General features: G+C 32.9%; 57 protein-coding genes and 2 pseudogenes (2 of these 59 cut by a window edge). 48 read left to right on the forward strand and 11 right to left on the reverse strand.

The window, feature by feature from the left end; genetic code table 11:
• The 3 genes from gpmI to map all read left to right on the forward strand — a co-directional run.
• Positions 1-1,484, forward strand: the 3' portion of a protein-coding gene (gene gpmI / locus DFR54_RS05310; protein ID WP_114289249.1) for a 2,3-bisphosphoglycerate-independent phosphoglycerate mutase. The gene continues 43 nt to the left of window position 1, outside the view; 1,484 of the gene's 1,527 nt are visible here — the last part of the coding sequence; its start codon lies beyond the left edge, outside the window; the stop codon is at positions 1,482-1,484.
• 101 nt (positions 1,485-1,585) lie between these two features.
• A complete protein-coding gene (gene eno / locus DFR54_RS05315; protein ID WP_086341501.1) occupies positions 1,586-2,881 on the forward strand; it encodes a phosphopyruvate hydratase in 1,296 nt (431 codons plus the stop codon).
• Between the two features lie 200 nt (positions 2,882-3,081).
• Positions 3,082-3,846: a type I methionyl aminopeptidase gene (gene map, locus DFR54_RS05320; protein WP_114289250.1), complete on the forward strand. Its 765-nt coding sequence runs from the start codon at positions 3,082-3,084 to the stop codon at positions 3,844-3,846.
• A gap of 124 nt (positions 3,847-3,970) precedes the next feature.
• On the opposite strand, the gene DFR54_RS05325 is transcribed toward map, so the two are convergent.
• Positions 3,971-6,487 carry a phosphatidylglycerol lysyltransferase domain-containing protein gene (locus tag DFR54_RS05325; protein ID WP_114289252.1) on the reverse strand — a complete coding sequence of 839 codons (2,517 nt, stop codon included), beginning with the start codon at positions 6,485-6,487 and terminating at the stop codon, positions 3,971-3,973.
• 180 nt (positions 6,488-6,667) lie between these two features.
• On the opposite strand from DFR54_RS05325, the gene DFR54_RS05330 reads away from it, so the two are divergent.
• Positions 6,668-7,663, forward strand: coding sequence for a LacI family DNA-binding transcriptional regulator (locus DFR54_RS05330; RefSeq protein ID WP_114289254.1), 996 nt, complete (start codon positions 6,668-6,670; stop codon positions 7,661-7,663).
• Positions 7,663-8,079: a GNAT family N-acetyltransferase gene (locus tag DFR54_RS05335; protein ID WP_114289256.1), complete on the forward strand. Its 417-nt coding sequence runs from the start codon at positions 7,663-7,665 to the stop codon at positions 8,077-8,079. Before DFR54_RS05330 ends, DFR54_RS05335 begins: the two co-directional genes overlap by 1 nt.
• Positions 8,080-8,199: 120 nt before the next feature.
• Here the strand turns inward: DFR54_RS05335 and DFR54_RS05340 are convergent, their stop codons facing one another.
• The gene (locus DFR54_RS05340; protein WP_114289258.1) at positions 8,200-9,534 is read right to left on the reverse strand and encodes a M20 family metallopeptidase; all 1,335 of its coding nucleotides are present in this window, start codon (positions 9,532-9,534) and stop codon (positions 8,200-8,202) included.
• Between the two features lie 27 nt (positions 9,535-9,561).
• Positions 9,562-11,064, reverse strand: coding sequence for a YfcC family protein (locus DFR54_RS05345; protein WP_114289259.1), 1,503 nt, complete (start codon positions 11,062-11,064; stop codon positions 9,562-9,564).
• A gap of 239 nt (positions 11,065-11,303) precedes the next feature.
• Between DFR54_RS05345 and DFR54_RS05350 the strand changes: the two genes are divergently transcribed.
• From DFR54_RS05350 to DFR54_RS05360, 3 genes are read left to right on the forward strand one after another with little or no spacing between them, the layout of a single operon-like run.
• The gene (locus DFR54_RS05350) at positions 11,304-11,696 is read left to right on the forward strand and encodes a YbaN family protein (protein ID WP_114289493.1); all 393 of its coding nucleotides are present in this window, start codon (positions 11,304-11,306) and stop codon (positions 11,694-11,696) included.
• A 1-nt stretch (position 11,697) separates the two neighbouring features.
• A complete protein-coding gene (locus DFR54_RS05355; protein ID WP_114289261.1) occupies positions 11,698-13,437 on the forward strand; it encodes an ABC transporter ATP-binding protein/permease in 1,740 nt (579 codons plus the stop codon).
• Positions 13,424-15,058, forward strand: a complete 1,635-nt coding sequence (locus DFR54_RS05360; protein WP_114289263.1) for an amino acid ABC transporter ATP-binding/permease protein — start codon at positions 13,424-13,426, stop codon at positions 15,056-15,058. The genes DFR54_RS05355 and DFR54_RS05360 overlap by 14 nt, the downstream gene beginning before the upstream one ends.
• 99 nt (positions 15,059-15,157) lie before the next feature.
• Here the strand turns inward: DFR54_RS05360 and DFR54_RS05365 are convergent, their stop codons facing one another.
• Together DFR54_RS05365 and DFR54_RS05370 are read right to left on the reverse strand one after the other, a co-directional pair.
• The gene (locus DFR54_RS05365) at positions 15,158-16,000 is read right to left on the reverse strand and encodes an alpha/beta hydrolase (RefSeq protein WP_170126925.1); all 843 of its coding nucleotides are present in this window, start codon (positions 15,998-16,000) and stop codon (positions 15,158-15,160) included.
• A complete protein-coding gene (locus tag DFR54_RS05370; protein ID WP_114289267.1) occupies positions 15,990-17,660 on the reverse strand; it encodes a PucR family transcriptional regulator in 1,671 nt (556 codons plus the stop codon). The genes DFR54_RS05365 and DFR54_RS05370 overlap by 11 nt, the downstream gene beginning before the upstream one ends.
• Before the next feature lie 262 nt (positions 17,661-17,922).
• On the opposite strand from DFR54_RS05370, the gene fdrA reads away from it, so the two are divergent.
• The 8 genes from fdrA (at position 17,923) to DFR54_RS05410 (ending at position 26,352) form a co-directional block, all read left to right on the forward strand.
• The gene (gene fdrA / locus DFR54_RS05375) at positions 17,923-19,467 is read left to right on the forward strand and encodes an acyl-CoA synthetase FdrA (protein WP_114289269.1); all 1,545 of its coding nucleotides are present in this window, start codon (positions 17,923-17,925) and stop codon (positions 19,465-19,467) included.
• Positions 19,460-20,887, forward strand: coding sequence for a YlbE family protein (locus tag DFR54_RS05380; RefSeq protein WP_114289271.1), 1,428 nt, complete (start codon positions 19,460-19,462; stop codon positions 20,885-20,887). The genes fdrA and DFR54_RS05380 overlap by 8 nt, the downstream gene beginning before the upstream one ends.
• Before the next feature lie 17 nt (positions 20,888-20,904).
• Positions 20,905-22,023: an ankyrin repeat domain-containing protein gene (locus DFR54_RS05385; RefSeq protein ID WP_249033368.1), complete on the forward strand. Its 1,119-nt coding sequence runs from the start codon at positions 20,905-20,907 to the stop codon at positions 22,021-22,023.
• 15 nt (positions 22,024-22,038) lie between these two features.
• A complete protein-coding gene (locus DFR54_RS05390) occupies positions 22,039-23,487 on the forward strand; it encodes a cytosine permease (RefSeq protein WP_249033369.1) in 1,449 nt (482 codons plus the stop codon).
• Between the two features lie 15 nt (positions 23,488-23,502).
• Complete coding sequence (locus DFR54_RS05395) at positions 23,503-23,967, forward strand: nucleoside deaminase (protein WP_114289273.1); 465 nt, start codon at positions 23,503-23,505, stop codon at positions 23,965-23,967.
• Between the two features lie 16 nt (positions 23,968-23,983).
• Positions 23,984-24,910 carry a carbamate kinase gene (arcC, locus tag DFR54_RS05400; protein WP_114289275.1) on the forward strand — a complete coding sequence of 309 codons (927 nt, stop codon included), beginning with the start codon at positions 23,984-23,986 and terminating at the stop codon, positions 24,908-24,910.
• A gap of 147 nt (positions 24,911-25,057) precedes the next feature.
• Positions 25,058-25,816 (forward strand): DUF4362 domain-containing protein, encoded by a 759-nt coding sequence (locus DFR54_RS05405; RefSeq protein ID WP_114289276.1) that lies wholly within the window; start codon positions 25,058-25,060, stop codon positions 25,814-25,816.
• Between the two features lie 74 nt (positions 25,817-25,890).
• A complete protein-coding gene (locus DFR54_RS05410) occupies positions 25,891-26,352 on the forward strand; it encodes a GNAT family N-acetyltransferase (RefSeq protein ID WP_114289277.1) in 462 nt (153 codons plus the stop codon).
• Between the two features lie 16 nt (positions 26,353-26,368).
• Here DFR54_RS05410 and DFR54_RS05415 read toward each other — a convergent pair.
• Positions 26,369-27,358 (reverse strand): annotated as a pseudogene (locus DFR54_RS05415) (aminotransferase-like domain-containing protein); the annotation flags it as partial.
• Between the two features lie 12 nt (positions 27,359-27,370).
• Entirely contained in the window at positions 27,371-27,688 is a 318-nt protein-coding gene (locus DFR54_RS05420; protein WP_114289280.1) for a winged helix-turn-helix domain-containing protein, read from the reverse strand.
• Between DFR54_RS05420 and DFR54_RS13530 the strand changes: the two genes are divergently transcribed.
• Entirely contained in the window at positions 27,663-27,920 is a 258-nt protein-coding gene (locus DFR54_RS13530; protein ID WP_114289282.1) for an EamA family transporter, read from the forward strand. The two genes, DFR54_RS05420 and DFR54_RS13530, sit on opposite strands and share 26 nt — an antisense overlap.
• A gap of 181 nt (positions 27,921-28,101) precedes the next feature.
• Here DFR54_RS13530 and DFR54_RS05430 read toward each other — a convergent pair whose 3' ends face one another.
• A complete protein-coding gene (locus DFR54_RS05430; protein WP_114289284.1) occupies positions 28,102-28,611 on the reverse strand; it encodes an LURP-one-related/scramblase family protein in 510 nt (169 codons plus the stop codon).
• A gap of 128 nt (positions 28,612-28,739) precedes the next feature.
• Here DFR54_RS05430 and DFR54_RS05435 point away from each other — a divergent pair, with 128 nt between their 5' ends.
• The 12 genes and pseudogenes from DFR54_RS05435 to abc-f all read left to right on the forward strand — a co-directional run bounded on the left by DFR54_RS05435 (position 28,740) and on the right by abc-f (position 41,000).
• Positions 28,740-29,309, forward strand: a complete 570-nt coding sequence (locus DFR54_RS05435; RefSeq protein WP_114289286.1) for a glycerol-3-phosphate responsive antiterminator — start codon at positions 28,740-28,742, stop codon at positions 29,307-29,309.
• Between the two features lie 141 nt (positions 29,310-29,450).
• Complete coding sequence (locus DFR54_RS05440) at positions 29,451-30,896, forward strand: NAD(P)/FAD-dependent oxidoreductase (protein WP_114289288.1); 1,446 nt, start codon at positions 29,451-29,453, stop codon at positions 30,894-30,896.
• Entirely contained in the window at positions 30,897-32,153 is a 1,257-nt protein-coding gene (locus DFR54_RS05445) for an NAD(P)/FAD-dependent oxidoreductase (RefSeq protein WP_114289290.1), read from the forward strand.
• Positions 32,154-32,156: 3 nt separating this feature from the next.
• Positions 32,157-32,513: a DUF1667 domain-containing protein gene (locus DFR54_RS05450; protein WP_114289292.1), complete on the forward strand. Its 357-nt coding sequence runs from the start codon at positions 32,157-32,159 to the stop codon at positions 32,511-32,513.
• A 20-nt stretch (positions 32,514-32,533) separates the two neighbouring features.
• The gene (locus DFR54_RS05455; RefSeq protein WP_114289294.1) at positions 32,534-32,983 is read left to right on the forward strand and encodes a flavodoxin; all 450 of its coding nucleotides are present in this window, start codon (positions 32,534-32,536) and stop codon (positions 32,981-32,983) included.
• A gap of 22 nt (positions 32,984-33,005) precedes the next feature.
• Positions 33,006-36,536, forward strand: a complete 3,531-nt coding sequence (gene nifJ / locus DFR54_RS05460; RefSeq protein ID WP_114289296.1) for a pyruvate:ferredoxin (flavodoxin) oxidoreductase — start codon at positions 33,006-33,008, stop codon at positions 36,534-36,536.
• 154 nt (positions 36,537-36,690) lie between these two features.
• Entirely contained in the window at positions 36,691-37,878 is a 1,188-nt protein-coding gene (gene tuf / locus DFR54_RS05465; protein ID WP_114289298.1) for an elongation factor Tu, read from the forward strand.
• 100 nt (positions 37,879-37,978) lie between these two features.
• Positions 37,979-38,533, forward strand: a pseudogene (locus DFR54_RS05470) (helix-turn-helix transcriptional regulator); the annotation flags it as partial.
• Between the two features lie 15 nt (positions 38,534-38,548).
• A complete protein-coding gene (locus DFR54_RS05475; RefSeq protein WP_455350578.1) occupies positions 38,549-38,893 on the forward strand; it encodes a WCX domain-containing protein in 345 nt (114 codons plus the stop codon).
• A gap of 40 nt (positions 38,894-38,933) precedes the next feature.
• Positions 38,934-39,065 (forward strand): hypothetical protein, encoded by a 132-nt coding sequence (locus tag DFR54_RS13465; protein WP_282957098.1) that lies wholly within the window; start codon positions 38,934-38,936, stop codon positions 39,063-39,065.
• Entirely contained in the window at positions 39,062-39,205 is a 144-nt protein-coding gene (locus DFR54_RS13215) for a VOC family protein (RefSeq protein ID WP_170126927.1), read from the forward strand. The genes DFR54_RS13465 and DFR54_RS13215 overlap by 4 nt, the downstream gene beginning before the upstream one ends.
• Positions 39,206-39,536: 331 nt before the next feature.
• On the forward strand, positions 39,537-41,000 hold the full coding sequence (gene abc-f / locus DFR54_RS05480) for a ribosomal protection-like ABC-F family protein (protein WP_114289304.1): 1,464 nt from the start codon (positions 39,537-39,539) through the stop codon (positions 40,998-41,000).
• On the opposite strand, the gene DFR54_RS05485 is transcribed toward abc-f, so the two are convergent.
• Both DFR54_RS05485 and DFR54_RS05490 read right to left on the reverse strand, forming a co-directional pair.
• Positions 40,992-41,333 carry a DUF4260 domain-containing protein gene (locus DFR54_RS05485; RefSeq protein WP_114289306.1) on the reverse strand — a complete coding sequence of 114 codons (342 nt, stop codon included), beginning with the start codon at positions 41,331-41,333 and terminating at the stop codon, positions 40,992-40,994. The two genes, abc-f and DFR54_RS05485, sit on opposite strands and share 9 nt — an antisense overlap.
• Positions 41,330-41,743 carry a MerR family transcriptional regulator gene (locus DFR54_RS05490; RefSeq protein WP_114289308.1) on the reverse strand — a complete coding sequence of 138 codons (414 nt, stop codon included), beginning with the start codon at positions 41,741-41,743 and terminating at the stop codon, positions 41,330-41,332. Before DFR54_RS05490 ends, DFR54_RS05485 begins: the two co-directional genes overlap by 4 nt.
• A gap of 148 nt (positions 41,744-41,891) precedes the next feature.
• Here DFR54_RS05490 and DFR54_RS05495 point away from each other — a divergent pair, with 148 nt between their 5' ends.
• Positions 41,892-42,074, forward strand: coding sequence for a 2-hydroxymuconate tautomerase (locus DFR54_RS05495; RefSeq protein WP_086341543.1), 183 nt, complete (start codon positions 41,892-41,894; stop codon positions 42,072-42,074).
• 151 nt (positions 42,075-42,225) lie between these two features.
• Here the strand turns inward: DFR54_RS05495 and DFR54_RS05500 are convergent, their stop codons facing one another.
• On the reverse strand, positions 42,226-42,807 hold the full coding sequence (locus DFR54_RS05500) for a lytic polysaccharide monooxygenase (protein WP_114289310.1): 582 nt from the start codon (positions 42,805-42,807) through the stop codon (positions 42,226-42,228).
• A gap of 310 nt (positions 42,808-43,117) precedes the next feature.
• Here DFR54_RS05500 and secG point away from each other — a divergent pair, with 310 nt between their 5' ends.
• The 18 genes from secG to DFR54_RS05590 form a co-directional block, all read left to right on the forward strand.
• Positions 43,118-43,354 (forward strand): preprotein translocase subunit SecG, encoded by a 237-nt coding sequence (gene secG, locus DFR54_RS05505; RefSeq protein ID WP_114289312.1) that lies wholly within the window; start codon positions 43,118-43,120, stop codon positions 43,352-43,354.
• Between the two features lie 81 nt (positions 43,355-43,435).
• On the forward strand, positions 43,436-44,185 hold the full coding sequence (locus DFR54_RS05510; RefSeq protein WP_114289314.1) for an alpha/beta hydrolase: 750 nt from the start codon (positions 43,436-43,438) through the stop codon (positions 44,183-44,185).
• A 2-nt stretch (positions 44,186-44,187) separates the two neighbouring features.
• Positions 44,188-46,548, forward strand: coding sequence for a ribonuclease R (gene rnr / locus DFR54_RS05515; RefSeq protein WP_114289316.1), 2,361 nt, complete (start codon positions 44,188-44,190; stop codon positions 46,546-46,548).
• Positions 46,549-46,557: 9 nt separating this feature from the next.
• Complete coding sequence (smpB, locus tag DFR54_RS05520) at positions 46,558-47,028, forward strand: SsrA-binding protein SmpB (protein WP_086341548.1); 471 nt, start codon at positions 46,558-46,560, stop codon at positions 47,026-47,028.
• A gap of 259 nt (positions 47,029-47,287) precedes the next feature.
• Positions 47,288-48,007: a F0F1 ATP synthase subunit A gene (atpB, locus tag DFR54_RS05525; RefSeq protein ID WP_086341549.1), complete on the forward strand. Its 720-nt coding sequence runs from the start codon at positions 47,288-47,290 to the stop codon at positions 48,005-48,007.
• 45 nt (positions 48,008-48,052) lie between these two features.
• Positions 48,053-48,265, forward strand: a complete 213-nt coding sequence (gene atpE, locus DFR54_RS05530) for an ATP synthase F0 subunit C (RefSeq protein ID WP_086341550.1) — start codon at positions 48,053-48,055, stop codon at positions 48,263-48,265.
• Between the two features lie 60 nt (positions 48,266-48,325).
• Positions 48,326-48,847 carry a F0F1 ATP synthase subunit B gene (gene atpF / locus DFR54_RS05535; RefSeq protein WP_086341551.1) on the forward strand — a complete coding sequence of 174 codons (522 nt, stop codon included), beginning with the start codon at positions 48,326-48,328 and terminating at the stop codon, positions 48,845-48,847.
• Positions 48,840-49,379 (forward strand): ATP synthase F1 subunit delta, encoded by a 540-nt coding sequence (gene atpH, locus DFR54_RS05540; protein WP_167799021.1) that lies wholly within the window; start codon positions 48,840-48,842, stop codon positions 49,377-49,379. Before atpF ends, atpH begins: the two co-directional genes overlap by 8 nt.
• A 31-nt stretch (positions 49,380-49,410) precedes the next feature.
• A complete protein-coding gene (gene atpA / locus DFR54_RS05545) occupies positions 49,411-50,949 on the forward strand; it encodes a F0F1 ATP synthase subunit alpha (protein WP_086341553.1) in 1,539 nt (512 codons plus the stop codon).
• A 16-nt stretch (positions 50,950-50,965) separates the two neighbouring features.
• Entirely contained in the window at positions 50,966-51,883 is a 918-nt protein-coding gene (locus DFR54_RS05550; protein WP_086341554.1) for a F0F1 ATP synthase subunit gamma, read from the forward strand.
• A gap of 19 nt (positions 51,884-51,902) precedes the next feature.
• Complete coding sequence (atpD, locus tag DFR54_RS05555) at positions 51,903-53,306, forward strand: F0F1 ATP synthase subunit beta (RefSeq protein WP_086341555.1); 1,404 nt, start codon at positions 51,903-51,905, stop codon at positions 53,304-53,306.
• 16 nt (positions 53,307-53,322) lie between these two features.
• A complete protein-coding gene (locus tag DFR54_RS05560; protein ID WP_086341556.1) occupies positions 53,323-53,751 on the forward strand; it encodes a F0F1 ATP synthase subunit epsilon in 429 nt (142 codons plus the stop codon).
• 74 nt (positions 53,752-53,825) lie between these two features.
• Entirely contained in the window at positions 53,826-54,062 is a 237-nt protein-coding gene (locus DFR54_RS05565) for a DUF1146 family protein (protein WP_114289320.1), read from the forward strand.
• Positions 54,063-54,167: 105 nt separating this feature from the next.
• Entirely contained in the window at positions 54,168-55,457 is a 1,290-nt protein-coding gene (murA, locus tag DFR54_RS05570) for a UDP-N-acetylglucosamine 1-carboxyvinyltransferase (protein ID WP_114289322.1), read from the forward strand.
• A 15-nt stretch (positions 55,458-55,472) separates the two neighbouring features.
• Entirely contained in the window at positions 55,473-55,652 is a 180-nt protein-coding gene (locus DFR54_RS05575) for a DNA-directed RNA polymerase subunit beta (protein WP_086341559.1), read from the forward strand.
• Positions 55,653-55,720: 68 nt separating this feature from the next.
• Positions 55,721-56,002 carry a membrane protein insertion efficiency factor YidD gene (gene yidD, locus DFR54_RS05580; RefSeq protein ID WP_114289324.1) on the forward strand — a complete coding sequence of 94 codons (282 nt, stop codon included), beginning with the start codon at positions 55,721-55,723 and terminating at the stop codon, positions 56,000-56,002.
• 128 nt (positions 56,003-56,130) lie between these two features.
• On the forward strand, positions 56,131-57,306 hold the full coding sequence (locus DFR54_RS05585; RefSeq protein ID WP_114289326.1) for an ABC transporter substrate-binding protein: 1,176 nt from the start codon (positions 56,131-56,133) through the stop codon (positions 57,304-57,306).
• Between the two features lie 69 nt (positions 57,307-57,375).
• Positions 57,376-57,671, forward strand: the 5' portion of a protein-coding gene (locus DFR54_RS05590; protein WP_086341562.1) for a branched-chain amino acid ABC transporter permease. 580 nt of this gene lie beyond the right edge of the window; 296 of the gene's 876 nt are visible here — the first part of the coding sequence; the start codon lies at positions 57,376-57,378; the stop codon falls past the right edge of the window.

A 57,671-nucleotide genomic window follows, 5' to 3' on the forward strand; every position in this document is an offset into this window, starting at 1 on the left:
GAAAACGCGACGAAGTAACAGGAAACGCTGTACTTCAAGCAAATACACCTAACTTTGACCGTTACTGGAATGAATTTCCTCATAACCAATTAAAAGCTTCAGGGCTTGATGTTGGTCTTCCAGAAGGTCAAATGGGTAACTCAGAAGTAGGGCATACAAACATTGGAGCAGGACGTATTGTCTACCAAAGTTTAACTCGTATTGATAAAGCTATCACTGATGGAGAATTCCAAACCAATGAAGCTTTAAACAACGGGATTGCTCATGCTTTAGAAAATGACTCTGACTTACATTTATTTGGTTTATTATCAGATGGTGGGGTACATAGTCATCAAAATCACCTTTACGCTTTACTTAAAATGGCTAAAGAAAAAGGTGTTAAACACACTTACGTACATGCCTTCTTAGATGGTCGTGACGTATCTCCAACTTCTGGTAAAGGATTCATGGAAGAATTAGTTAAATTCATCGATGAATTAGGATACGGAGAAATTGCTACAGTCTCAGGACGTTTTTATGCAATGGACCGTGACAAACGTTGGGAACGTGTTGAAAAAGCTTATAATGTATTAGTAAACGGTGAAGGAAACAAAGCTGTTGACCCAGTTGAAGCTATCGAAGCTTCATACGCTGCTGGCAAAAACGATGAGTTTGTTCTTCCAACTGTGATTGAAAAAGACGGCAAACCTGTAGGAAGCGTTAAAGACAACGATGCAGTTATCTTCTTTAACTTCCGTCCAGACCGTGCCATTCAATTGTCTAATGCTTTCACTGATGTTGAGTGGGAATTCTTTACAAGAGAAAATCATCCAACAAATGTTAAATTTGTTACGATGACATTATACAACCCAAGCATTGTTGCTGAAGTTGCTTACCCACCAATTGAAATGAAAAATGTAATTGGAGAAGTACTTTCAAACAAAGGACTTAAACAATTACGTATTGCTGAAACTGAAAAATACCCACACGTTACATTCTTTATGAATGGTGGACGTAATGAGGAATTTGAAGGTGAAAACCGTATTTTAATTAACTCACCAAAAGTTGAAACATATGATTTGCAGCCTGAAATGAGTGCTTACGAAGTAACAGAAGCTTTAGTAGCCGACATTGAAGCAGACAAACATGATGCGATTCTTTTAAACTTTGCTAACCCAGACATGGTTGGACATTCTGGTATCTTAGAAGCTGCTATCAAGGCTATTGAGGCAGTAGATGAGTGTTTAGGTAAAGTTGTGGATGCGATTCACGCTAAAGGTGGTCATGCCATCATATTTGCCGATCATGGTAACTCTGAAACAATGACAACTCCTGAAGGCGAACCTCATACTGCTCATACAACAGTTCCAGTACCAGTTATTGTTACTAAAGCTGATGTAGAACTTAGAGATGGTGGTCGCTTAGCTGATATTGCACCAACTATGTTAGATTTATTAGGTGTGGACAAACCTGCTGAGATGACTGGAGAGTCATTAATTAAATAGTCCGGTTTTTGATTGAAAAAATATCAAAAACCTATTAGAATGAAACTACGGGAGTAATCCCCTAGCTATAAAACAATAATCCTAAAGGAGAGAAAAAAACAATGTCAATTATTACTGATGTTTATGCTCGCGAAGTCCTAGACTCACGTGGAAACCCAACAATCGAGGTAGAAGTTTATACTGAAAGTGGTGCTTTTGGTCGTGGAATGGTTCCTTCTGGAGCTTCAACTGGTGAATACGAAGCCGTTGAATTACGTGATGGAGATAAATCTCGTTATTTAGGTAAAGGTGTTTTAAAAGCTGTTGATAACGTAAATAACATTATCGCTGAAGAAATCATTGGATACGATGTTCGTGACCAAATGGCAATCGACAGAAAAATGATCGAATTAGACGGTACTCCAAATAAAGGTAAATTAGGAGCTAACGCTATCTTAGGTGTGTCTATCGCTGCTGCTCGTGCTGCTGCTGACTACTTAGAAGTTCCTTTATACCACTACTTAGGTGGATTTAACACTAAAGTATTACCAACTCCAATGATGAACATCATCAACGGTGGATCACATGCTGATAACAGCGTTGATTTCCAAGAATTCATGATTATGCCTGTTGGAGCTTCAACATTTAAAGAAGCTATCCGTATGGGTACTGAAGTATTCCATAACTTAGCAGCTGTATTAAAAGCTAAAGGCTTAAACACTGCTGTAGGTGACGAAGGTGGATTCGCTCCTGACTTAGGTTCAAACGAAGAAGCTTTAGAAGTAATTATCGAAGCTATCGAAAAAGCTGGATACGTTCCAGGAAAAGACGTTCGTTTAGCAATGGACGTTGCTTCATCAGAATTCTACAACAAAGAAACTGGTATGTATGACTTAACTTCAGAAGGACGTTCTTTAACTTCTGCTGAAATGGTATCATTATACGAAGAATTATGTGCTAAATACCCAATCATCTCAATCGAAGACGGATTAGACGAAAACGATTGGGAAGGATTTAAACAATTAACTGAAAAATTAGGTAAAACAGTACAATTAGTTGGGGATGACTTATTCGTAACTAACACTGAAAAATTAGCTCGTGGTATCGAAGAAGGTATCGCTAACTCAATCCTAATCAAAGTTAACCAAATTGGTACTTTAACAGAAACTTTTGAAGCTATCGAAATGGCTAAAGAAGCTGGATACACAGCTGTAGTTTCTCACCGTTCTGGTGAAACTGAAGATGCAACAATCGCTGATATCGCTGTTGCAACAAACGCTGGTCAAATCAAAACTGGTTCTGCTAGCCGTACTGACCGTATTGCTAAATACAACCAATTATTACGTATTGAAGACCAATTAGGTGAAGTTGCTGAGTACAAAGGTTTAGCTTCATTCTACAACTTAAAAAACAAATAATTAAAAGTTTAAATAAAGCTTATTCTAATAGGAATTAAAACTGTTCGGACGTAACACTCTCTAGCTGGTGCTAGGGGGTGTTTTTTTGTTTACAAAATTTAATAGGTTTTAGTTGTAGTATCTTCTTTTTAGTTCTAAAATATAACATGTTGAGTAAATAAGAAAAATATGAAAATTAAAAATACAACTAAGGAGATAATATGATTACAATAAAATCACCAAGAGAGATTGAACTAATGAAGAAGTCTGGAGCACTTTTAGCAAATGTTCATAAGGAATTAAGAAGTTTTATTAAAGAAGGAGTTACAACTTGGGATATTGAAGTCTTTGTTAGAGATTATATCGAATCCCATGGTGGAATAGCTGCTCAAATTGGTTTTGAAGGTTATAAATATGCAACTTGTATAAGTGTAAATGATGAGATTTGTCATGGCTTTCCTAAAAAGATAAAACTCAAAAATAACGACTTAGTCAAAGTAGATATGTGTATTGATTTAAATGGCGCTATTTCAGATTCATGTTGGGCTTATGTTGTTGGTGTAGCTAGCGAAGATGTAAAAAAATTAATGGCTGTTACAAGAAAAGCTTTGTATTTAGGCATTGAACAGGCTCAGGTTGGTAATCGAACTGGAGACATCGGTTATGCAATTCAACAATATGTAGAAAAAGAAGGATATAGTGTTGTTAGAGACTTTATTGCACATGGAATTGGACCAACTATTCATGAGGAACCTTTCTTTGCTCACTACGGCGAAAAAGGAAAAGGAACTCGTTTAAAAGAAGGAATGACCATTACAATTGAGCCAATGGTAAATATTGGTACATGGCAAATGAAAATGGAGCCTAATGGATGGGAGTCTAAAACACTAGATGGTAGTTTAAGTTGTCAATATGAACATAGCTTAGCTATTACAAAAGATGGTCCAGTTATTTTAACTTCTCAAGGAGAAGAGGAAACTTATTAACAAAAACAGACTTTTTATTCCCTGACTATTAAAAAATAAAGGAGGCTGATATTTGTAGTGCACCCCTAAAGTTAGACGTAAAAATCTAACTTTAGGGGTGCACTACAATTTTGTCCGTCTCTTTTTATTTTGGATGAATGACTTTATAGCTTTTCATTAATGCTTGTGAGATAAGTAATCGTCTTGGATAAACTAAGTACCTAGGTGACCATTCTGGTTTAAATTTATTTTTATATTGTCTCAAACCTTTAAAAGAATAAAGACTTGATGAGTGTTGGTAGATACTAGTTGTAATGGTTCCAAGTAAGCCATTGGTACGTTCATAACTACTTGATAGTGGTGCCATACCTAAATTGAAAATTTGGTAATCATTCTCTTTAGCCCAAAGAATCAAGTGGAGATACAGTAAATCCATCATAGGGATTTTTTCATTTTCTTTCCATCTAATTAAATCGATAGAAATTTCATTTTCGGTAAAAGTAGGCATCATTGAAGCAAAGGCAATTGCTTCACCATCTTTATTTCGAATTGTGGCAATATCTTGTTTAAGTAAATACTCCTTATCAAAACTACCTAAAGAAAAACTCATTTCTTTTCGAGAACCTAACCACTCCTTAGAGATAGGTGCTAACTCATTAATTAACTCATCAGAAGGTGATTCGACTTGGAAAGAGAGTTCTTCCTGTTCTTGTTTGTTTAATAATTGGCGGAAGACTTTTCCTTTGTTGCCTGAAGTTTTAAAGGTGGTTACATCAACTTCAGCTTCTTCACCAAGATTAAATAAATTATAGTTAAATTCAGTATAAATATGAATATTTTCAGTACTTGTTTGATAAAAAATAATTTCTTTTCCAACTTTTGTTGCGTACTCATGAATGTTTTTTATAAATGGAAAGAAATTATCCTTCTCTCCAACTGGATCCCCGAGTATAAGGACAAAGTAGGTTGTTTCCTGATAGATACAGCCAACATTTAATTGTTTATCTACCATGATTTTATTTGCTGGTAAAAAGCCTAAGTTGGCCAAATTACTACCAGAAAATTCTGTTATGATATTTTCAAAATCATCTTTTTCGTGACTTATTTGATTTTCAAATCCTAATGTTGAAAAAGTGTATTTATGTCTTAAACGGTAACGATTAAAGAGAATGAACATAAACCAAATTGCTGACAAACCTAAAATATAATTCAAAAAGCCAGGAAATAAATCTAATTTAAAAGCATCAGCAGTGTCATATATAGACTGCACATTAAATGTAAGCATAGCTAAAGTTAACAACCAAATGACTTTTTCTCTTCTGTAACGAATGGTTAAGTATTGAGTGTAATTTTTTCTAGATAAGAATAAAACGACCATTAAAACCAGAGTGAAAATCAGACCTTCAACATAAAGTAACTCGTCAAATAAAATAATTTGGCTAATTAAAATCAGGCTTAGTAGAAACATCAGATTACGGTAGGCTTCTTTTGTTCCATAATATAAACCAACTAAATTAGGAACTAAATAAGTGCTTGCTAAAATATATGTTACTGAAAAAATAGCATAAAGAAATGGGGTGCTTTTTCCAGAAACATAAAATAAACCAAAGAATGAATCTTGGAAGAAGAAAAACTCACCAATTAGAAAAAGGACAATAATAGCCCAACGAGTTAACGTTTGAACTCGTTTTTTAGTAATATCAATAACGATTGTTCCAAATTCTTTAGTAAACAGAACGATTTCATTTTTCTCAGTGAATTTATCTTTTAGTATTAATTGTAGTTCACTGATTGATAAAACCAAACCTAAGAAAAATGGCAAGATGTAATAGGCAAGTCTATAAAAAACTAATGCAAGTAAAACGGAACTTTTTGAGACATCAAACTGTTGTGTCATTCCAAGTAAAAAGACCACATCAAAAGCACCTAAACCACCTGGAACCATACTAATTAAACCAGCAATGGCTGCAATAATAAAGACACTTTCCATTTGCCAAAAGTTTACATGAACTCCGACAAATCGTAAGGATAGAAACATAACTATTCCAACAAACAAGTAATCAAGAACAGAGACAAAAGTGTATTTTAGACTAAGAAATCTGTCGCTTGGAACGGGAGGTTTAATCATTGTGACACCTAAAAAGATAGGTAATAAACCAGCCAAGATAAATAAAGCTGTTTTTAAGATAGGTTTACTTTCTAGTAAACTAGAAGCAGCAAAGACATTAAATAAAACTAAAAAGGATAAAACACCAATCCCAGTTAACATGGATAGTAGTAAAAGGGAGATATTTTTCTTTAGTGTTTTTTTATCTTCTTCATCCTCTGTATAAGTTTGGAAATAGTTGTAGCGAATACTTGAACCAATAATGCCTCCAAAACCAATTAAGGTATTTAAGGAATTAATAATCCAACTAATTTTCATTGTTTTTAGTACTGGAACTTTTATTTTTTGTGAACGAATTAAAACAAAGTCATATAAACTTAAGATCCAAACACCTAAAAAACTAACTAATAATAGAACTGCAATTGAAGTGAAGGACCTATTTTGGATAACGTGAAAGATGTCCTTGAAGTTAATTGAGGATAATTCCGTTTTTAATTTCCATGCAGATAGTAAGAAAATACCAAATGCCACAAAAAATTTAATAAATTTTTTCATGAAGTTCTCTCCTTTATCTGAAATTGTAGGTTCACTTTTATACTACCAGTTCATTTATACTCGGTAAATAGTTAAAAAGAATAAAGAGAGGGGTAAAAAGTCTTTAACACTCTTTAGGTAACTAAGAGTGTTTTTTGTTATAATTGAAAAGAGATTAAAGACAAGTAGGAGGTAAAAATAGTGGGAAAGCTAACTATTAGAGAGATTGCTGATTTAGCAGGTGTCTCAACAACTACAGTTTCACATATTTTAAATGACAAAGGACAACGGTTTAGTGATGAAACGAGAAACCGTGTTTTGAAAGTCATTGAGGAAAATCGCTATACACCAAACTATTTTGCCTCAAATATAATAAAAAATGAATCCCATTTAATTGGTATAATCGTCCCCTTAATTACTGAACCTTTTGCTGCAACATTAATTAATTTAATTCAAAAAAACTTAAATAAACAAGGGTTTCACTTGATGATTAGTGAATCTATGAGTGATGAGGCAGAGGAGCTTGAATTATTTGAAAGATATCGTCAAATGGCTGTTGAGAGTATCTTGTGTTTTACTTCTACTGTTTTTTCTGAAGAAGTAATTATTGATAGTTGTTATATGGGAATCCCTGTAGTTTTTGTAGATCGTGGTATTAATAAAAGTCATTTTGGAAATGTTTATTTTAATGAATATGAAACAGTTTTTAATGCCATTGAATTACTGATTGAGGCAGGTCATAAAAAGATTGGTTTAATTACAGATGATGGTAAAATTTATGCTTTTCCTGATCGCTCTAATGCTTATTACGATGCACTGAAAAAACATGATTTACCTATTTTAGAAAATCAAATTGTAGCAACAGAATTTTCTGTTAGAGCAGGGTACTTAGCTACTAAGAAAATGATTGATGAGAGTGATGTAACAGCTATTTTTTGTTGTGATGATAATTTGGCTTTAGGGTGTTATCAAGCAGTTTTTGATTCCGGAAAGCAAGTTAATCAAGACATAAAAATTGTAGGTTTTGATGGTGTTGAAATGCTAAAAAATGTCAGACCTCAGATTAAAACTCTTAATCTACCTTTTGTAGCTTTTTCTGATATTATGTCTCACAAATTATTGATAGCTATGGAGTTTCCAATGAAAAAACAACAAGATACTTACCTAGAGATGATATTTGAAGAAGGTGGTATTTAATGATAGAGGAGATGTCATTAAAAGAAAATCAACAACAAATTATCAAGATATTAGAAGCTCATCAAAATGAAGTATTTCAAATAAATTCTAGTCCAACTGAAAGTTTATCTTTTGCTTATACAAAGGATGGCTGTTACTTAGGTGGCATTACTGGAAAACTAACGGGGAATAGATTACATATCTCTTTACTTGCTGTCAAAAAAGAAAAGAGACATTTGAATATCGGAACTAAACTAGTAAAAAGAGTGGAGGAGATTGCAGTTAAAAGAGAGTGTCTTTATTTAACTGTTAATACTCAAGATTTTCAAGGTTTGAGATTTTATCAAAATAATGGATTTGAAGTTTTTGGTGAGTTAGTTGATTGTCCATTTGAAGGAACGACCAAATATTATTTAAGAAAAAAGCTTCCAAGGTAAGTAGATTTTTTGAGAGAAATTATCGTGTATAAAAAACAAAGAGGCTGTGACGTATACGTCACAGTCTCTTTGTTACAAATTAAATAGTGTCACAGAAGTAGCTTCTGGCACAATCTTATTTTATTCACAACACAAACGATAAATCGCTTCGGCGTAAATTTCCATTGTTTTTTCCATTTCATCTAATTGCCAAACTTCATTTGCTTGATGCATAGTGTCTTTGGTATTCTCAAACATTGCTCCAAATGCCACACAATTAGTCATGGTTCTAGCGTAAGTTGCTCCACCAGAAATTTGAGGTTCTCTCCTATCACCTGTAATATCTCTATAGGCACTAAGTAGAGTCGTTACAAGTTCTGAATCAACTGGCACATAAAGTGAATCTAGAAAATCGTGTTCAGAATAAGTTAAATTAAATTCTTTAGCAGCTTCTGTTAGTTTAGCAACTAAAAAGTCTTTTTCTATTGTGACAGGCATGCGCATATCAATTCCGATTTTTGTTTCCTTTTCATCGATACTAACTGATGCAGCGTTAAAGGTTAGTTTACCTGACGCCTCATCTTCAATGTTACCTAAAAGACTCACTCCGTTAGCATCTTGTTTAATAACTTTACCAAGTAGGTTTAATCCTTGATGATTATAAAATGGAACCATAGCTTCAGCTAATCTTGTATTAGCATTAATTCCTTCAGGAGCATCTTTAGAATGAATGGCTTTACCTTTAACGACAATTTCTTCACCATTTTGAGTGTATTCATAATTAAGTTTTGTTAGTTCTTTAGCAATTTCATCAGCTTTATTTCCTCTGTAAGTTGCTGTATCAGAAACAACATTTAAGGCAGAACCGCCTGATAAGGTGAATTCAGAAGAACCTTCACCAGTTAAGTAAACTTGAAGTAATCCTTTTTCAGCATAGATAACTGGAAAGTTTGCATCAGGTGCTATTCCCATATCTACACCTTTTTCTTTTTTATGATATTGCTCCATACAACGCCATAAATTTTCTTCATCTGTTCCAAAAATAAAACGAATTTTTTTATTAAAAGTTGCGCCCGAGTCTTTCAAGGCTTTAATAGCAAATAGAGCTGCAACTGATGGTCCTTTATCATCTTGAACACCACGGCCATAGATAGCTCCGTCTTTAACAGTTCCCTCAAAGGCTGGTGTATTCCATAAAGTTAAATCACCTGCTGGAACAACATCCATATGACATAGAATTCCAAATGTTTCTTTACCTTCACCGATTTCAGCATAGCCATAATACCCATCTGGATCAATAAAAGTTGAGAAACCTTCTTCTTTAAAAAGAGCTAGACATTCTTTTAAAGCATCTAATACATCTTGTCCAAAAGGTGCTCCTGGCACTTCATCTTGTAAGTAAGAGGGAACTTTAACCAATCTTTGTAAAGCAGAAATGGCTTCTTGTTTGTGTGTATCTGTAATAAAAGTTTTCATTTAATCACCTTTCCTTATTCTCTATTATTATAATACAGCTAAAATTCCTAAATAAACAGCGGTAACAAGAAATAGTATAATCATTAATTTTCCAACAAATTTAAACCAAACCCTCAAGTCTGTATGAGCGATAGTGACAGCACCCATAACAATCGCAGATGTTGGAGTAATTAAATTTGCCCAACCTGAAGCTGATTGGTAAGCAGTAATAATCACATCTTTTGATACGCCAGCAAATTCACCCATAGGACCAATAATTCCCATAGTAGCAGCAGCTAATCCTGAAGTTGATGGAATTAAGAAGGACATTGGAATATAGAAGATATAAGCTAAAACAGCAAAGACACTTGAAGACACGTTTTCTAATCCCATTTCGCCCCAATGAAGAATAGTCGCAGTGATAGCACCATCATTCATAACAACTTGAATTCCTTTTGCAACGGCAACAACAATTGCTACACCGACAAAATCAGCAGCACCCTCTAAAAATGTGCTAACAAATTCTTTTTCATTCATACCATAGAAAAAGGCAATCACAATTGACATAACCAGCATTAACATAGTAATTTCAGAGAAGTACCAAGTTCCAAATGGTGCCATATTTTGCCCTAGAACTGTACCTAAAACTGGAATATTAGTAAACCACTCTGTGATTGTTTCAAAAATAGTCCAGTTTGGGTTAATTGTTGACCATGGAACAAGGCCTAAAATTAAAATAGCAAATGTTAAGACAAATAAAGTAAGAACTTGTTTTTGTTTTTTAGAAATTTCTTCAATATCGTCCATGTTAATTTTAAAACGTTCTAGGTCTTTTTCACGTTGGTCATAAAGTAACGAATTTTTTGGATCTTGTTCTACCTTACTGGCATATCGGTAAACATACCAAATACTAATTGCACTTAAAATAATTAAAAGAATAATTCGTGATAACAAGCCCTCACCAGGACTAATTCCTAACATTCCAGAAGCTACTCCCGTTGAGAAGGGATTAACGGTGGAAGCAAGACAACCAATTTGTGAGCCAATTAGTGGAATAGCGATAGCCACAACAGAGTCAAATCCAACTGCTAGCATAACTGGAATTAATAATGGAAAGAAGGCTAAAGTTTCTTCAGCCAAACCAAAAGTTGTTCCCCCAATTGCAAAAATAATCATTAAAATAGGAATTAGTGATTTTTCTTTTCCTTTCCGACTTTTAATAACAGAGGCAACCCCCGCATCAAAAGCTCCAGTTTTATTAACAATTCCTAAAAGACCACCAATAAATAAAATAAATAATGAAATTTCAATAGCACCACCTGTTGTATCATCTCCAATCATTCCCTTAACAGGTGCCATAAATACATCCCAAAGTCCTTGTGGTCTGCTCTCTATTTGAGCGTAACTACCAGCAATAAAATTTCCTGTATCAGGGTCAATTTGGTACTCTCCAGCAGGAATAATCCAAGTTAAGACAGCTACAGCCATAATAATTAAAAATAACACGGTATAGGCGGTAGGCATCTCAAACTTTTTCTTTTTCTTCTCCATTTGTAACACTCCAATCTTTTTATTTATAAACGTTTTCATAGTTCTATTCTACATTAAATGTCCGATTAAAAATGAATTAAGATTATTTTTTAATCTTTTTCTTAGTATCAGTCAATAATATTGCTGATTTCTTTTAATAAATGCTAACAAAATTAGAGACTGATAATCGTTATCAATAATGATTGTGATATGCTATACTAACAGAAGTTAAAGAATTTAGGAGGAAGAGGATGAACAAAATCAAGAAAAGTCTTTTTATTATTTTAGGTGGTATCTCTTTTATTTTAGGTACCTTAGGATTAAGCTTGCCTTTTATCCCAACAGTTCCATTTTATATGCTAACAAGTTTTTTATGGCTGAGAAGTTCTGAAAAACTTTATAATAAATTTGTGCAATCAACCTATTATCAAAAATATATACAAGAATTAATTATAGAGAAAAAGATGACAACAAAAGGATTAGTTAAGTTATTTGCTATGATTTTTATTGTTTTTTTAATTCCAGGTATCTTAGTGGATAATTTGGTTATGAAAATTTCTTTAGTGGTAGTATATATGCTACATCTTATCTTTTTAACATTGTACTTTAAAAAGAAAGAGCGCAAAAATATGAGTGTGAGGGTAGAAGAGTAAGATGATAGACAAGCGTTTATTTAAGTTAGTAGATAGCGGTTCTTTAATTTGGCTAGTTGGAGCAAAAATTTTAATGCTATTATTTTCAATTTGGCTATGGTTGACTCTTGCTTTTGAGTTAAGTTATCTCATCAAAAATAATACATTAAAAAATCCGATTTATCTTGTTAGTGTTGCGATAGTTGTATTTGTTTGTAAAGAGTTTTTAATTAAGCTGATTGAAAAATTAACCTTTAAATCATCAGCCAATTTAAGGCTGTCTTTTAGAGAATCAGTTATGAAAAAAGCCTTTAAACTAGGAAAAGATAACAAGAATCAGTTACCAGCAACTAAACTTTCTCAGTTAGTTGTTGACGGTGTTGAGCAACTTGAAATCTATTATGCTCGTTTTTTACCTCAGTTATTTTACTGTGGTTTTTCAGCTATTATTATTTTTATTGTTTTAGCTAAATTTTCATTAGTACCAGCCATTGCTTTATTAGTTTGTATGCCAATGATTCCATTGACTATTGTATTTGTGATGAAGATAGCTAAAAAAATTCTAAAGGAATATTGGGGAGATTATACTGATTTAGGTGTGAAATTTCATGAAAATCTTTCAGGGTTAAGTACCTTAAAAGCGTTTGATCAAGATGCTTCTAAACAAGTGGAAGTAGAACAAGATGCTGAAGTTTTCAGAAAATCTACCATGGCTTTATTATCTATGCAACTAAACTCCATTACAGTGATGGATATTATTTCTTACGGTGGAGCTGGTTTAAGTATTGGAATTGCCTTACTCAAGTTTTCAAGTAACAGCTTATCAATCCAAGGAATGCTATTATTTATTTTATTAAGTGCTGAGTTTTTTATTCCAATGAGACAATTAGGCTCTCTTTTCCATGTGGCAATGAACGGAATTAGTGCAAGTGATGAACTATTTAGTTATTTAGAATTAGAAGAACCTGTTTACGGAGAACAAACTGAATTAAGAAGCCATAAATTAGAAACAATTCAATTGGAAGATGTTTCAGTGTCTTATGAAGGAGATACTGCTTTTTCTGTTAATCATCTTAATCTTGAGCTGAATAAAGGGGAATTTACTGCAGTTATAGGGAAATCTGGTTCTGGGAAAAGTACATTAGTTAAGCTATTATCAGGAGATTTTAGAGAATATAGTGGCAAAATTACTTGGAATCATGAGGATGCTTTATTATTTAGTCGTGAGTTAATTCAAGAAAAGGCAGTGGTTATTAATAATCATAGTTACTTGTATAACACAACTATTAGAGAGAATTTTTTACTTGCTAATAAGGATGCTACAGATGAGATGATGTGGGAAGTATTAAATAAAGTTAACTTAGCAGAATTTGTTTCTAAGCAACCAGAGAAGCTAACAACTAAATTAGATGAAAATGGTGAAAATTTATCTGGTGGTCAACGTCAACGCTTAATCTTAGCACGTGCTTTATTACGAGAAAGCCAGTTGTATATTTTTGACGAGATTACTTCAGGCATTGATATTGAGAGTGAAAATAATATTTTAGAAGTTATTAAAGAATTAGCACAAGAAAAAATAGTCTTTTTCATTTCCCATCGTTTATACAATGTTTTAGATGCGGATCAAATTATAGTGATGGAGCAGGGAGAAATTTTAGAAAAAGGTTCACCTAAAGAATTATTAAGCTCTTCAACTTACTTTAAAACTTACTTTGAAGAGGAAGAAAAGGATAAGGGAGGTTTAATCAATGAAAGAGGTTAAAAATACACAAGTTATCAACTGGCTACTATCATTTGTTAAACCTTTGTCTTTAAAAATGTCAGGGGCAGTCCTACTAGGAATTATTAGTAATTTGTCTGTAATTGGGATTACTTTTTTAGGTTTAAAAGAGATGTTTGCTATTCTTTCAGGAGATACAAATTCTGTGATGAAAACTTTTTGGTTATTAATCTTATGTGGAGTTATTAGAGGTGTTGCAAGATATATGGAGCAATACCTGAATCATGATATTGCTTTTTCATTACTAGCAAATGTCAGAAGTTCTATTTTTAAAGTGCTTAGAAAACTTGGTCCTGCTAAGTTGTCAGGAAAAAATAGTGGTGACATGATTACAGCTATCACAACTGATGTAGAAGCTTTAGAAGTCTTTTTTGCACATACTATTTCTCCGGTTTTCATTGCAATTGGAACAAGTCTTGTTTTAGTAAGTTATTTACTGACAAATCATTTGTATTTAGGTCTTATTCTTCTTTTAGGTCATCTATTTGTTGGTGTTTTTGTTCCTGTAATTAGTTATAAACAACATGAAAAAACAGGTTCAGTCTATCAGGAAACCTTTGTTTCACTTAACCAACAAGTCATTGAAAATGTAGATAGCATTAGAGATATCAATCAATTTTCACTTGAAGAAGAAAAATTAGCCAGTTTACATGAGGCCGGGGAGAAATTAAATCAAGAATATCAGAAGAAACTAAAACAAAGTAGTAAGATTCAAATACTAAGTGAGTTTGGTGTTATTGGAACGACTATTCTAATGATTTTAGTAGGAACTCAATTAGATTTATCCGTCTCACAACAAGTCACAACCAGTATTATTACTCTTAGTTCTTTTGGTTCCGTATTAGCTTTAAGTGGTTTAGGAAATGCACTACTATCAACGTTTGCTAGTGGTAAAAGATTGTTTGCTTTAGTAAATGAAGAACCAAATATTATTTTTAATAGTAGTAAACAACAGAATGAAAATGAATTTAATGATTTAGTAATTGAAAATCTTTCTTTTAGTTACGATGAAAAACAAATCTTAGATAATCTAAATTTTAATTTAGAAAAGGGAGTCACTCTAGGTATTGGTGGTGAAAGTGGTAAAGGAAAAAGTACGTTACTTAAGCTACTTATGAGATATTTTGACCCTAATCAAGGACGAATTTTATTTGATAAAAACAATCTAAAAGACTATTCGGAAACAGAATTACATTCACTTGAAAGTGTTATGGAGCAGAAGACTTTTATTTTTGCTGATACTATTAAAAATAATATTTCTTTAAAAAATGAAAAAATAAGCCAAGAAGATATTGAAAAAGCAGCTGAAGCAGCTTCACTTTCTGAGTGGATAGAAAGTTTACCAGATAAATATGAAACAAAGATTGGTGGTCAGAACCGAGGAGTGTCAGATGGTGAAAAACAACGAATTGGTTTAGCGAGAGTCTTTTTACATGACGCACCTTTATTATTGCTAGATGAGCCAACAAGTAGTTTAGATTATTTAAATGAGCAAAAAATATTACATACTATCAAACATATTAGTGAAGGTAAAACAACTATAGTTGTTTCTCACAGAGAATCAACTCTTAATATTGCAGATAGAGTAATGGTAATTGAATAAGATGAAGAAAAGGTTGTCACAGAAGTAGCTTATTTATTGAAGCTACTTCTACGACAGTAAAACAGGGCGTGTGACTTATTTTTGTCACACGCCCTATTTTTATTCAGTCAGTTCATTGAGCCAAGTCAGTAAAGCGTCATAAGTTAACTTACTTTCTGCTAATTCCGGCTGACGATCAAAATCATGAACCACACCTGTATGTTTGATAAATGTACTATTGGTTACTTGCTTACTAAGCATGTTAGATAAGAAGAAAGGAACATCCTCATCAGAACGACTAGCTGTAATAAAAATTGGCGGTAGTTTTTTCAGTTGATTGACTGTTAAAGAGTAATCATCTATTAAATTATCTTTCCCTAATATTTCTTTTATCCAATTACCAGATTGTCGTAGTGACAGGTAAATCGGATAACGTTCTTCAACACTTGATGAGATTAGGAAATGATTTGAAAGTAAGTGCGTTACATCAGAAAAAGGAAGTATAGGGTATTTCTTAAAAGACTCACTAGGAAGTAAAAAGTCATTATGAAACAGTGTGTGATAACCATAAAAACTAATGACACCACTAACTTTAATTTTACTTGCCCATTGCAAAGCAAGATAAGCTCCAGCACTGCGACCAAATAAAATTTTGTCATCAGTTTTTAAATGTAATGCTTTTTGATAATTTGTTTCAAACCAATTAAAAAAAGATTGAATAGCAGAAAAAATAGTATCTATTTTGCATTCTGGAGCTAATGGATAATCTAGTGCGATTAGGTTGTAGCCTTCATTTAGAAATAAATCAATATAGGCTTTGGGTAAGTCATCTTTACTTCCAAAAATCAAACCTCCACCATGAAAATAAATAATAGTAGGTTTACTTTCATTAACCTTATTTTTATAAAAATCAAAACTTAAAGGAATCTCATCTATTGTAGTGTAGATATAGTTAGTTTTCATTAGTATCATTCCTTTGCTCAAAACTTGTTTGTAATTTAATCGCAAAGGATAAATTGAATTGGGCATTTTTCTCATTTAAGGAATAGCCGAGTAAACTTTCAATTTTCTCCACACGATATAAAAGGGTATTACGATGAATAAATAATTGTCTTGATGTAGTTGCTAGGTTTTGATGATTGTCTAAATAAGCCGTTAATGTGAGCATTAAGTTACTATCATTCTTTCGATCGTACTGAATAAGTGGGTCTAAAAAATAAGTAGTAAAGTTAGCTGCTTCATTTGTAGGAATAAACTTTCTTAAAAAATTATCTACGTAATAATGATTAGAAAAAACAAGAGAGTCTTCTTGAGTATTTTTAAAATTAAGAAGTTGTTTAGCTTCTGCATAACTTTCATTAAGTTGATTAACTTCTTTTGTTGAACCTACAAACATAGTTAACTTGAATTTATTTTTAAGTGAAACCTCTAAATAATGGTAATAATCTTTAAAAATGCGCTCTTGTTCATTGTTATTAGATTTAGGAACCAAGTTTTTTTGCCCGAGAAATCCAATAAATTGTTTACCCTGTTTAAACAGATGAAGCTCTGTATTTGCTATTTTTTTATAATTTGAAGAAAGACTTAAGATGTTTTGGAAGATTAAATCTTCTTCGTGCTTTTGCTGTAAGATATTGTCTTTTGAATAAGTTATCTGGTTAAGGTCAATAATAAAAATTGAATAAGCTATATCAAAATTAAAATCAATATCAAAAGAGCGTAACTCTTCTATACTTGAAAAACTAAATAAAAGTTTTCTATAGAAATCACGGAGTTTTTTATTGTTAATATGTAATTTTTCAGCTTGGTGAACCATTTCTAAAGCAAAAGTAATGGTAGCTTGCTCAAGAACAACATAATCCTTTTGAGCTAAGGGTTTATTTTTTTGCAGGACAATGATGTAGCCGTAAGTTACCTCATTGAAAAAAATAGGAAGAATCATTCCATTAGTTTTATTTTTAAAGGTAACTGTTACTGGATGTTTTAACTCATCTACCTTTCTTGGAACAACAGAAAGGCAATTTAAATTAAATGATAGATGGTTGCTAGTTGAAAGTAAAAAATCTTCAAAAAGTGAATCGAAATTTTTTGTTACAAGAGTCCATTCAGCATTAGTAATAATTATAGGTTGGTCGAGTAATTCTTCTAGCTTTTCTTTAAGATAATCAAGGCCATCAGCTTTTAGTCCATACTCTAAAAATTTTGAAGTAGTTTCAAGAGCCATTTGATTTGTTTCATGACTGGTTTCAGCTAATAAATTCATAACAGTGTTTAAGATTTTTGAAAAAGCAACACCATAAGGAATTTCGATTAATGGAATTCCAAGCTTATTGCAGAGTGTTACTAATTCCTTTGGTAAGGGATTAAGATAAATTTGTGGTTTTATACAAAGTGCTGCTATATTCAAACGTTTAAATCCTTCAATAAAACTCTTTAGTGCTTCAGGACTATCTTTGAAAAAATAACCTGAAGTTACAATTAATTCACCAGGAGATAACCAATCTAAAGCATTTGGGTTATCTAGAATATTGACTCCTGTAATTTGATTTGTGACACCTGAATTGCCAGCTAATAATTTAAAATCTTGGAATTTAGGTAGTTGTAAGAAATCTTCAACTTTCATTTAGTCGTCTCCTTTAGTATTTGTATATTATATACAAAACGAATGATATTTTTTTAAATAGAAAGTACGTTTAATAACGCTTTCAAAAAAGATAAGATAGATGTAGTTAAAGAGATAGTCTTTTAAATACTTAATTTATTATATTTTCACGTATCTTTTTATAGTAGTGATACTAGATTGAAGAGAATCACTATATAGATGTTGTTATACATTATAGACAAAGTATTTTAGATTATCAACTATGAAGAAAGTAGGGAGAAAAATGAGTTTAACAGTTAAAATAATTAAAAATCGCTACATTGATTCTGTTTCCTTAATGGCTCTATCAACAAAAGCTAATCAAATCGAAGGTGTTTCTCAAGTAATTGTTGCAATGGCAACTGATATGAATAAAGAAGTTATGAAAAACGTTGGTCTAGTTAACGAAGTTGTTGAAAATGCTGAATCAAGTGATTTACTTATTACAATGAAACTTGAAGAGAATACAAATGAAGAAGAAATTTTAGCTCAAGTTGAAGCATTACTTAATCACAAAGAAAAAGTTGAAACATCAAGTGAAGAAAGGGTTTATCACACCATACAAGATGCCAAGAAAAATAAAGAAGAATCAAACTTGGCTTTAATTTCTGTTAACGGACATTTTGCCACAAGAGAAGCGCTCCAAGCACTTAATAACGATTTAAATGTCATGATGTTTAGTGATAATGTTTCTGTTGAAGATGAAATTATGCTAAAAGATTTGGCACTTGAAAAAGGCTTATTGATGATGGGGCCAGATTGTGGAACAGCGATTATTAACAATATTGGTTTAGGATTTGCTAATAAGGTTAGAACAGGAAATATTGGAATAGTTGGTGCATCTGGAACAGGCTCTCAAGAAATTTCTGTAAGAATTCATGAATTTGGTGGCGGCATCTCTCAAATGCTTGGTACAGGTGGAAGAGATTTAAATGAAGCGATTGGCGGAAAAATGATGTTGGCAGGTATTGATGCCTTAGCAGAAGATGACAATACTGATGTGATTGTCCTTGTATCCAAACCAACAACAGGTTCTGTCAAACAAAAAATATTAACTCGTGTGAAAGAATTAAGTAAACCAGTTGTTATTTGGTTCGTTGGAGAGATGGAGACTTATCAAGAAGATAATATTTATTTTGAAGACATGTCAAAAAATGCAGCTTTAAAAGCTGTTGAATTAGCAGGAGTAGATATTTCAAAATTAGATTTACATCCTTTAAACTTACCTTTGATTGAAAAGGTTAAGGCTAAATTAAACAAGGAACAAAAATATATTAGAGGATTATTTTCAGGTGGAACTTTAGCAAGTGAAGCTTATTATATTACAAAAGAAAAATATGATGATATTTATAGCAACACAGTAAAAGAGGCAGCACATCAACTAAAAGATCCACTTAAAAGTGAGGCTCATACATTTATTGACTTTGGGGCAGATGAGTACACAGATGGAAAACCTCATCCAATGATTGATCCAAGTAATCGAATTGAACGATTTAAACAAGAGGCAAAAGATCCTGAGGTAGGCGTAATCTTACTTGATTTTGTTATTGGATACGGGGCTCATGAAGATCCAGTAGGTGTCATGGTAGATGTGATTAAAGAGGCTAAAGATGACGCAGAAAAAGCAGGTCGTCATTTAGAAGTTATTGGATATGTTCTTGGTACAGAACTTGATAATCAAGGATTAGCTAGTCAGCTTGAAAAACTAGAAAGCACTGGAGCAACGTATGCAAGTAGTATGCAAAATGCCAGTTTACTTGCTAGAGAAATGATAGGAAAGGATGAATAAAATGTCTAAATTATTTGAGTCTGATTTAAAAGTAATCAATGTAGGGTTAGAAAAATTTACAGAAGATATTATTGAACAAGGTGGAGAAAGTGTACAACTTGATTGGGCTCCTCCAGGACTTGGAAATGAAGAAGTTATTAAAGCCTTAGCTATTTTAGAAAAACCAGAGAATATGGCTAAAATTGAAGAAGCTAACCAAACTATTTTTGAGATTATTTCCACATCAAGTATCTACTTAACTGGATACGGGAAAGCAATTGATGTTGTTCCAGGTATGAAAAAAAATATGATACTTCATGCAGGTCCTCCAATTACTTGGGATAAAATGAATGGCCCAATGAAGGGCGCTGTTCTTGGAGCAATTGTATTTGAAGGCTTAGCAGAAAATTTAGAAGAAGCTGAGAAAGTAGCTGCATCAGGCGCTGTCGAATTTAGTCCGTGTCATGAACACAATGCTGTAGGTTCTATGGCAGGAGTAACTAGTGCTTCAATGTACATGCATATTGTGGAAAATAAAACTTATGGGAACGTTGCTTACACAAACCTAAGTGAGCAATTATCTAAAATTTTACGAATGGGTGCTAATGACGAATCAGTTATTGAACGACTAATTTGGATGAGAGATGTTTTTGGTCCAATGTTAGCTGAAGCAATGACTTTTATAGAAGGTGGCATTGATCTTAGACTACTTGTCTCTCAAGCATTGCAAATGGGGGATGAGCTTCATAACCGAAATGTCGCAGGAACGACTCTCCTTATTCAAGCCTTAACACCAGGAATTATCCAAACTGATTTTTCAGTTGAAAAACAAAAAGAAGTTTTTGATTTTATTGCCAGTAGTGATTACTTCTCAGGGCCAACTTGGATGGCATTTTGTAAAGCAGCACTTGATGCTACTTTTGGAGTAGAAGAATATAGCTCAATTGTTTCAACGATGGCTAGAAATGGAACAGAATTTGGCATTCGTTTAGCAAGTTTGGATGAAAAAGAATGGTTTGTTGGACCTTCTCAAAAAGTAATTGGACCTATGTTTGCAGGTTATACAGAAGAAGATTCTGGACTTGATATTGGAGACAGTGCGATTACTGAGACTTTTGGATTAGGAGGATTTGCGATGGCTGCAGCTCCTGCAATTGTAGCTTTAGTTGGTGGAACAGTAGCAGATGCCACTAATTACAGTTTATCAATGGAGTCGATTACAACAGGTTTAAATCCTAATGTGACCATACCTTCACTTAATTTCATGGGACTTCCGACTGGAATTGATGTCATTAAAGTAATGCAAAGCAATACATTACCTGTAATTAATACAGCGATAGCCCATAAAGAAGCAGGAATTGGAATGATTGGAGCAGGTATTACTTACCCACCAGTCGAAGCTTTCCAAAAAGCAATAATTGCTTTAAGTAAAAAATTTTAAAATAGGTGTTGATAAAAATGGCAGAAAAAACAATATTTGACTTATTAAAAGGAGAAAAGTCTTTAGAAAAAATTAGTCAATTAGATTCTTTTAATGTTGCTGAGGTAAATGAAGAGGGACAAAGCCCTCTTCACTTAGCAGTTTTAAATAACAATATCGAAATAGCAGCTTTATTACTTCAAAAAGGATTCAATCCTAATCAAAAAGATAATAATCAATTATCACCATTAATTGCTTCAGCAGCTAATGGTTTAGATGAGATGTTTGAATTATTACTTTTGTATCATCCGGATTTGAAGCAAGTTAACCGTTTTGGTGGAACAGCTCTCCTACCTTCAAGTGAAAAAGGATTTATTAAAGTTGTTCAAAAAGCACTTGATGCAGGTGTGCCAGTTAATCATCAAAACAGGTTAGGTTGGACAGCATTATTAGAAGCTGTAATTTTAGGAAATGAAGGATTTCTTTTTAGGGATATTATTGAAGAATTAGTAAGTCACGGAGCAGATGTAGAGATTAAAGATTTTGATAGTTTATCAGGGATTGATTACGCTGAAAAAAGAAATAGCCAATTCATTTTACCGATTTTAGAAAAAGAAATAACAGAAACTGCCTTTACAGAAATAAAAAAATTAATTAGAAATAAAGAGTTTTATAAAGCAATTAAACAATTATTAGAGATAGAAGAATCTGCAGAACAACTTTATTATTTAGGATTTACTTATGAGTGTTTAAAAAACGAAACGGCTGCATTTTATTACTATGAGAGAGGCTATGAGTTAGACAATCAGTTTGCCTATTATCTAGGTAATTTAGCTAAAAAAGTTGGCAATTCACAACAAGCTATTAGTTATTTTGAAAAGGGAGGAGAAATAAAAACAGATAAGGTGTTTTACAAATATCACTTATCCAATTATTTAAGAGAGCTTGGGAAACATGAAGAAGCGATTGAAATAATGGATACTTTGTTAGTAGAAGATCCAAAACGAGTAGACTACTTGTTCCATAAAGCCAATAGTTTGCGAAGTTTAGCTCGTCATAAAGAAGCTTACGAAACAATGATACAAGCAAGTCAAATACAATCAAGCAATTCACTATTTAGTGAGCACGCTAAAGAATCTCAGTTAAAAATGAAATAAGGGAGGAAAGTTAGAATGTTAGAAGAAATGTCAATTAGTGATCAATTTGTTGAAGAAATAGATGTCACTGATTTTGAATCAGTTGGAGAAGAATTAAGACCAAAATCTGAAGAGGAACGTAATTGGGGAGTCGGAAAATTTGCGACTCTTTGGATGGGGTCAGTTCACAATATTTTATCTTATATGACAGTAGCAGGATTTTTCATTCTTGGATTAAATTCTAAACAAGTACTTGCAGCCGTAATGACTTCAGCAGTTATTGTTTCTTTCTTTTATGTAGTAAATGGTGTGGCATCTGCTAAATATGGTATTCCATTTACAATGGTTTTAAGATCTGTTTTTGGGATAAAAGGGTCTAAATTTCCAGCTTTAGCCAGAGGGCTTATTGCAGGAGTTGTTTTCTTTGGGACTCAGTCATATGTAACAGCAGGAGCTATGGATGTTATCTTTGAAAGAATTTTTCCAGGATATACATCGATTGGTGGGGGAGCTACGATTTTAGGTTCACCAATTTATACTGCTATTAGTTTTGTTTTAGTGTGGTTTATTACGGTTTTACTTTTTATGGGTGGGAATAAAGTAATTGATAAGTTAGGAACTTATGCCTCTCCAGTTGTTTACTTATTTATTATTGGAGCAGCAGTTTGGGCTATTAATACAGCTGGTGGTTTTGGTAATGTATTAGCTTACGCACCCGATAATGCTAAATTTACAATTCCTTCATTTATTGCTTGTGTGAGTGCACTAGTTTCTAACTGGGCAGGTCCAATTGTTAATACAGGTGATTTTACTCAAAGAGCAAAAGATATGAAATCAATGGCAATTGGCTTACCACTAGGATTTATTTTTTCTTATGTATTATTTGCTATTACATGTGTCAGCTTATTTGCAGGCACTGCTTTAGCTTTTCCAGAATTAACAAGTTTTGATATTGTGATGTCAATTAATCAAATGGATAGTTCATTAGCAGTTATTATTTTAATTATGGCTTTAAATATTGGAGCATTTGCTTTTGTTGTATTCGGAAATCTTTATCCAGCCGGACTACAATTGACTTCATTAATGCCCAAAATCTTCACAGTTAAAACTGGTGGAATTGTAACCGCTTTACTAGGAGCTGCGATTTTACCTTGGAAGATTGTTAATAATCTATTCTTATTCTATAGCTTTATTGGTTCCATGTTTGGTCCAATAACAGGGATTATGTTATCAGATTTCTTTATCAATAAAAAACAGGAATTAAATCTAAAAGAAATCTACGCACCAGAAGGGAGTCCTCTATCAGTTTCTTATAATAAACAAGCAATGATCGTTCTTATAATTAGTTTTTCATTATCAATGGTTGGAGCCTTTTTACCAGGCATTCCAGTATTAAAAATGTTAAATGATTTTGCTTTCTTCTCTGGTTTAATATCTTCATTTGTTTTGTATACAATTTTAACTTTAGTTCAAAAAAAATCATAAAAGGGGATAATTAAAATGAGTAATGAGTTTAATAAGTATTTTAAATTAGCGTCAGAAGCAACTATTGAAGGAATGAAAAAAGGACACGGTGGTCCCTTTGGTGCAACAATAGTTAGAAATGGTGAAGTGATTGCAGCTGTCGGAAATACAATGATGAGAGATACTGATCCTTCTGCTCATGCTGAAATGGTGGCAGTTAGAGAAGCTTGTAAAAAATTAGATACCATGGACTTGTCTGATTGTGAAATTTATGCAACTTGTGAGCCCTGTCCAATGTGTGTTGGTGTTATGATGTGGGCTAATATAAAAAAAGTTTATTACAGTAGTACAAGAGATGATGCTGGTGCTAACGGTTTTTCAGATATGCATTTAAGAACTTATTTAGATGGTAGTACACCAGACGTTTTTGACATGGAGCATATTGGTGAAAGAGAAGATTGTGATGTTCTTTGGGAGACTTTTAAAGAATTGAATCAGTAACAGGAAGGAAAGAACAATGGATAAAATTAACCGAGTAGTTATTGCTCTTGGGGGAAATGCTATATTAAAACCTGGTCAAAAGGGAACTTTTGATGAGCAAAAAGAGAATATAGAAATTAGTGTGGATAGTATTGGTGCAATGATTGAAGAAGGTTTTAAGTTAGCTATTGTTCACGGGAATGGCCCTCAAGTCGGTCAATTACTTCAACGAAATGAGTTGTGTAAAGATAGTGTTCCAGCACAACCATTTGCTAGTGTCAGTGCTCAGTCACAAGGTTATATTGGACATATGATTCAAGAATCTATTAAAAATAGATTCCCTGAAAAAGAAGTTGTTACCATTTTATCCATGACTGAAGTAGACGAAAAAGATCCAGCTTTTTCGAATCCAATGAAGCCAATTGGTTTGTTTTACACAAAAGAAGAAGCTGAAGAATTTGAAGAGCAGGGAATTGTTATGGGGGAAGATTCTGGCAGAGGATACAGAAGGCTTGTACCTTCTCCAAAGCCTAAAGAAATAGTAGAAAGAAAAACAATTGCCAAATTACTTGAGATGGATACAATCGTTATAACTTCCGGTGGAGGCGGCGTACCTGTTATTAAAAGAGACGGCCTTTATGTAGGGCAAGATGCTGTTATCGATAAAGATTTAGCAGCTTTAAGTTTAGCAAGTGATATCAATGCTGACGTTTTAATGATTTTAACAGATGTTGATAATGTTTATATTAATTACGGTAAAAATAATCAAGAAAAATTAGAACATATTACTGTTGCTCAATTAGAAAAATATTATGAAGAAGGTCAATTTGCAGAAGGTAGTATGGGTCCTAAAGTAAAAGCTTGTATCGATTTTGCTAAAGAAGGTAAAACAGCTATAATCTCTTCTCTAGAAAATGGTTTACTAGCTCTAAAAGGAGAAAAAGGAACAATTGTAACGAAATAAGAAAAGCTGTAGCTAAATTATTATTAGCTACAGCTTTTTTTAATCCTCTCTTGTGGATTTAGAATAGCATAGAATCAAAAAATGTTAACCAAAGTAGGTTTTAGAAAAATAAAGATGGTAAAATAGCATAGTGAGAGGTGTAGAAAAATGAAAAAACAATTTAAAGGATTATTAGTTATTAGTTTAATAATAGTTTTAGGAGCGTGTTCTAAACAAGAAAAACCGATGCAACGAGAAGTTTATAAGGATATTAATACAGAGCTAGTAAAAAAAGTGACTGGAGCTTGGTTAGGTGAAGGTGAGAAGGAAAAGAAAATTTATGATATTACATATAAAAAACAAACTTTATGGATTAATCAAGAAGAACTGGAAGTAACTGAAACAAAAGATAACTTAGTGTTAACACAAACTAAAAAAGAAAAACCATTTTTCTATGATTTTAAAATTGAAGGAGAAAATATTACTGTGATACCCTCCTATCCAGTTCCAAAAGGACAATCTGGAGGACAACTAGCTCCCATTAAACTAATCCCAATTGATACAAAAGAGATAGAAGTACATAATTCTGAAAAAGATGAATTAATAAATTTTGAAGAGACTCTAAAAACAAGTTTAGACATGTTTGAGAGAAAAGAAGCCTTTCTATTAAAAATGACTCGTTTTACAACAGAGGCAGATCCGATTTTTGAGATGCTTAGCTTTAATGGTGAAGAAATTTATTATTATTACGATAATTCTAAAGATAAGTTTGGTGAAAAAAATATTGTCAGTGCTAGCTATAAAAATTGGCGTTTTGAAGAAAAAACAGATGAAACAAATCATACAATTAAGGAATTTATTTTATCCGAACCAATGGAAAAAGATAGTGAAAAACAAGTTGTTTTTGACATTCAAAATTTAGAATAAATCTGAGCAAACAATTGTTATTTTTTTGATTTAGCGTGCTATACTTAGCTATCAAATTTTGGAGGAAGTGAAGTATGCACCTAGTTTTTTACAATGAAGATTTTTTGAAAGAGATTAAAGCCTATCAACTTGATGATGCCTCGTTTACAGGGATACCATCAGAAGTTATTAAGGAAAATCATCTGAAAGAAAATTATTATCCAATATTATGTTTTGAGGAAGACCGATTGGTTTGTTTCTTTTCTTTAGATGGCTCAGAAAATAAAAATGTTTATACATCAAATGAAAAGAGTTTATTGATTCGTTCTTTTTCAACGGATTCTCGTGAAACTAGAAAAGGCTTTGCAACAAAAAATTTAAGAGTATTAATACCTTTTATAAAATCTAACTTTGAAGGTGTGGAAGAAGTTGTTTTAGGTGTGAACGAAAAAAATCCTAATGCGTATCAAATGTATTTAAAAGTAGGATTTATAGATACAAAGAAAAAACATTTAGGCCCAAGAGGTTATCAACATATTTTAAAAATAAAGTGTTAAAAGTAAAAGAAAGCTATTAATTTGATAGCTTTCTTTTACTTTTTTGATAGACATTTTGAATCGCGGCTATTCCTTTTGTAATTTGAGTTGGAGTTAATTGAAGGAGTTCAATGGTGTAGATTTTATTTTTGCATTTATAGTTATTAGGGACATTTCTGCCAATATCTTCAAGTTTAATATTTTCTTCCTGTAAATAATTTTCAAATAAAGAGGTAGAGACATCTCTAGGTAGAGTAATAAAACTTTTACCGGTTTCAAAAAGGCTTAAATCAAATAATTCAGGTGTCTTTTTTCCTTGGTTAATAAAAGCCTGATCACGACTTAGTTGAATCAATCGAGTGTCTTTAATATGCTCATCAAACATGCCGGTTTTGATATAAAGATTAAGTGCCGCTTGAGAAAACATCGAACTATCAACTTCTAAAATAGTGCGGTACTTAATAAAAGCTTCTCGTAAGACACTAGGTAATAAACAAGCACCTATTCTAAGCCCAGGAAACATAATTTTAGAAAAGCTTTTTAAATAAATGACCCGTTCATTTGTATCATAAAAATGAAGAGGTAGATTAGTAGTTGTAGAAATAAAATCTCCTAAATAATCATCTTCCACAAGATAAACATCATACTGGTTAGCTAATTTGAGTAATCTTTTTTTCTCGATTTCTGAAAAAGAGAGCCCAAGAGGACTGGAAATTCTAGGTGTGGTATAGAAAAATTTAATATCATTATCTCTGAAATAAGTTTCTAAAAGTTCCCAGTCAAGACCATTCTCATTTCGTTCAATTGTTAGAAAAGGAATCTTTTCTAATTCAAGTAAATCAAGCATTAAATGATAACTAGGTAATTCAATTAAAATAGTCTCTTTTTGATTTGGAAAAGTTAGCTTACTTAGAATAAAAAGAGCTTGTTGGATGCCTGTTGTAATAAATAAATTTTCTTCTTTGATAAATAATTGATTTTTTTCGAACCATTTTTTTAAAGTTTGAATAAGTTCTGGTAGGCCTTGTGATTGGCCATATTAAAAAAACTCTTCTTTATAGTTTTCAGTTGCTTTTTTCAAACAAAGTAAAAAATCACTATAAGGAAAGGAAACCGCATTTGAGCGACTAGAGCCAAAATCAATAGTAGTTGTTAATGTGTTTTCAGGCTTAATTTTCTCCTTTTGTAACACATAAAAACCACTACGATCTTTTGGATAAATGAGATGTTCCTCTTCAAGTAAAGAGATAGCTTTTTTTATTGTATCTAAACTAACTTGATAGTTTTTTGATAATTGTCTTAAAGAAGGTAATTTTTCACCTTCTTGATAAATGTCATTTAGGATTATTATCTTCATTAGCAGTGCTTTTTTATCGAATTATGCGATTCATCATATTCCTGCATCTACTGTAGGTTTATTCTCAAATTTATCACTAGTTATTATGATTCTTTCAGGTGTTATTGTATTAAATGAACCAATCTACAGCTATCAAATCATAGGAATATTGATTATCTTAATTCCTATTATTGGGATGAATGTAATACAAAAAAAGCTTGTCAAAACTACTTCAGTTACACCAAGTAAATAGAAAGGAAAATAGTCTGACCGAAATGTTAGACTATTTATTATTTCTTAACTATTCTTACTAGTCAGGGGATAAAAAGTCTGCTCTTTCAACAACTTCACAACTAAGGATCAATTGAAAAAGCCAATTGTTCCTTATTTCCTCCAGTTGCTTAGAGCAAAACGACTTTTGACCCACCCTGTTTTTAATTTTGGCTATTAGTTGAGCTAGAAGTATTATTTTTACGTTGTTGTGCTTTAAGGAAGTCTATGGCAGCAACTAAAAGGACGATTAAATGTTCATAGTCTTGATTATAAATTGTCATTTCGTAGGTACTTGTCATAGCTAACCATTTTTGATTAATGGTAGCTATTTTTATTCGCCCTTGATAAACGTCAAAATGTTTACTTAAAATATCACCACGGACTTCAATGTCTTCACTGTAAATTTGATAGTTAGATTTAAACAAAGTGAGTTGTTTTTCAATGCGAAGGGTTTTGTGTCCTTTAACTTCTACAATAAATTTAGGCATTAGTTTGAATAACTCTTTTGTCACTTTTCCAATAGCTTTATTGTTTTTATCAACCATGGTAAAAGACTTAGCTAATTTAAATAAGCTACCTTGAACACGGTAAACAGTTTGATTATGTTTATCTGTAACCGAAAATTTTTCATTCACACTTAACATTTTTTGTTTCATGTATAATTGGCGCATATAATTGACCTCCTTTTCACTTATTTATCTTACTTTAGTATTTTATGAGAGATTTGGCAAGATGTATAAAATAAATCTCCACAAACTTTCTTTTTAGGTATAATGAAAGAAGGAAAAGAGGGATTGAGATGAAAGAAGTTAAGATTTATGACAGACTAAGTGATAATCCGATAATAGCGGCTATTAAAGACGAATCGGATTTAGAAGAGTTACTTGATTCAGATATAGAAGTTATTTTTGTACTCCAATCTTCCTTATTAACGATTAAAGAAATCTCTGAAAAAATAGAGGCAAGTGGGAAAGTTGGTTTTGTTCATTTAGGCCTTGTAAAGGGATTGTCGGATGACGAAGTAGGTCTTAGGTATTTAAAAGAAAATACTTCTTTTTCAGGTATTATTTCGACTAAATGGCCCCAACTTGTTAGAGCACAAGCTCTAGGCTTTATGACAGTTTATCGTATTTTTATGGTCGACTCTTTAGCTTTTAATTCTTTAAAAAAGGCTCAAAACCCTAAATTTCCAGATTTTATTGAGATATTACCTAATACCAGTGGTAAAATTATCCAATCTGTAAAAGAACAAATTAAACGTCCTTTAATCGTTAGTGGCTTGATTACGGATAAAGAAGATGTTATTAATGCTTTAAAATACGGAGCTATTGCAATCTCATCTACGAACAAAAATGTATGGAAATTTTAAAAACAGATTGCATTACTTTGTGAATTATTCTATAATGTAAGTAATTAAATAAACAGCTAGAGAAAAGAGCGCATTGAACGAATCTTCACTAACGTGAGGGTTGGTTCAATGCGCTCTTTTTATTAATCGGAGGGTGAGAAAATGTACGATATAGCAATTATTGGTGGTGGAATCAGTGGTGCTTCCTTAGCTTATGAATTAAGTAAGTATGAGCTAAGAATTGCCGTCATTGAAGCAGAGAATGATGTTTCAGTCAAAACAACAAAAGCAAACAGTGCCATTTTACATGCAGGATACGATCCAAAACCAGGTTCATTAAATGCCAAATTAAATGTAGAAGGCTCCAAATTAGCAAAAGAAATTTGTCGTAAACTAGATGTTCCAAGAAAGCAATTAGGTTCACTTGTAGTCGCGTTTTCAGAAGAAGATTTAGTCACTATTGAAAAATTGTACGAACGAGGTATTGAAAATAGTGTCCCTGATTTGCAGCTCTTAAGTAAAGAAGAAACTCTGGAAAGAGAACCACATTTAAACAAAGATATTTATGGTAGTTTATTTGCTCCAAGTGCAGCAGTTGTTAATCCTTGGGAGTACACAATTGCTATGGCAGAAGTTGCTATTCAAAATGGTGTGGATTTTTATTTCAATCAAGAGGTTATTGCGATTAATACCCAAGAAAATTATTTTGATATCTTAACAGAGGAAAGAAGTTTTGAAGCAAAACGTGTAATTAATGCAGCAGGCGTTCATGCTGGGGAGATTCATGAAATGGTAGCAGAGCCAACCTTTAAAACGATTCCTTGTCGTGGGGAGTATTACTTACTTGATTTAGAAGAAACAGATACGGTGAATCATATTGTTTTTCAATGTCCTACAAAAGTTGGTAAAGGAATACTAGTAGCGCCAACAACTCACGGAAATATTATTGTTGGTCCAAATGCAGAAGATATCGATGAAACTCTAGTCAATACAGGACAAGACACAGCAAATACTGCAAAAGGGTTGAAAGATGTAGCTAAAGGAGCTAGAAAAAGTATTCCATCAATCAATTTAAATAACTCAATTAGAAACTTTTCAGGAGTCCGAGCTAATACAGACCGAGAAGATTTTATTATTGAAGAAGTTATTCCAGGATTTTTTGATATGGCAGGTATAAAATCACCAGGGCTAACCGCAGCACCAGCTAACTCCCTTTATCTAATTGAATTGATGAAAGAAAAAGGATTAGAGTTAAAAAGAAAAGAAAACTATGTAGATGAAAGAAAAAGAATTCATTTTAATGAAGCAAGTATTGAAGAAAAACAAGCATTAATTATGGAAAATCCTGATTATGGTCGAATTATTTGTCGCTGTGAAAACATTACAGAAGCAGATATTAGAGCTTCCCTTCATCAAACATTGCCAGCTCAATCAGTAGATGGTGTAAAACGTCGAACAATTGCTGGAATGGGAAGATGTCAAGGTGGTTTTTGTGGACCAAGAGTTGTGGAAATAATTGCAGAAGAATTAAATATTTCACCACTTGATGTGGATTTAGACCGATTTAATAGTCCAGTTCTTGTCAGTGAATCGAAGGAGGTTCTTTAAATGTATGATTTGATTGTAATTGGTGGTGGTCCAGCTGGTTTGGCTGCAGCTATAAGTGCCTATGAAAATGGTTTAGAAAAAATCTTAATTGTAGAGCGTGATGTTGAACTTGGTGGGATTTTAAATCAATGTATTCATAATGGGTTTGGTCTTCACTATTTTAAAGAAGAATTAACTGGTCCAGAATATGCTGGGAAGTTTATTGAAAAACTAAAAGGAACCTCTATTGAAGTATTAATGGATACAATTTGTTTAGAAGTAACAGACAAAAAGCAAGTCCATATCATGAATAAAATCAAAGGATATCAAATTTTAAAAGCAAAAGCTATTTGTTTAGCAATGGGATGCCGGGAACGAACAAGAGGTGCTATCCAATTGCCAGGTGCTAGGCCATCAGGAATTATGACAGCTGGGGCAGCCCAAAGATATGTCAACATGGAAGGCTTTATGGTTGGTAAAAAGGTAGTCATTTTAGGTTCAGGTGATATTGGTTTAGTTATGGCAAGGCGAATGACTTTAGAAGGAGCAGAAGTATTAGCTTGTATTGAAGTAATGCCTTATTCTGGTGGCTTAAATCGAAATATTGTTCAGTGTTTACATGATTTTGATATTCAACTTTATTTATCTCATAGTATTATTGATATTAAAGGAAATGAACGTCTTGAATCTATTACAATGGCTCAAATTGATGCTAATAGAGAAGTTATTCCAGGAACAGAAGAAGAAATAGAGTGCGATACCTTACTTCTATCTGTAGGTCTGATTCCAGAAAATGAGTTATCTAGAAAAATGGGTGTTAAGATGGATCAGAAAACTAAAGGCGCATTAGTTTTTGAAAATAGAGAAACATCTATACCAGGTATTTTTGCTTGCGGAAATGTTTTACATGTTCATGATTTAGTAGATAACGTTAGTGCTGAAAGTATGATAGCAGGAGCAGCTGCAGCTGAATATGTTAAAAATCAAGGTGAGGAAAGTCATGAAAAAGGGATTGAACTAGTAAACGGAGATGGTGTTTCTTATGTTTTACCTCAAAAAATTAGACGCGATCAAGTGGATAAACGTGTAGAGGTTTATTTTAGAGTAACAAAAGTAATGGATGAATGTGAAATTGAAATTAAAAATCACGGAGAAGTTATTACAACCTTTAAGAAAAAAGATTTAGCACCAGGTGAGATGGAATCACTAAGATTGCGGAAAAAATTTATTGAAGATATAGAGATTACAGACTTAGAAATTGCAGTAAAGGAGATGTAAAAAATGGCAGAACTGATTTGTATTGTTTGTCCCAAAGGTTGTCACTTAAACGTTGATGAAAATAACGACTATAAAGTAACTGGCAATAACTGTCGTAAAGGTGAAGTATACGGTAAACAAGAATTAATTAGCCCTGTTAGAACAATCACTTCAACTTGCAAAATCAAAAATGGAAATTTACCACGTATTCCAGTGAAAACTCAAGATACCATTCCAAAAGGAAAAATGATTGAAATTATGAAATTAATTAATCAAGTCGAATTACAAGCCCCAGTTTCTGTTGGAGATTTAGTGATAGAAAATGTTTTAGATACAGGCGTTAATGTTGTTGCTTGTAAAAATATGGAACGTATTGGATAAAAAATTAGGAGGAAAAAAACATGACTTTAGTAAAAATTGCGTACGCATCAAACACAGGAAACACAGAAGGAATTTCAGAATATTTAGAAGAAGCATTTGAAGAGTTAGGAGTAGATGTTGAAAGAGAAGAGGCTGGAGATATTGATAGCGATTTCTTTGAAGATGCTGATATTGCTATTGTAGCAACATTTACAGATGGTGATGGTGAGATTCCATTTGATTTTGAAGATTTTTATGAAGAAATCGTTGATGAAGATTTAGATGGGAAATTATTCGCAGTAGTTGGTAGTGGAGATAGTGAACTTTATCCAGATTATTTCTGTCAAGCAGCTTTCTCATTTGAAGAAACCTTATTAAAAGCTGGGGCAACTAAAGCTCATGAAACTTTAACAATAGAAAATGATGCTGAAAGTGATGATATTGAAAAAATCAATAAGTTAGCTAAAGAGGTTATTGAGCAACTTTCATAAAGATAAGAAAAGGACGAGAAGAATGAAAAAAACAAAAACAATGGATGGAAATACGGCAGCAGCCTACATCTCTTACGCCTTTACTGAAGTTGCCGCTATTTACCCAATTACCCCAAGTTCCACTATGGCTGAATTAGTAGATGATTGGTCAGCTAAGGGACAAAAAAATATTTTTGGTGAAACTGTAAAAGTAGTTGAAATGCAATCGGAAGCTGGTGCAGCAGGAACTGTTCATGGTTCTTTGAAAACTGGTGTCTTAACTTCAACTTACACAGCGTCTCAAGGTTTGTTATTAATGATTCCTAATATGTATAAAATTGCTGGAGAATTACTACCAAGCGTTTTCCATGTCACAGCTAGAGCTATTGCAACTAACGCTTTAAGTATTTTTGGTGATCATAGTGATGTGATGGCAACTAGGCAAACAGGTTTTGCTATGTTAGCTGAAGGCAGTGTTCAAGAAGTGATGGACTTATCAGGTGTCGCCCACTTAGCTAGTATTGAAAGTAGTGTCCCTTTTCTAAATTTCTTTGATGGTTTTAGAACAAGTCACGAATTACAAAAAATTGAAGTTATTGATTATGAGGATTTAAAAGGATTAGTTAATCAGGACAAATTAGCTGAATTTAGAAACCGTGGTCTTAATCCCAATACACCAACTGTTTCAGGTACTGCTCAAAACCCAGATATTTATTTCCAATCAAGAGAAACTGTTAATAAACATTACGAAGATTTACCGCAAATTGTCCAAAAATACATGAATGAAATTAATGAGATTCGTGGAACTAATTATGATTTAACAACTTATTATGGAGATAAGGAAGCAGCAGAAGTTATTATTTCAATGGGATCAGCAACACCGACTATTAGACAAACAGTTGATTATTTAAATAATCAGGGACGAAAAGTAGGACATATTGCAATTCATCTTTATCGTCCATTTCCAACTGATAACTTATTAGAAAAATTACCGAAGACTGTTAAAAATATTGCCGTTTTAGATAGAACAAAAGAACCAGGTGCTGACGGGGATCCTCTATTATTAGATGTTCAAAGTGCTCTTTATGAGTTAGAAACGCGTCCCCGTATTATTGGCGGAAGGTATGGTATTGGCTCAAAAGATGTCACACCAAATCAAATTATTTCTATATTTGATCATTTATCAATAGATTCAAAAAATATGAAACGTAGATTTACAGTAGGAATTGAAGATGATTTAACTCATCTATCATTACCGATGACACCGGTTCTTGATTTAACACCAAAAACAACTTTCCAGGGGAAATTTTGGGGCTTTGGTTCAGATGGAACAGTGGGAGCTAATAAACAAGCTATTAAAATAATTGGTGATAACACAGATAATTATGCTCAAGCTTACTTTTCATATGATTCTAAAAAATCAGGTGGTTTAACAGTCTCTCATTTGAGATTTGGAAAAGAACCAATTAATTCTATTTATTTAGTTGAAAATCCAGATTTTGTTGGTTGCCATAATGCAGCTTATATTCATAAGTATGATCTAATAAAAGGCTTGAAAGATGGTGGCACATTCCTACTGAATACAGTTTGGGATGAAGAAAAAGTTCTGAGATTATTACCTAAACATTTGAAAAAATATATTGCGGAACACAACATTAACTTCTATATTATAAACGCCATGGAGATTGCTCAAAAAGAAGGACTAGGTAGAAGAATCAATACAGTCATGTCAACAGCCTTCTTCGAATTAACATCCTTAATGACAAGAGAAGAATATTTACCGTTATTAAAAGAAGAAATTAAAAATAGTTATGGAAAAAAATCTTCTGAAATTGTCGAACGTAACTGGCGTGTCATTGATCAAACTTTTGATGCCTTAATTAAAATTGATGTACCAAAAGAATGGCCTAATATAGAAATAACACCAAAAAATGAAGAAGAAAATATACCGGCGTATGTAAAAAATATTGCCCAACCAATTGAACGACAAGAAGGAAACAGTCTATCAGTTAAGACCTTAATCGATAATGGTATGTTAGGAGGAACTATTCCTTTAGGGACAGCAGCCTATGAAAAAAGAGGAATTGCACTAGAAGTTCCTGAATGGATTCCAGAAGCATGTACCATGTGTAATGAATGTGCATTTGTTTGTCCACATGCAGCCATTAGACCATTTTTAGCTAATGAAGAGGAAATGGAAGAGGCACCAGCAGGCTACATTACTCGTGACTTTAAAGGCAAAGATGGTTTAAACTACCGAATTCAAGTTTCTGTTGAAGACTGTACCGGATGTGGTTTATGTGTGGATGCTTGTCCAGCAAAAGATAAAGCCTTAGTAATGAAGCCTTATGAAGAACAACGTGAAGAAGCTGTCAACTGGGCCTTTTCTATGACTTTAAAACAAAAAGAAAATCCAGTTAAAAAAGAATCGGTTAAAGGGTCTCAATTTGAGCAACCATTATTAGAATTCTCAGGTGCTTGTTCTGGTTGTGGTGAAACACCTTATGTTAAATTATTAACTCAGCTATTTGGAGACAGAATGATGATTGCAAATACAACAGGTTGTTCATCAATCTGGGGAGCATCAGCTCCAACAACACCTTACACAACCAATCAGTTTGGTCAAGGACCAGCTTGGAGTAACTCTTTATTTGAAGATAATGCAGAATTTGGATTTGGAATGTATGTGGCAAATCAAGTGAAACGCTCTCGAGTAGCAGAGAAAATCCAACATATATTAGATGAAGAAATAGGAACAGAAGAAACAAAAGCCTGTTTAAGAGAATGGCTCGAACACATAGATGAAGGTCAAGGTACAAGACAAAGAGCTACACGCTTAGTATCAGCTATAGAAAATGAATCAGATGAAGTTTTTAAAGATTTATTAGCTGATGAAAAAATGTTTGTTAAACCAAGTCAGTGGATGATTGGTGGAGATGGTTGGGCTTATGATATTGGTTTTGGTGGTATTGATCATGTATTAGCTTCTGGTGAAGATATTAATATCTTTGTTATGGACAATGAGCTGTACGCTAATACTGGTGGGCAAATGTCAAAAGCAACAACTCAATCAGCAATCGCTAAATTTGCAGCTTCAGGCAAGAAAACTAGTAAAAAAGATTTAGGGATGATGGCAGCAACATACGGAAATGTATATGTGGCACAAATTTCAATTAATGCCCATCCAAATCAGGCTATAAAAGCTATTACTGAGGCAGAAAATTATCCAGGTCCATCACTCATCATTGGTTATACACCGTGTATTAATCATGGAATTAAAGGTGGTATGAGTAATGCTTTACTAAATGCGAGAGAAGCTCTTGAATCAGGATATTGGCAGTTATATCGCTATGATCCAAGATTAGCTGAAAAAGGTAAAGACCCAATGAGAATTGATTACAAAAAAGCAGACTTGAGTAAAATTCCTGATTTCCTTGAAACTCAAACTCGCTTCTCATCACTTATAAATGTGACAAAAGATGAAGAAATAGTTGATGAAATGTATGATAATACACAACAAGATGTAGCAGATCGAAATGAAAATTACGAAAGATTATCAAAAATGAGAAAATAGATTTTAAAGAGAACCTTGTTAATTCAAAGGTTCTCTTTTTTTGAGCTTATCATTTGTAAGTATAAGAAAAAAGTTGTATGATAATCACATGAAAGTCAAAGAAGGTCAAACAAGTCTTTGGTTTTTATAAAAGAATATATAGGAGGTTTGCGCTATGGCAAAACAACATTTTGAAAGAACAAAAGAACACGTAAATATTGGAACAATCGGACATGTCGATCACGGGAAAACAACATTAACAGCTGCGATTACGAGTGTGCTAGCTAAAAAAGGCCTAGCAAACCCTCAAGACTATGCAAGTATTGATGGCGCTCCAGAAGAAAGAGAGCGTGGAATTACAATCAATGCGTCACATGTTGAATATGAAACTGAAAAAAGACATTATGCTCATATTGATGCACCAGGGCATGCGGACTATGTAAAAAATATGATTACAGGTGCTGCTCAAATGGATGGGGCTATCTTAGTTGTATCAGCAACTGATGGACCAATGCCACAAACAAGAGAACATATTCTATTATCTCGTCAAGTAGGTGTAAAATATTTAATTGTCTTTTTAAATAAAACAGATTTAGTAGATGATGATGAATTAATCGACTTAGTTGAAATGGAAGTAAGGGATTTATTAACTGAGTACGATTTTCCAGGAGACACAACACCAGTGATTAAAGGTTCAGCCTTGAAAGCAATTGAAGGTGATGAAAAAGCAGAAGCTGCTATTTTAGAGTTAATGGATACTGTAGATTCTTATATTCCAACTCCTTCAAGAGATACTGAGAAACCACTTTTATTATCAGTAGAAGATATTTTCTCAATTTCAGGTCGTGGAACAGTTGTTTCTGGACGTATTGAAAGAGGAACTGTTTCTGTCGGTGAAGAAATTGAAATCGTTGGAATTAAAAATGAAACTAAAAAAGCTGTTGTAACTGGAATCGAAATGTTCCGTAAAACATTAGAAAAAGGTGAAGCAGGAGATAACGTTGGGTTACTTCTTCGTGGTGTTACAAAAGACGAAGTAGAACGTGGTCAAGTAATCGCAAAACCTGGTTCAATTACACCACATACTAAATTTAAAGCTGAAATTTATGTGTTAAGTAAAGAAGAAGGTGGTCGTCATACACCATTCTTTAACAACTACCGACCACAATTTTACTTTAGAACAACAGATGTAACAGGTAATATTATTTTGAATGAAGGTACAGAAATGGTTATGCCAGGAGATAATGTTGCTATAGACGTTGAATTGATTCATCCAGTTGCTATTGAAAAAGGAACAACATTCTCAATCCGTGAAGGTGGTAGAACAGTTGGTTCTGGTATGGTAACAGAAATAGAAGCATAATACAGAAAGGTTGTGAATGATAGGTCACAGCCTTTTTTATGTTTCTTGGTATAATAGAAAAAAATGTCATGAAAGGCAAATAATGAAAATTGAAAGATTGATGTATATATTAGTAACCTTGCTTTCCCAAAAATACCTCAAAGCAAGCGAAGAGGCCCAGATGTATCAGGTTTCTAGTCGAACGATTTACAGAGATATTGATACATTAAGTTTAGCAGGAATTCCAATTTATTCTAAACAAGGAACTGATGGTGGTTTTTATATTGATGAAAATTATAAGTTAAACTCACTCCTTTTTTCTGATATGGAAAAAAAGATGCTTCAAGAATTAAGTCTTAGTTTAGCGACTAGCTACAAAAGTCCAAAACTTGATGAACTAAGTAAAAAAATGAGTTATCTAGTTGAGAAAAATAAAAGTGTGTCACCCTATTTTTTCGATTTAACCTTATGGAAAACAAATCAGCCTTTTTTAGAGGAAATCGAAGAAGCTATGGAAAATAATAAAGTGCTTGAATTTGAATACACAACGTTTAATGGTGTATCTTCTGTCAGAAAAGTTGAACCTATTAATTTAGTTTTTAAATCTAGTGTTTAGTATATTTATGCCTTTTGTAGACTAAGACAAGAGCCACGTCTTTTTCGAGTAAGTCGTATTAGACAAGTTAGACAAATGGAAGAAATCTTTGATCCTAAAAAGCACACAGCTTTATCAAAAGAAATATTAGAAGATTTTTACACTGGGTTATCTAAAAGAATTGAAATGATTCCTATTGTTTTAGAATTTAAACAAGAAGCAAAGGCTAAAGTTTACGATTCCTTTTTAGAAAAAGACATTACTGAATATCCTGAAAAAATAATTGTGTCAAAAGAAATGCCAAAAGAAAGATGGCTAGTTGAGATGTTAATGAGCTTTGGTGGTCTGGTTAAAGTGATTTCTCCAGAGTTTTTACAAAAGGAAATCATTGAAGAAGCTCAAATAATTTTAAAGCAATATGACATAAAGGTGTCAAAGTAGTTTGCTAAACTAAAATTATTAAATAAGGAGGGAAGCAGATATGAAAAGTGTATTTACAGTAAAAAATTGGGAAGTGTCTTTTGTCATTGATGAAAAAATAGCTCACGCTACAGCAACTTACAATATGGTAGGTGATTTAGTAGGAGAAGTTGAAGTTGATTATAGTATTTGATATCAGGAGTTTTTGGATTTGTTCCTACTTCTACTGGTGAAAAGATTGAGTTAGCTTTTTTATGTGATTCAAAAGAAGAAATTAACAAATTAGTAGAAAAAATAAAAAATCACGGATATGATATCGTAAAAGAACCTTAGTCAGCTCCGTCGGGACAATATTATGCGTTAGTAAGAGATGAAGATAAAAATGTAATTAGTTTATTTATAAATGAAAATTGAGTAGGTTAATTTTATAATTAACGAAAATATGTTATAGTGAAGTAACTATTAAACAAGGAGCGATAGACATGCCAGGAAGAATTCGACTTGCATTATTAAAAGACCAATTAAATACAATTTAAAAGTCTAGCAATGAAACATTTTTCATGGAATACATGTTTATTTTATTTAAATGTTAAGAGGCATGCTTAGGCTGTCTCTTTTTTGTGTTCTTTTTTTCATTGTTAGTGAAAAAAGGGAGAATGTTAATATGCAAGAATTAGTACTATCAATGGAAGACATTAGTTTAGAATTAGGAAACAAAGAATTATTTCAGTTTAAGAAACTATCGGTTTACCAAGGAGAACGGATTGGAATTATTGGAAAAAACGGGGAAGGTAAATCAAGCTTGTTAAAACTTATCATGGGGGAACTTGAATCAGGAGTAGGTAGAATACAAAAAGAAGTGGATTTTTCATACTTTGCTCAATTACCAGAAGAATTATGTGATAATAATATAGAAGTTAATGCTGAATTATTAAGTCAATTTGATGTGCCAGATGCTAACTTTGATTTAATGAGTGGTGGAGAACAGGCAAAATACCGCTTAGCTAAAATTTTTTCATCTTATAAGGAAGGACTTATATTAGATGAACCAACGACTCATTTAGATCAAAAAAGTAAAGAATTTCTAATTGAAGAGTTACGATATTATTATGGAACTTTGATTTTTGTTAGCCATGATCGTGATTTTCTAAACAATTTAGCTACTAAAATTTGGGAAATATCTGAAGGCATAGTCAAAGAATACAAAGGCAACTATGATGATTATCGGAATCAAAAGGAGCAAGAAGAGCTTGAAAATCAAAATGCTCAAGAAAAATATAACTTAGAAAAGAAAAAATTAGAGACTTCAATCAAAAAACAAAAAGAACAAGCTAAAAAAATTAGTAAAATATCAAAATCAAGAGCAAATAAAAATACCAAACCAGATCGTCTAGCAGGCAGTAAATCAAAAGATACTGTGCAAAAAAACATGTTTAAGCAAGTGAAGAACTTAGAAAATCGTTTAGAAAAGTTAACACCAAGACAAGTTTTTCTAAACGATAAAGAAATTAGCTTTCCAAAACATCATTTTAATGAGATGCACAACCCGTATCCTATTATGGCTACAGGCTTGAGTATTAGTTATGGTGACAAAATTATTCTAGATAATTGTGATTTTCAGTTTAAAAAAAGTCAAAAAATTGCTATTGTAGGAGATAATGGAGTTGGAAAAACAAGCTTGTTAAAGAAAATTTATCAAGGAGAACATAGCATTATGGTTTCTTCAAAAGTAATTTTTTCGGTTTATGAACAACTTAGCTATCAATTAAATAGTGATAAAAGTATACTAGAGTATCTTTTAAGTCAAACTGATTACTCTGAGTCAGTTTCTAGAAGTGTTTTAAACAAACTAGGATTTACTCAAGATGAGCTGAAAAAACCGCTTAGTTTATTAAGCGGAGGAGAAAAAACGAGATTATCTTTAAGTCTAGTGATGACCAAACCATCAAATGTATTAATTCTCGATGAACCAACTAATTTTATTGATTTAAAGACGATTGAAGCTTTAGAGGGTTTGATAAAATCATATCAAGGTACAGTTATTTTCACATCTCATGATTCTTATTTTGTTGAGAATGTTGCTACAGAAATTTATGAATTTAAAAATCATAAATTAATATTAAGATAAGTGAGTGTGTTTAAAATCATCTAGATACTTTAATCCAAAACCTAGTGAACGATCCATAAAAATATGGCTAATCCAAATGAGAGCAATCATAGTTGCCGTATTCGATTTAACTAAAATAGAAATAAATAGTAGGGTGATGGGGAAAAATAAGTAGTGAATGGTGTTGTAAATATAAGCACCAACTTTGGTATTGATAAAATAACCAATCATCGAAACATCAGGAATAAATAGTAGAATTAAAAAATACCAAAGAGAAAATTTGAACAAATAGAAATAAATAAACAAAGTCAGCATAAATAATAATAAATTTTCTATTTTTAATAAACGATTCATAGGGATTCTCCTTCGAATTTTTTTAGTAAGGGAATAATTTTTTCTTCATCTTTGATGCCATTACTGGTAGAAATAATACTTTCAATTTTTTCTAGAATTTTTAAACTTTGTTCCATAAAAGCAATCTTTTCTTTAAGGATATTAATATGAGTATCAAGGAAATTTAAAGTTTCACTTTTGCATTGAATAGATGTTTCTTGATTTTTTAAGGCCATTAATATCTGAATTTTATCTAATTTAAGATTTAATTTTTTTAAGTTTAATATAAAAAATAAGTTATTTAAATCAGACTCTGAATATTCTCTATAACCATTTTGATTTCGCACAGGCTTAAGCAATCCAAGAGATTCATAATATCTAATACTTTCTTTTGAAATTTCAGCTAAATTGGCAATATCTTTTATTTTCATAGGTCAACCTTCTTTCTATTATAAGGATAACACTGAAGTTCACTTCAAGGTCAAGTGAATTAATAAAAAGAGAAATTAAACAAATATTGACATCGTGTCTCTAGAAAGAGTAGACTAAATAAAAGACTACTAAAAAGGTGGAGAGAATATGCCAATCGTACATATTGAATTATTAGAAGGTCGAACTCAAGAACAAAAAAATGAAATGGTTAAAGAGGTTACAGAAGCCATTGTTAAAACAACTGGTGCAAGTAGAGACGCAGTTCATATAGTAATCAATGATATGGAAAAAGGTAACTATGCAGTAGGTGGAAAAACTAAACTACAATAATATCTATCTAATGTGTTTAAATTTCATGTTAATCGAATAAAAAATATCTTTTCCTAAGTAGTAGATTTATCTACTACTTTTTTTGTATATAGATATAAAAAGCTCCAAAGTTAAACAGTTATGAGTAACTTTGGAGCTTTTGAATATTTTTCTATTGGATATCTACGTCAACAACTTGGTAAAAAGCATTTGTTGTATCTGCTACATTCCAAACTGATAAAATAATATGATATCCTTTATGAGTATTTGGAATTTGAATGTTTTGCGAAACAAGAGTTGGAGGAATCATTGACTTATCATCAAATTGAGTTATTAATTCAAAATTATCAAAGGTCAAAGGTTTATTCGGATTCCATCCTTCTTTAGTAATATAATAATCCCAAGTACTAGTACGATGTCTAGCTGTTAGGAACCAGTTTATGTTAAGACTGCCATTTGTTATTTCATTTTTATGCCAACGCATTTCTGTTTGTTCATCAAGTGGAGAAAAACCACTTACACCAGCACTAGCAATTTTACCATCAATAAAAGTGTTTTTGGGAGCTTCGATACTTTGAGGTTCCCATTGAGCGCGGCCAACATTGTTATTTAAATTTCCACCAGCAGATGTTCCAAGATATGCTCTACTTGCAGGTTCTTTAATATATCCATGTGCTGACGCTGTTGGCGACATCAAACTAACCATACCTAAAGAAACTAAACAAACGCTTAAAACTTTGTGACTTAACTTCATAAAAAAACCTCCTATATATTTTATATAAACATCATAACATTATAATAAATCGTTTTCAACTCTTTTTATGAATAAAAAGAGTTTTTTTAGTTCTTATTTATCTTTATATATAAGTTTAATGAACTTTTTCTTCAAAAACGTTTCGGTTTATACGATGTAAGAAAGAGGTAACTATATCGTAAGTGGAAAAAAAACTATAAATACTATAGTAGGAAAGTTATTTTTTTAGTGAATAACTAGAAATTTATAGACACTTATGATAAAATCATTAAGATGTCAGTTAGTTTAGTAGAGATGAGGAGGACATGCTTTGTATCAACTTCTTTTAACCATTATGCTTATTTTATCAGTACTTATTATTATTGCTGTTATGATGCAACCAAGTAAACAAAATAGTGCGGCTAGTGCGTTTTCAGGCGGAGCCAGTGAATTATTTGGAAAAGCAAAAGCAAGAGGCTTTGAAGCCTTCATGCAAAAAGCAACAGCTGTTTTAGGTGTTGCGTGGGTTGTAGTAGCTATTACTTTAGCCTATTTATCATCAAAATAAGTAAAATCTAACCTCCTGTTCTGACAGGAGGCTTTTTTATTGGTACAATGAAAACAAGATTTATGATAAGGAATGATTTAAATGTTGCCACAGGAAATATACTTTAAAAATGGAAAAAGAGCTGTATTATTATTACACGCTTATACAGGAAGTCCTAATGACGTAAGAATGTTAGCTAGACAACTAGAAAAAGAAAATTATACCGTATTAGCGCCTTTATTTTCAGGTCACGGAACACCTGACCCGATGAATATTTTACATATGACACCAGATATTTGGTTAAATGATGCTAAAAAAGCCTTGAAAAAATTGCAAGATGACGGCTATGAAGAAATTGCTGTCTTTGGTCTTTCTATGGGTGGTGTAATTGCTATGACATTACTTGGAGAAAATCCAGATTTATTTGTTGGAGGAGGATCTTTCAGCTCACCGCTAGTTCCTGAATCAACGAATCAGATTTATCCAAACTTTTTAAAATATTGTGAGTTCATGTATAAAAAAATAACTAACTCACCTGAAGAATTAGAAGAAAAAATGAATATGGTAAAAATGCCTTTAAATGTTCAACTTGAACAAGTTTTTAATTTATCAAAAATAGCTTTTGATGGGTTGCCAAATATTGATAAGCCAATCTATGTTGCTCAATCTGGTCAAGATGAGATGTTTGATGGAAGTAGTGTTTATGAGATTGGAAATCAGTTAAAAGGGACATATCATCAAATTATTTGGTATCCAAATAGTACCCACGTTATTACAGTAAGTAAAGATCGTAAACAGTTTGAAGGAGATATTGTCGCATTTTTAAGCCATATTAAATGGAATGAGGAATAAATATGACAAGTAGTATTAAAGAAACTGTTATAAAGTTTATGACTGAAAGTAAAAAGCAGACATTTTCTTTAGAACAGATAGCAGAAGGGTTACAATTACAAAAAAGTAAAGACTTCAAATTATTAGTTCAAACAGTAGCCCAAATGGAGCGAGAAGGTAGTGTCCTTTTCAATGCAAAAGGGAAAATTAAATTAAATAAGCAAGAAAGTTTCTTAGAAGGAACTTTTAGAGCCAACGAAAGAGGCTTTGGATTTGTAACAGTTGAAGAGGATGAAGATGATATTTTCATTCCGAAAGACTTTACAAATTTTGCGATTGAAGGAGATAAAGTTGCTATTGAGATTATGAAATCAGGTAATCCTTTAGATTCTCAAGCAGCTGAGGGAAAAGTAATTGACATTCTTGAGCGTAAAACAACTCAATTAGTAGGTATTTTTTATGCCTACTCTGAAGCAGACATTCAAAAAAGTGGTCTGTATGGAATGGTTGTTCCAAAGGATAAGAAATTAAATAAATATCGTGTGTTTATTGCTGATGATGGCATTAAACCAGAAGAAGGTAGTGTTGTATCAGTTGAGATTACTCACTATCCAGATAATGATCATACTCATAGTTTTGAAGGATTGGTTAAACAAGTCATTGGTCATAAAAATGATCCGGGAATGGATATTTTATCTATTTGTTTAGCTCACGGAATTCCAGTTGAGTTTGATGATAAAACATTAGAAGAAGCAGAAAAGGTTCCTGATAATGTATTAGAAAAAGAGCTAGCTGGTAGAGTAGATTTAAGAGATGAAACCATTGTGACCATTGACGGTGAAGAAGCAAAAGATTTAGATGACGCTGTTCGAGTAAAAAAATTAGACAATGGTAACTTCTTGCTTGGTGTTTATATTGCTGATGTGTCTCATTATGTACAAGAGAATACTGCTCTAGATAATGAAGCAAGTGATAGAGCTACAAGTGTTTACTTAACAGACCGTGTCATTCCAATGTTACCTCGTAAGTTATCAAATGGTATCTGTTCTTTAAATCCACAAGTGGACCGCTTGGTAATGGCCTGTGAGATGGAAATTGATTTAGTAGGACGTGTGGTGTCACATGATATTTTTGAGGCAGTGATTCACTCAACAGCTAGAATGACTTACACAGCAGTTAATGAAATTTTAGAAAAATCCAATGAAGAAACATTAGAAAAATATAAAGATTTAATTCCTTATTTTGAGGAAATGGGTGAACTGCACAAAATTTTAGATCATATGCGTACTCAAAGAGGAGCTATTTCTTTTGAAGACCGAGAGGCTAAAATTATTGTTGATGATGAAGGGCATCCATTAGGTATTGAACTACGTGAGAGAAAAGATGCGGAAAGATTAATCGAATCTTTCATGTTAGCAGCTAACGAAACAGTTGCTAAACACTACACGCAGTTAAAATTACCATTTATTTACCGGATTCATGAACATCCAAAAGAGGAGAAAGTTCAAAGATTCTTTGAGTTTGTTACGAATTTTGGTATTCTTGTTAAAGGGAAAAAGGATGACGTTAGTCCAAAAGAATTACAACGCGTTTTAGATGATGTAGCTGGTAAACCAGAACAACCTGTTGTCAGTATGATGTTACTTAGAAGTATGCAACAAGCAAGATATGAAGAAAACCCAATTGGTCACTACGGTCTTGCGGCAGACGACTATACTCATTTTACATCACCAATCAGACGCTACCCTGATTTAATTGTCCACAGATTGATTAAGTCTTATATGAAGAAACCAATTAGTGATGAAACAATTGCTAAATGGGAAGAAATTTTACCTGATATTGCTGATCATAGCTCAAAAATGGAACGTCGAGCTGTCCAAGCAGAGCGTGAAACAGATAGCATGAAAAAAGCAGAATTCATGGCTGACAAAATCGATGAAGAATTTGACGGGATAATTACTTCAATTACTAAGTTTGGAATGTTCGTTGAATTGCCTAATACTATAGAAGGATTAATTCACGTCTCTCAATTAAAAGATGATTATTTCCAATTTGTAGAAAATCACTTAGCACTTGTTGGTGAGCGAACTGGGGTTATTTACCGAATTGGTCAACAAGTAAAAATTAAAGTAGTAAAAGCCGATCCAGAAACAAGAGAAATTGATTTTGAATTATTATCAGCAGAACCTGTAACTGGAAAAATTGAACTACCTAACAAAAGAAATAATAAAGATGGTAAAAAACACCATCAACGAGAACGAAAATCTCAACATTATTCAGACAAAGATAGTAAAAAGAAACCACGTAAGAACAAAAAACAACCATTCTATAAAAGTGTTGCCAAAAAAGGTAAAGGAAAAGGCAACAGGAATAAAAAGAGGTGACGTAAGTAAATGGCAAAAGAAAGAGAAGACGGTAATTTGATTGCTCAGAACCGAAAAGCAAGACATGATTACACAGTCATTGAAACCATTGAAGCAGGTATGGTCCTTAAAGGAACAGAGATCAAAGCTATTAGAAACCGCCGAGTTAACTTAAAAGATGGTTATGTAAGAGTAAGAGATGGAGAAGCTTATCTAGTCAATGTCCATATTAGTCCTTATGAGCAAGGAAATCTTTTTAATCATGATCCCTTAAGAACAAGAAAGCTTTTGATGCATAAAAAACAAATTGCTAAGTTAACTGCTGAAACTAAAAATACTGGTGTAACATTAATTCCTTTGAAATTGTATATTAAAAATGGATTTGCCAAAGTTTTAGTTGGAGTAGCAAAAGGGAAAAAACAATATGATAAAAGACAAGATTTAAAACAAAAAGACATGAATCGGGAAATTAATCGCACTTTAAAAGAACGTCAAAGATAATCGGCTAAAAGAGAGAAAAATTAACCCTTTCTCTCTTTTTATTTTCTAAAAAATGAATACTTATAGCACCTTTAAAAAACGAATAATTACTTTGTGTTATTTATCATTTGGTGTTATTATAGTCCTAGTTGGGTTCTAAAAGCATAGAATATCAACTAATGATTAGAATGGACTTCTCGAGTCTTTTCATCATAAAAAAACAGGAAAAAATTTGTTTTCCTGGAAAAATATTTTCTAAATAGAAAAGGGGTGAATAGAGGTGGAAGAAAAGTCCCTGATGATTGAGATTGCAGGCATAACATTTGATGCGACAGTGTGTATCATGACAGTATTAACCTGTCTTATTGTTTTTGCTATCGTATTTTTCTGTAGTCGAAATTTACAGATGAAGCCTAAGGGGAAACAGAATGTTTTAGAGTTTATTGTTGACTTTGTACGTGGTATTGTTTCTGATAACATACCTAAGAAAGAAGTAAATGATTATCATTTATTAGGATTTACTTTCTTCATGTTTGTTCTCGTGTCAAATATTCTAGGATTAGTAACAAAAGTTGTTATATTCCCAGATGAAATTTCACTATGGAAGTCTCCAACAGCCGATCCATTAGTTACTTTAACTTTAGCACTGATCGCCATTGCCTTAACCCATTATTATGGTGTTAAAAAGCAAGGTGTCAAAGGTTATTTTGTTAATAGTTTCATGAAACCAACAGCCATTTTATTACCAATTAAAATTATTGAAGAATTTACAAACGTATTAACGTTAGGTCTTCGTTTATATGGAAATATTTTTGCTGGGGAAATTTTATTAACTTTAATTGCCCAACTTGGTGCAAGCAGTCCAACTAAGTTTGTACTAGCTTTACCGTTAGAAGTAGTATGGCAAACATTCTCGTTATTTATTGGCGCAGTACAAGCCTTTATTTTTGTGACATTAATGATGGTTTACCTGTCTCACAAAGTTGAAGCAGAGCATTAAAAAGAATTTATTTTAAATCAAAAAGATTATTAGGAGGAAATAGTAATGCAATATATTGCAGCGGCTATCGCAGTTTTCGGTGCTTCTATTGGAGCAGCATATGGTAATGGTAAAGTAATTTCAAAAACACTTGAGTCAATGACTCGTCAACCAGAGTTATCTGGACAATTAAGAGCAACAATGTTTATCGGGGTAGCCTTAATCGAGGCTGTGCCAATCTTAGGTGTGGTTATCGCCCTAATCTTAGTCTTCAAGTAATAATAAAAATTAGAGAAGAGTCATTTTTTTAATGACGAAGGAAGGAAGTGTAGTAAACTTATGATCCAACAATTAGTCGTGGCTAATGCAGGTCAAGGTATGCTAAGTACAATCCTTTTTGTTACTGTTTCTTTTCTAGTCTTGTTACTGGCTTTGAAGAAATTTGCATGGGGTCCTGTAGTTGATATGATGCAAGCGCGTGAAGACAAAATCGCGTCAGATATTGATAATGCAGAGAAATCTAAAATTGAAGCCGATAAATTAGGCAAGCAAAGAGAAATGGAACTAAAGCAGTCACGTACTGAAGCGCAAGGAATTATCGCTCAAGCTAAAGAAACAGCTGAGAATAACGCTCATGCTATTTTATTAGAAGCCGAGGAGCATGCAACTCGTATTAAAAAGCAAGCTCATGAGGATTTACGCATTGAACGTGAACGAATGATTGACGAAGCAAAAAAAGAAGTAGCAGATTTATCTGTAGAAATTGCTTCTAAAATTCTTAAAAAGGAATTATCGGCGAGCACTCATCAAGAGTTAATTCAATCTAGTATTGAAAAGCTAGGAGTCGATGAAGATGAATAGAAAATATACTGTAGCAAAAACTTATGGTAAGGCTTTATATTCTGAGGCATTACAATTAAATTCAGTTTCTGAAATTTATCAAGAAATGCTTCAGTTAAGAGAAGTTTATCGTCAAGTACCTGACTTAGGAGATATCTTAACAGATGATCGTTTATCAGTGTATGAGAAAGTTAACATTGTTAAAGATCTGGAAAATAGTTTCAGTGATGCTGTAGCCAAATTTATTCATACAGTTTATGACTATGGACGTATGGATGAAATGCCACAAATCATTGATGAATTTGAACATTTATATTATGAACAATTCGGTATTATTGTTGTTGATGTAACAACAGCCGTTGCTCTTAATATGGATCAAAGACATGATTTAGAAAATCGCTTAGCGAAACAATTTCATGCTAATAAAGTTGTTATTCGACCAAAATTAAACCCAAACATTATGGGTGGAATGATTATCGAATCTGAACATCGTGTCATTGATCAAAGCGTTAGAAGTGAATTATCAGAAATTCATGCAGCGTTACTTAAATGATACAAAAGTGACAAGGTGAGAGGTGAAATACATGAGTATTAAAGCGGAAGAAATTAGTTCGCATATAAAACAACAACTTGCTAAATACGAAGAGTCACTAACAGTCGATGAAGTCGGAACGGTTTCATATGTTGGGGACGGTATTGCACGTGCTTACGGTTTAGAAAATGCCATGTCAGGTGAACTTTTAGAGTTTGATAATGGTGTTTTCGGAATGGCGCAAAACTTAGAGTCTGACAGCGTAGGTATTATCATTTTAGGTAGATACCAAGAAATCCGCGAAGGTGACAAAGTGAAACGTACTGGACGTATCATGGAAGTACCTGTTGGAGAAGCGTTAATCGGGCGAGTTGTTAATTCATTGGGTCAACCAATTGATGGTATGGGCGAAATTAAAACTAAAAAATTTAGACCTATTGAGTCTCAAGCTCCAGGTGTAATGGCTCGTAAATCAGTTGATGAACCATTACAAACTGGGATTAAAGCTATTGATGCTTTAGTGCCAATTGGTCGTGGTCAACGTGAATTAGTCATTGGTGACCGTAAAACTGGTAAAACGTCTGTAGCCATTGATACAATCATTAATCAAAAAAATGAAGACATGATTTGTATTTATGTAGCTATTGGACAAAAAGAATCAACTGTTAGAAATCAAGTGGAAACACTTAAAAAATATGGTGCAATGGATTATACAATCGTTGTATCAGCAAGTGCATCACAACCAGCACCACTTCTATATTTAGCACCATATGCTGGAGCTACTATGGGAGAGGAATTCATGTATAACGGAAAACACGTATTAGTTGTTTATGATGATTTATCAAAACAAGCAGCTGCTTATCGTGAGTTATCATTATTACTTAGAAGACCACCAGGACGTGAAGCATTCCCTGGGGATGTATTCTACTTACATTCTCGTTTATTAGAAAGAGCTGCGAAATTAAATGATTCTCTTGGTGGAGGCTCTATGACAGCTTTACCATTTGTTGAAACACAAGCAGGAGATATTTCTGCCTACATTCCAACAAACGTTATTTCTATTACTGATGGACAAATCTTCTTAGAAGATGATTTATTCAACTCAGGTGTACGTCCAGCGATTAACCCTGGTTTGTCTGTATCTCGTGTAGGTGGATCAGCACAAATTAAGGCAATGAAAAAAGTTGCTGGAACACTACGTACTGACTTAGCTAGTTTCCGTGAATTAGAAGCCTTTACTCAATTTGGTTCTGATTTAGATGCGGCAACACAAGCTAAATTAAACCGTGGTAAACGTACAGTTGAACTTCTAAAACAAAATGTTCACGAACCAATTGGTGTAGAAAAACAAGTATTGATTATCTATGCTTTAACTAAAGGTTTATTAGATACAATACCAGTAAATGATTTGTTACGTTTTGAAAAAGAATTGTTTGAATATGTTGGCAACAACTATCCAGCTATTTTTGACACAATCAAAACAACAAAGAACTTACCAAATGAAGAAGACATTAAAAAAGCAATTGAAGAATTTAAAGGTATTTTTAGTTCAAGTAGCTTTTCTGTAGCAGACGAATTAACACAATCCTAGAAAGTGGTGATTGAGCATGGGCGGTTCCCTTATAGATATTAAAAAGAGAATAGCTTCAACTAAGAAGACGAGTCAAATTACAAGTGCTATGCGTATGGTAGCAGCTTCCAAATTGACAAAATCTGAACAATCATCTAAACGTTTTCAAGAGTATGCAATGAAAGTAAGAAGCATTACAACTCACTTAGCGTCTTCGCAATTACAAGCGATTGAAAATGCGGATTTTTCTAGTTTTGAAGATAGTATGGAAATGTACCATAAGCTATTAATTGCTCGTCCAGTGAAGAAAACAGGCTACATTATTATTACTTCAGATAAAGGTTTAGCTGGTGGTTATAATAGTTCTATCTTAAAAAACACTTTAGAGATACTTCAACGTGACCATGAAAGTCAAAATGAAGTAGTCATTATGTCAATTGGTAGTGTCGGTGCTAACTTTTTCAAACACCGTGACATTCCAGTAGCATATGAATTAAGAGGATTAAGTGACCATCCAACTTATAATGAAATTCGTAAAATAGTTAACTCAACGATTCAAATGTATAACAATGAGGTATTTGATGAATTGTACGTATGTTACAACCATCATGTTAATACATTGTCTTCAGCATTCCGTGCTGAAAAAATGTTACCAATTCAAGATTTGGATTCAAGTGAGGCTACAACTTACGAACAAGATTATACATTAGAACCTTCTGAAGACGCGATTTTAAATACGTTACTGCCCTTATACGCTGAAAGTTTAATCTACGGTGCAGTGTTAGATTCTAAAACTGCTGAACATGCTGCACGTATGACAGCAATGAAAAGTGCAACAGATAATGCAGAGAATATTATTGATGATTTGACGATTTCCTATAATAGGGCACGTCAAGCAGCAATTACTGAAGAAATCACAGAAATCGTCGGTGGTGCAGCAGCTTTAGAAGATTAACGGGGAGGAAATTTAGAAGATGAAAATTGGAAAAATAGTCCAAGTTATTGGTCCCGTTGTTGACGTGGCATTCCCATTAGATCAATCATTACCTGATATTAATGATGCCTTGATTGTTTATAAATCTGAGAACAAACAAAAAGTTGTTCTTGAAACAACGATTGAAATGGGAGATGGTGTCGTAAGAACTATCGCCATGGAATCAACAGACGGATTACAACGTGGAATGGAAGTATTACACACAGGAGCGCCAATTAGTGTTCCTGTAGGGAGAGAAACTTTAGGACGTGTATTTAACGTTTTAGGTGAAACAATCGACTTAGGTGAAGAACTTCCAGAAACAATGGACAAAACAAGTATTCATACAGAAGCTCCATCGTATGAAGAATTAAGTACTGAAACAGAAGTACTAATTACTGGTATCAAAGTAATCGACCTTTTAGCACCTTACTTAAAGGGTGGTAAAGTTGGGTTATTCGGTGGTGCCGGAGTTGGTAAAACTGTATTAATTCAAGAGTTAATTAACAACATTGCACAAGAATTAGGTGGTATTTCTGTTTTTGCTGGTGTTGGTGAGAGAACTCGTGAAGGTAATGACCTTTATTTCGAAATGAAAGACTCAGGTGTTATTAACAAAACAGCTATGGTCTTTGGTCAGATGAATGAGCCACCTGGAGCCAGAATGCGTGTAGCGTTAACTGGTTTAACAATGGCTGAATATTTCCGTGACCAAGAAAAACAAGATGTGCTATTATTTATTGATAATATTTTCCGTTTTACTCAAGCAGGTTCAGAAGTATCTGCCCTTTTAGGACGCATGCCTTCTGCCGTTGGTTACCAACCAACACTTGCGACTGAAATGGGTCAATTACAAGAGAGAATCACATCAACTAAAAATGGTTCGATTACATCTATTCAAGCAATCTATGTTCCTGCCGATGACTATACGGATCCGGCTCCGGCAACAGCTTTTGCCCATTTAGATGCAACAACTAACTTAGAACGTCGTTTATCTGAGATGGGTATTTACCCTGCTGTAGACCCATTAGCTTCTTCTTCAAGCGCTTTAGAGCCAGGTATTGTTGGTGAAGAGCATTATCAAGTCGCAACTGAAGTTCAACGTTTATTACAACGTTACAAAGAGTTGCAAGATATTATTGCAATCTTAGGTATGGATGAGTTATCTGATGAAGAAAAAGTTATTGTAGGACGAGCAAGAAGAGTTCAATTCTTCTTATCTCAAAACTTCCACGTTGCTGAGCAATTTACAGGACAACCAGGTAGTTACGTTCCTTTAGAAGAAACAATTAAAGGATTTAGAGAAATCTTAGACGGTAAGCATGATAACTTACCAGAAGAGGCATTCCGTAGCGTTGGTCGTATTGAAGAAGCGATTGCAAAAGCAGAAGAATTAGGTTACTAAGAAGGGGGAAGAAAATATGAGTTCCTTCATCGTAAACATTGTAACGCCAAGTGGTGTTATCTATGATCACGAAGCAAAATTTTTAGTAGCTAGTACTCAAGCAGGTTCACTAGGTGTTTTACCAAATCATTCACCTTTAATTTCACCACTTAATATTGATGCTTTACGTATTGATTTAGTTGGTGAGGAAGAAGGAGTTTCTGATTGGGTAGCAGTTAATGGAGGCATTATCGAAATTCGTGATAATGTTGTATCTATTATTGCCAATAGTGCAGAGACAGAAGAGGATATCGATGTTTCTCGTGCTGAAGAAGCCAAAAAACGTGCTAAAGCTAAAATCGAAGAAGCTAAGCAAAGTGATAATCATGATATTGATTTAGCTCGTGCTCAAGTAGCTTTAACAAGAGCGATTAATCGATTAAATGTAGCTAATAAAAAAAGGTAAAGAGTTGTCAAACTCTTTACCTTTTTCTTTTTTATCGTTAAAATATATCATGTATCGAAAGGTGGTTTTAAGAGATGTATGGCGTTGATACCTTAGTCCGCATTTTTAGTCACTTTGCTTTTATTTATTTAGCTTTTTGGGGATTACAAGCAATGAGACTAGATTTACTATTTAAAAAGGGGCAGCAATATTACAAACAAATGCGAGTTGTTTTTGTCTTATTAGCTATCCTAATTGGTTATAATGCAAGTAATTTTTTCATGGAAGTCATGTTTTTAACAAGAGATTTATTACAAGGTATTTTTTCATAATGGTTAAACTAACCTAAATAATAATAAAAAATACCATTTTGTACACTCACATGTTATAATGATTGAGATTTAATATGATATCCAGAAATTTTTGGAGGTAGAACTATGGAGTACATTGAGGTTCGCAGTGGCAATAAACTGTTAGGACAAGTTAAAATAGAAGGTGCTAAAAATGCTGTATTACCAATTTTAGCAGGAGCATTATTAGCAGATCATGGTGAAACTGTTATTACAAATGCACCAATTCTTTCAGATGTTTTTATGATGAATAACGTCATTAAACATTTAAATACTGATATTGAATTTAACGAAGAAACAAATACAATTAAAATTAATGCTACAAGAGAATTAAAAAATGAAGCACCATTTGAATATGTTAGTAAAATGAGAGCTTCAATTGTTGTTATGGGGCCACTATTAGCTCGTACAGGACATGCTAAAGTTGCTATGCCTGGTGGTTGTGCTATTGGTAAGCGCCCAATTGATTTACATTTAAAAGGGTTCCAAGCCTTAGGTGCTACTATTACACAAACAAATGGTTATATCGAAGCGAAAGCTGACAAACTAAAAGGTGCTAGGATTTATTTAGATTTCCCAAGTGTTGGTGCCACACAAAATATTATGATGGCAGCTGTAAAAGCTGAAGGAACAACAGTCATTGAAAATGTAGCTAGAGAGCCTGAAATTGTTGATTTAGCTATCTATTTAAATAAAATGGGTGCTCAAATTGTAGGTGCGGGTACTGAATCAATTCGTATTGAGGGCGTTTCTTCATTAAAAGGAATTGAGCATGCTGTGGTTCAAGATAGAATCGAAGCTGGTACATTTATGGTGGCAGCAGCAGCTACAGGTGGTAATGTCTTAATTCAAGATGGTTTAATGGAACATAATCGTCCATTAATCTCAAAACTGATTGAAATGGGTGCTACTGTAACAGAAGAAGCAGCAGGTATTCGTGTTATTGGTCCAAAAGTCTTACAACCGGCTGATATTACGACATTACCACATCCAGGATTTCCAACTGATATGCAAGCACAAATGAGTGTTTTAATGACTTTAGCAAGTGGAACAAGTGTGTTATCTGAAACTGTATTTGAAAACAGATTCCAACATTTAGAAGAAATGAAGCGTATGGGAGCAAAATTCAGAGTCTCAGGCAATGTTGCTTATATTGACGGAGTTTTAGGTTTCCAAGGTGCTGAAGTTTCTGCAACAGACTTGAGAGCTGCAGCAGCCTTAATTATTGCTGGTTTAGTGGCAGATGGTGTGACAAAAGTTCATCATTTAGAATATTTAGACCGTGGTTATTATAATTTCCATAAAAAGTTACAAAAACTAGGCGCTTCTGTGGAGCGTATTAATGATGAAGTAAAAGCAACACAAACTTTTAACTAATTAAGGAGAGATAAAATGAGTAGCATAAGTAAACAGATTATTATACAGGTATCCCTTGTTATATTAGCTATAATTATGCTAATCCTTTTGTTTTTCATTGGAGTTCGAATTGGGTATGTGACACTTGGAAAAGGTCACCCATCTGATACTTTTAAAGCTGAAACATGGCAACATATTTTAGATTTTATTAAATAATATTCTTGAGGCTAACTGTAAAGGTTTGCCTCTTTTATTCTAATTAAGGAAAGCGTGTTGAATCAAAAGTGTTTAAAAAAATTTTTATTGCACCTGTTAGGTTTTATCAACGATTTATCTCACCTTTGTTTCCTAGAAGTTGTCGTTATCATCCTACTTGTTCTCAATATATGATTGATGCCATTAATTATCATGGACCAATTAAAGGGGTTACAATGGGAACTAGTCGTATTTTAAGATGCCATCCATTTGTAAAGGGTGGAATTGATTACGTACCAAGAAAATTTACTTTAAAAAGAAACCCAGATGAAAATTATGCAGGACCTTATAAACGTAAAGAAAACAAGTAAAAATCTTGTTTTCTTTTTTTGTTTGAATTGTCTGAATATTCTGTTGACATTGTATTAGAATTTGGTTATAGTTATAAACATCTTAATTAAAAATATTTAATTTATCCAATGAATAAGGGGGAGTTATTATGAAAAAACTTATGGGAATGCTATTTGCAAGTGCTATTCTACTTTCAGCATGTGGAGCGCCTGGAGGAGGCGGAGCAACAAATGAAAAAGAAGGAAAAAAATCAGATTCTGATACGATAAAAATTGGGCTGAATTTAGAATTATCTGGTGCAGTTGCAGCTTATGGTAATCAAGAAAAAGAAGGTGCTGAATTAGCTGTTGAGGAAATCAATGCTAAAGGTGGCATCAAGGGTAAAAAAATCGAACTTGTCATTAAAGACAATAAATCAGATACTGCTGAGGCTGCGGCTGTAGCTGCTAACCTGACAACAAAAGAGAATGTTGTAGCTATTATTGGACCAGCAACATCTGGAGCTTCTAAAGCTCAAATTCCTAATGTCACAAAAGCTAAGGTGCCAGTCATTACACCTTCAGGAACAGATGATGCGATTACAGTTGTTAATGATGCTGTTCAAGAATTTATTTTTAGAGCATGTTTCCAAGATTCTTTCCAAGGAGTTATTTTAGCTAATTATGCCATGAATAATTTAGATGCTAAAAAAGCAGTTGTGATTGGAGATGTTTCAAGTGATTATGCAAAAGGTTTATCGAAATCATTTAAAGACACATTTACAGGTGAGATTGTAGCTGATGAGAAATTTAATCAAAAAGATAAAGATTTCAAAGCTATTTTAACTAAAATAAAAGATAAAGATTTTGATTTCATCTATCTACCAGGTTACTATGAAGAAGCAGGTTTAATTATTAAACAAGCTCGTGAAATGGGAATTGAGCAACCAATCTTAGGAGCTGATGGTTTCTCTGATGAAAAATTAGGTGACATTGCTGGAAAAAATAATATGAATGATATTTACTATACAGCACACTTCTCAGATCAAGCTCCTAGTTCTGAAAAAGTAACAGAATTCATTGACGCTTTTAAAACTAAATATAATAAAGCTCCAAGCTCATTTAACGCTTTAGCTTATGATTCAGTTTATATGTTAGCAGAAGCAATTGATAAAGCTGGTGAAGCTGATAGTGAAAAAATTACAGAACAACTTGCAAGCTTAAAAGATTTTGATGGTGTGACAGGTAAAATGACAATGGATAAAAATCATAACCCTGAAAAAGCAGCTGTCGTTATCGGATTAAATGAAGGTAAAGAAGCATCAGCTGATGTTGTAAACCCATAAAGGATTAAGAAGTAAGGGGGCAATTTAAAAGCTTCCTTACTTTTTTTATTAAAGAGGAGGTAAACTCAAATGGACTTTTTTCAACAATTAATAAATGGTCTATCTCTCGGAAGTATCTATGCTTTATTAGCATTAGGCTATACGATGGTTTATGGCATTATTAAATTAATTAACTTTGCGCATGGCGAGATTTATATGGTAGGAGCATTTGTAGGTTATTATGTGACAAATCAGTGGAAGCTTAGTTTAATTCCAACCTTGTTAATATCAATGGCAATTTGTTCTGTTCTAGGCGTTTTAATTGAATTTCTTGCCTACAGACCACTTAGAAAATCAACAAGGATAGCAGCACTTATTACGGCCAT

Source organism: Vagococcus fluvialis (genome assembly GCF_003337315.1).
In the GTDB taxonomy this organism is placed as follows: Bacteria; Bacillota; Bacilli; order Lactobacillales; family Vagococcaceae; genus Vagococcus; species Vagococcus fluvialis.

Excerpts from the sequence above, each read along its gene's own strand:
- eno (WP_086341501.1), top strand. The coding sequence starts at position 1,586 with ATGTCAATTATTACTGATGTTTATGCTCGCGAAGTCCTAGACTCACGT.
- map (WP_114289250.1), top strand. The coding sequence starts at position 3,082 with ATGATTACAATAAAATCACCAAGAGAGATTGAACTAATGAAGAAGTCT.
- DFR54_RS05325 (WP_114289252.1), bottom strand. The coding sequence starts at position 6,487 with ATGAAAAAATTTATTAAATTTTTTGTGGCATTTGGTATTTTCTTACTA.
- DFR54_RS05335 (WP_114289256.1), top strand. The coding sequence starts at position 7,663 with ATGATAGAGGAGATGTCATTAAAAGAAAATCAACAACAAATTATCAAG.
- DFR54_RS05340 (WP_114289258.1), bottom strand. The coding sequence starts at position 9,534 with ATGAAAACTTTTATTACAGATACACACAAACAAGAAGCCATTTCTGCT.
- DFR54_RS05345 (WP_114289259.1), bottom strand. The coding sequence starts at position 11,064 with ATGGAGAAGAAAAAGAAAAAGTTTGAGATGCCTACCGCCTATACCGTG.
- DFR54_RS05355 (WP_114289261.1), top strand. The coding sequence starts at position 11,698 with ATGATAGACAAGCGTTTATTTAAGTTAGTAGATAGCGGTTCTTTAATT.
- DFR54_RS05360 (WP_114289263.1), top strand. The coding sequence starts at position 13,424 with ATGAAAGAGGTTAAAAATACACAAGTTATCAACTGGCTACTATCATTT.
- DFR54_RS05365 (WP_170126925.1), bottom strand. The coding sequence starts at position 16,000 with ATGAAAACTAACTATATCTACACTACAATAGATGAGATTCCTTTAAGT.
- DFR54_RS05370 (WP_114289267.1), bottom strand. The coding sequence starts at position 17,660 with ATGAAAGTTGAAGATTTCTTACAACTACCTAAATTCCAAGATTTTAAA.
- fdrA (WP_114289269.1), top strand. The coding sequence starts at position 17,923 with ATGAGTTTAACAGTTAAAATAATTAAAAATCGCTACATTGATTCTGTT.
- DFR54_RS05380 (WP_114289271.1), top strand. The coding sequence starts at position 19,460 with ATGAATAAAATGTCTAAATTATTTGAGTCTGATTTAAAAGTAATCAAT.
- DFR54_RS05385 (WP_249033368.1), top strand. The coding sequence starts at position 20,905 with ATGGCAGAAAAAACAATATTTGACTTATTAAAAGGAGAAAAGTCTTTA.
- DFR54_RS05390 (WP_249033369.1), top strand. The coding sequence starts at position 22,039 with ATGTTAGAAGAAATGTCAATTAGTGATCAATTTGTTGAAGAAATAGAT.
- DFR54_RS05395 (WP_114289273.1), top strand. The coding sequence starts at position 23,503 with ATGAGTAATGAGTTTAATAAGTATTTTAAATTAGCGTCAGAAGCAACT.
- arcC (WP_114289275.1), top strand. The coding sequence starts at position 23,984 with ATGGATAAAATTAACCGAGTAGTTATTGCTCTTGGGGGAAATGCTATA.
- DFR54_RS05405 (WP_114289276.1), top strand. The coding sequence starts at position 25,058 with ATGAAAAAACAATTTAAAGGATTATTAGTTATTAGTTTAATAATAGTT.
- DFR54_RS05410 (WP_114289277.1), top strand. The coding sequence starts at position 25,891 with ATGCACCTAGTTTTTTACAATGAAGATTTTTTGAAAGAGATTAAAGCC.
- DFR54_RS13530 (WP_114289282.1), top strand. The coding sequence starts at position 27,663 with ATGTCATTTAGGATTATTATCTTCATTAGCAGTGCTTTTTTATCGAAT.
- DFR54_RS05420 (WP_114289280.1), bottom strand. The coding sequence starts at position 27,688 with ATGAAGATAATAATCCTAAATGACATTTATCAAGAAGGTGAAAAATTA.
- DFR54_RS05430 (WP_114289284.1), bottom strand. The coding sequence starts at position 28,611 with ATGCGCCAATTATACATGAAACAAAAAATGTTAAGTGTGAATGAAAAA.
- DFR54_RS05435 (WP_114289286.1), top strand. The coding sequence starts at position 28,740 with ATGAAAGAAGTTAAGATTTATGACAGACTAAGTGATAATCCGATAATA.
- DFR54_RS05440 (WP_114289288.1), top strand. The coding sequence starts at position 29,451 with ATGTACGATATAGCAATTATTGGTGGTGGAATCAGTGGTGCTTCCTTA.
- DFR54_RS05445 (WP_114289290.1), top strand. The coding sequence starts at position 30,897 with ATGTATGATTTGATTGTAATTGGTGGTGGTCCAGCTGGTTTGGCTGCA.
- DFR54_RS05450 (WP_114289292.1), top strand. The coding sequence starts at position 32,157 with ATGGCAGAACTGATTTGTATTGTTTGTCCCAAAGGTTGTCACTTAAAC.
- DFR54_RS05455 (WP_114289294.1), top strand. The coding sequence starts at position 32,534 with ATGACTTTAGTAAAAATTGCGTACGCATCAAACACAGGAAACACAGAA.
- nifJ (WP_114289296.1), top strand. The coding sequence starts at position 33,006 with ATGAAAAAAACAAAAACAATGGATGGAAATACGGCAGCAGCCTACATC.
- tuf (WP_114289298.1), top strand. The coding sequence starts at position 36,691 with ATGGCAAAACAACATTTTGAAAGAACAAAAGAACACGTAAATATTGGA.
- DFR54_RS05475 (WP_455350578.1), top strand. The coding sequence starts at position 38,549 with ATGGAAGAAATCTTTGATCCTAAAAAGCACACAGCTTTATCAAAAGAA.
- DFR54_RS13465 (WP_282957098.1), top strand. The coding sequence starts at position 38,934 with ATGAAAAGTGTATTTACAGTAAAAAATTGGGAAGTGTCTTTTGTCATT.
- abc-f (WP_114289304.1), top strand. The coding sequence starts at position 39,537 with ATGCAAGAATTAGTACTATCAATGGAAGACATTAGTTTAGAATTAGGA.
- DFR54_RS05485 (WP_114289306.1), bottom strand. The coding sequence starts at position 41,333 with ATGAATCGTTTATTAAAAATAGAAAATTTATTATTATTTATGCTGACT.
- DFR54_RS05490 (WP_114289308.1), bottom strand. The coding sequence starts at position 41,743 with ATGAAAATAAAAGATATTGCCAATTTAGCTGAAATTTCAAAAGAAAGT.
- DFR54_RS05495 (WP_086341543.1), top strand. The coding sequence starts at position 41,892 with ATGCCAATCGTACATATTGAATTATTAGAAGGTCGAACTCAAGAACAA.
- DFR54_RS05500 (WP_114289310.1), bottom strand. The coding sequence starts at position 42,807 with ATGAAGTTAAGTCACAAAGTTTTAAGCGTTTGTTTAGTTTCTTTAGGT.
- DFR54_RS05510 (WP_114289314.1), top strand. The coding sequence starts at position 43,436 with ATGTTGCCACAGGAAATATACTTTAAAAATGGAAAAAGAGCTGTATTA.
- rnr (WP_114289316.1), top strand. The coding sequence starts at position 44,188 with ATGACAAGTAGTATTAAAGAAACTGTTATAAAGTTTATGACTGAAAGT.
- smpB (WP_086341548.1), top strand. The coding sequence starts at position 46,558 with ATGGCAAAAGAAAGAGAAGACGGTAATTTGATTGCTCAGAACCGAAAA.
- atpE (WP_086341550.1), top strand. The coding sequence starts at position 48,053 with ATGCAATATATTGCAGCGGCTATCGCAGTTTTCGGTGCTTCTATTGGA.
- atpF (WP_086341551.1), top strand. The coding sequence starts at position 48,326 with ATGATCCAACAATTAGTCGTGGCTAATGCAGGTCAAGGTATGCTAAGT.
- atpH (WP_167799021.1), top strand. The coding sequence starts at position 48,840 with ATGAATAGAAAATATACTGTAGCAAAAACTTATGGTAAGGCTTTATAT.
- atpA (WP_086341553.1), top strand. The coding sequence starts at position 49,411 with ATGAGTATTAAAGCGGAAGAAATTAGTTCGCATATAAAACAACAACTT.
- DFR54_RS05550 (WP_086341554.1), top strand. The coding sequence starts at position 50,966 with ATGGGCGGTTCCCTTATAGATATTAAAAAGAGAATAGCTTCAACTAAG.
- atpD (WP_086341555.1), top strand. The coding sequence starts at position 51,903 with ATGAAAATTGGAAAAATAGTCCAAGTTATTGGTCCCGTTGTTGACGTG.
- DFR54_RS05560 (WP_086341556.1), top strand. The coding sequence starts at position 53,323 with ATGAGTTCCTTCATCGTAAACATTGTAACGCCAAGTGGTGTTATCTAT.
- DFR54_RS05565 (WP_114289320.1), top strand. The coding sequence starts at position 53,826 with ATGTATGGCGTTGATACCTTAGTCCGCATTTTTAGTCACTTTGCTTTT.
- murA (WP_114289322.1), top strand. The coding sequence starts at position 54,168 with ATGGAGTACATTGAGGTTCGCAGTGGCAATAAACTGTTAGGACAAGTT.
- DFR54_RS05575 (WP_086341559.1), top strand. The coding sequence starts at position 55,473 with ATGAGTAGCATAAGTAAACAGATTATTATACAGGTATCCCTTGTTATA.
- DFR54_RS05585 (WP_114289326.1), top strand. The coding sequence starts at position 56,131 with ATGAAAAAACTTATGGGAATGCTATTTGCAAGTGCTATTCTACTTTCA.